The sequence below is a fragment of the Enterobacter sp. WCHEn045836 genome, from assembly GCF_003965585.1.
Classification (GTDB): Bacteria; Pseudomonadota; Gammaproteobacteria; order Enterobacterales; family Enterobacteriaceae; genus Enterobacter; species Enterobacter dissolvens.
In genome coordinates this window covers 57672-100375 of sequence record NZ_RXPT01000018.1, presented here as the reverse complement: position 1 = coordinate 100375, position 42704 = coordinate 57672, and the positions used below count along the sequence as shown (strand labels likewise).

General features: G+C 55.7%; 37 protein-coding genes and 1 riboswitch (1 of these 38 only partly in view). Of the genes, 21 read left to right on the top strand and 16 right to left on the bottom strand.

Features of this window, described 5'->3' with window-relative positions; translation table 11 throughout:
* Nucleotides 1–240: 240 nt before the first annotated feature.
* Both murI and btuB read right to left on the bottom strand, forming a co-directional pair.
* A complete protein-coding gene (gene murI, locus EKN38_RS20855) occupies nucleotides 241–1092 on the bottom strand; it encodes a glutamate racemase (protein WP_014833737.1) in 852 nt (283 codons plus the stop codon).
* Complete coding sequence (btuB, locus tag EKN38_RS20850; RefSeq protein ID WP_063426701.1) at nucleotides 1037–2875, bottom strand: TonB-dependent vitamin B12 receptor BtuB; 1839 nt, start codon at nucleotides 2873–2875, stop codon at nucleotides 1037–1039. The genes murI and btuB overlap by 56 nt, the downstream gene beginning before the upstream one ends.
* Nucleotides 2876–2940: 65 nt before the next feature.
* Nucleotides 2941–3117, bottom strand: a riboswitch (cobalamin riboswitch).
* Nucleotides 3118–3221: 104 nt separating this feature from the next.
* Between btuB and trmA the strand changes: the two genes are divergently transcribed.
* A complete protein-coding gene (gene trmA, locus EKN38_RS20845; RefSeq protein WP_014833739.1) occupies nucleotides 3222–4322 on the top strand; it encodes a tRNA (uridine(54)-C5)-methyltransferase TrmA in 1101 nt (366 codons plus the stop codon).
* 49 nt (nucleotides 4323–4371) lie between these two features.
* On the opposite strand, the gene EKN38_RS20840 is transcribed toward trmA, so the two are convergent.
* Nucleotides 4372–4731: a YijD family membrane protein gene (locus tag EKN38_RS20840; RefSeq protein ID WP_008501783.1), complete on the bottom strand. Its 360-nt coding sequence runs from the start codon at nucleotides 4729–4731 to the stop codon at nucleotides 4372–4374.
* A complete protein-coding gene (fabR, locus tag EKN38_RS20835) occupies nucleotides 4731–5378 on the bottom strand; it encodes an HTH-type transcriptional repressor FabR (RefSeq protein WP_080019579.1) in 648 nt (215 codons plus the stop codon). The genes EKN38_RS20840 and fabR overlap by 1 nt, the downstream gene beginning before the upstream one ends.
* 196 nt (nucleotides 5379–5574) lie before the next feature.
* Here fabR and sthA point away from each other — a divergent pair, with 196 nt between their 5' ends.
* Nucleotides 5575–6975 (top strand): Si-specific NAD(P)(+) transhydrogenase, encoded by a 1401-nt coding sequence (sthA, locus tag EKN38_RS20830; protein WP_014833741.1) that lies wholly within the window; start codon nucleotides 5575–5577, stop codon nucleotides 6973–6975.
* On the opposite strand, the gene oxyR is transcribed toward sthA, so the two are convergent.
* From oxyR to argC, 4 genes are all read right to left on the bottom strand, one after another.
* Entirely contained in the window at nucleotides 6958–7875 is a 918-nt protein-coding gene (gene oxyR / locus EKN38_RS20825) for a DNA-binding transcriptional regulator OxyR (protein WP_014833742.1), read from the bottom strand. The two genes, sthA and oxyR, sit on opposite strands and share 18 nt — an antisense overlap.
* Nucleotides 7876–8202: 327 nt before the next feature.
* Nucleotides 8203–9576 carry an argininosuccinate lyase gene (argH, locus tag EKN38_RS20820; protein ID WP_014833743.1) on the bottom strand — a complete coding sequence of 458 codons (1374 nt, stop codon included), beginning with the start codon at nucleotides 9574–9576 and terminating at the stop codon, nucleotides 8203–8205.
* Between the two features lie 77 nt (nucleotides 9577–9653).
* Nucleotides 9654–10430 carry an acetylglutamate kinase gene (argB, locus tag EKN38_RS20815; protein WP_020686923.1) on the bottom strand — a complete coding sequence of 259 codons (777 nt, stop codon included), beginning with the start codon at nucleotides 10428–10430 and terminating at the stop codon, nucleotides 9654–9656.
* Nucleotides 10431–10436: 6 nt separating this feature from the next.
* A complete protein-coding gene (argC, locus tag EKN38_RS20810) occupies nucleotides 10437–11441 on the bottom strand; it encodes an N-acetyl-gamma-glutamyl-phosphate reductase (protein WP_014833744.1) in 1005 nt (334 codons plus the stop codon).
* Nucleotides 11442–11529: 88 nt separating this feature from the next.
* On the opposite strand from argC, the gene argE reads away from it, so the two are divergent.
* From argE to EKN38_RS20785, 5 genes are all read left to right on the top strand, one after another.
* Nucleotides 11530–12681, top strand: coding sequence for an acetylornithine deacetylase (argE, locus tag EKN38_RS20805; protein ID WP_013099301.1), 1152 nt, complete (start codon nucleotides 11530–11532; stop codon nucleotides 12679–12681).
* A gap of 271 nt (nucleotides 12682–12952) precedes the next feature.
* Complete coding sequence (gene ppc / locus EKN38_RS20800; protein ID WP_014833745.1) at nucleotides 12953–15604, top strand: phosphoenolpyruvate carboxylase; 2652 nt, start codon at nucleotides 12953–12955, stop codon at nucleotides 15602–15604.
* 93 nt (nucleotides 15605–15697) lie between these two features.
* Nucleotides 15698–16462, top strand: a complete 765-nt coding sequence (locus tag EKN38_RS20795) for a helix-turn-helix transcriptional regulator (RefSeq protein WP_043951720.1) — start codon at nucleotides 15698–15700, stop codon at nucleotides 16460–16462.
* A gap of 128 nt (nucleotides 16463–16590) precedes the next feature.
* Nucleotides 16591–17253 carry a fructose-6-phosphate aldolase gene (gene fsa / locus EKN38_RS20790; RefSeq protein ID WP_014833747.1) on the top strand — a complete coding sequence of 221 codons (663 nt, stop codon included), beginning with the start codon at nucleotides 16591–16593 and terminating at the stop codon, nucleotides 17251–17253.
* A 12-nt stretch (nucleotides 17254–17265) separates the two neighbouring features.
* Nucleotides 17266–18369: a glycerol dehydrogenase gene (locus tag EKN38_RS20785; RefSeq protein WP_014833748.1), complete on the top strand. Its 1104-nt coding sequence runs from the start codon at nucleotides 17266–17268 to the stop codon at nucleotides 18367–18369.
* Between the two features lie 39 nt (nucleotides 18370–18408).
* Here EKN38_RS20785 and katG read toward each other — a convergent pair whose 3' ends face one another.
* The 4 genes from katG to metB all read right to left on the bottom strand — a co-directional run bounded on the left by katG (nucleotide 18409) and on the right by metB (nucleotide 25447).
* Nucleotides 18409–20589, bottom strand: coding sequence for a catalase/peroxidase HPI (katG, locus tag EKN38_RS20780; RefSeq protein ID WP_014833749.1), 2181 nt, complete (start codon nucleotides 20587–20589; stop codon nucleotides 18409–18411).
* A 147-nt stretch (nucleotides 20590–20736) separates the two neighbouring features.
* Nucleotides 20737–21624 carry a methylenetetrahydrofolate reductase gene (gene metF / locus EKN38_RS20775; protein ID WP_014833750.1) on the bottom strand — a complete coding sequence of 296 codons (888 nt, stop codon included), beginning with the start codon at nucleotides 21622–21624 and terminating at the stop codon, nucleotides 20737–20739.
* Between the two features lie 227 nt (nucleotides 21625–21851).
* Complete coding sequence (locus EKN38_RS20770; RefSeq protein ID WP_014833751.1) at nucleotides 21852–24284, bottom strand: bifunctional aspartate kinase/homoserine dehydrogenase II; 2433 nt, start codon at nucleotides 24282–24284, stop codon at nucleotides 21852–21854.
* Between the two features lie 2 nt (nucleotides 24285–24286).
* Nucleotides 24287–25447 (bottom strand): cystathionine gamma-synthase, encoded by a 1161-nt coding sequence (metB, locus tag EKN38_RS20765; protein WP_013099309.1) that lies wholly within the window; start codon nucleotides 25445–25447, stop codon nucleotides 24287–24289.
* 276 nt (nucleotides 25448–25723) lie between these two features.
* Here metB and metJ point away from each other — a divergent pair, with 276 nt between their 5' ends.
* Nucleotides 25724–26041, top strand: a complete 318-nt coding sequence (gene metJ, locus EKN38_RS20760) for a met regulon transcriptional regulator MetJ (protein WP_003862042.1) — start codon at nucleotides 25724–25726, stop codon at nucleotides 26039–26041.
* Between the two features lie 48 nt (nucleotides 26042–26089).
* On the opposite strand, the gene rpmE is transcribed toward metJ, so the two are convergent.
* Nucleotides 26090–26302 (bottom strand): 50S ribosomal protein L31, encoded by a 213-nt coding sequence (gene rpmE / locus EKN38_RS20755; protein WP_003862040.1) that lies wholly within the window; start codon nucleotides 26300–26302, stop codon nucleotides 26090–26092.
* Between the two features lie 200 nt (nucleotides 26303–26502).
* On the opposite strand from rpmE, the gene priA reads away from it, so the two are divergent.
* The 7 genes from priA to rraA all read left to right on the top strand — a co-directional run bounded on the left by priA (nucleotide 26503) and on the right by rraA (nucleotide 34471).
* On the top strand, nucleotides 26503–28698 hold the full coding sequence (gene priA, locus EKN38_RS20750) for a primosomal protein N' (RefSeq protein ID WP_014833752.1): 2196 nt from the start codon (nucleotides 26503–26505) through the stop codon (nucleotides 28696–28698).
* A 119-nt stretch (nucleotides 28699–28817) separates the two neighbouring features.
* Nucleotides 28818–29843 (top strand): DNA-binding transcriptional regulator CytR, encoded by a 1026-nt coding sequence (cytR, locus tag EKN38_RS20745; protein WP_014833753.1) that lies wholly within the window; start codon nucleotides 28818–28820, stop codon nucleotides 29841–29843.
* A 93-nt stretch (nucleotides 29844–29936) separates the two neighbouring features.
* Nucleotides 29937–30938 carry a cell division protein FtsN gene (gene ftsN / locus EKN38_RS20740; protein ID WP_014833754.1) on the top strand — a complete coding sequence of 334 codons (1002 nt, stop codon included), beginning with the start codon at nucleotides 29937–29939 and terminating at the stop codon, nucleotides 30936–30938.
* Between the two features lie 94 nt (nucleotides 30939–31032).
* Nucleotides 31033–31563, top strand: coding sequence for an ATP-dependent protease subunit HslV (gene hslV / locus EKN38_RS20735; RefSeq protein ID WP_008501802.1), 531 nt, complete (start codon nucleotides 31033–31035; stop codon nucleotides 31561–31563).
* 9 nt (nucleotides 31564–31572) lie between these two features.
* The gene (gene hslU, locus EKN38_RS20730) at nucleotides 31573–32904 is read left to right on the top strand and encodes an HslU--HslV peptidase ATPase subunit (RefSeq protein WP_014833755.1); all 1332 of its coding nucleotides are present in this window, start codon (nucleotides 31573–31575) and stop codon (nucleotides 32902–32904) included.
* 68 nt (nucleotides 32905–32972) lie between these two features.
* Nucleotides 32973–33893 carry a 1,4-dihydroxy-2-naphthoate polyprenyltransferase gene (gene menA, locus EKN38_RS20725; protein WP_014833756.1) on the top strand — a complete coding sequence of 307 codons (921 nt, stop codon included), beginning with the start codon at nucleotides 32973–32975 and terminating at the stop codon, nucleotides 33891–33893.
* Nucleotides 33894–33985: 92 nt separating this feature from the next.
* Nucleotides 33986–34471, top strand: coding sequence for a ribonuclease E activity regulator RraA (gene rraA / locus EKN38_RS20720; RefSeq protein WP_014833757.1), 486 nt, complete (start codon nucleotides 33986–33988; stop codon nucleotides 34469–34471).
* Nucleotides 34472–35055: 584 nt separating this feature from the next.
* Here rraA and zapB read toward each other — a convergent pair.
* Entirely contained in the window at nucleotides 35056–35295 is a 240-nt protein-coding gene (gene zapB / locus EKN38_RS20715; RefSeq protein WP_013099316.1) for a septal ring assembly protein ZapB, read from the bottom strand.
* 398 nt (nucleotides 35296–35693) lie between these two features.
* On the opposite strand from zapB, the gene EKN38_RS20710 reads away from it, so the two are divergent.
* From EKN38_RS20710 to fpr, 4 genes are all read left to right on the top strand, one after another.
* Nucleotides 35694–36539: an MIP/aquaporin family protein gene (locus tag EKN38_RS20710; protein WP_014833759.1), complete on the top strand. Its 846-nt coding sequence runs from the start codon at nucleotides 35694–35696 to the stop codon at nucleotides 36537–36539.
* A gap of 21 nt (nucleotides 36540–36560) precedes the next feature.
* Nucleotides 36561–38069 carry a glycerol kinase GlpK gene (gene glpK / locus EKN38_RS20705; protein WP_013099318.1) on the top strand — a complete coding sequence of 503 codons (1509 nt, stop codon included), beginning with the start codon at nucleotides 36561–36563 and terminating at the stop codon, nucleotides 38067–38069.
* A gap of 123 nt (nucleotides 38070–38192) precedes the next feature.
* Nucleotides 38193–39203 (top strand): class II fructose-bisphosphatase, encoded by a 1011-nt coding sequence (gene glpX, locus EKN38_RS20700; protein WP_014833760.1) that lies wholly within the window; start codon nucleotides 38193–38195, stop codon nucleotides 39201–39203.
* Nucleotides 39204–39299: 96 nt separating this feature from the next.
* Entirely contained in the window at nucleotides 39300–40046 is a 747-nt protein-coding gene (gene fpr / locus EKN38_RS20695) for a ferredoxin--NADP(+) reductase (RefSeq protein WP_014833761.1), read from the top strand.
* On the opposite strand, the gene EKN38_RS20690 is transcribed toward fpr, so the two are convergent.
* Complete coding sequence (locus tag EKN38_RS20690; protein WP_014833762.1) at nucleotides 40047–40466, bottom strand: DUF805 domain-containing protein; 420 nt, start codon at nucleotides 40464–40466, stop codon at nucleotides 40047–40049.
* A gap of 112 nt (nucleotides 40467–40578) precedes the next feature.
* Between EKN38_RS20690 and EKN38_RS20685 the strand changes: the two genes are divergently transcribed.
* Entirely contained in the window at nucleotides 40579–41175 is a 597-nt protein-coding gene (locus EKN38_RS20685; RefSeq protein WP_014833763.1) for a DUF1454 family protein, read from the top strand.
* A gap of 111 nt (nucleotides 41176–41286) precedes the next feature.
* Nucleotides 41287–42054, top strand: coding sequence for a triose-phosphate isomerase (tpiA, locus tag EKN38_RS20680; RefSeq protein WP_014833764.1), 768 nt, complete (start codon nucleotides 41287–41289; stop codon nucleotides 42052–42054).
* Nucleotides 42055–42101: 47 nt separating this feature from the next.
* Here tpiA and EKN38_RS20675 read toward each other — a convergent pair whose 3' ends face one another.
* Nucleotides 42102–42704: the 3' portion of an SLC13 family permease gene (locus EKN38_RS20675; protein ID WP_014833765.1), read on the bottom strand. The gene runs 702 nt beyond the window's last position; only the last 603 of its 1305 coding nucleotides appear in the window; its start codon lies off the right edge, out of view; its stop codon occupies nucleotides 42102–42104.

Below are 42704 nucleotides of genomic sequence, written 5' to 3'. Positions count from 1 at the left end.
GCAGTGCAACGCGGCTTTCGCTCACCGTTGCGAGGTCCCGTATAATACGTTTTCCTCATTCAGAGTCAAGTGATTATTTTCACTTTTCTCTGTCGGCATTCATCTCTGAACCCCGCTAACCCGGCGGCTTGCAAGCCGTTGTTCCGTGTCAGTGGAGGCGCATTATAGGGAGTTCTCAGACGTTGACAACCCCTCTTTAAAAAAAAACGTTCAACCGTCTCTTTTTTGCTCAAAACCGTGCTACAGCGCGAGTTTTTCGAGCGTTTCAAACCCATAACGGCGCAGAACGGGTAAAAGTTGCTCAGTCTCAGTTGTTAATGCCATACAAAAAGCGATATTCGCATCGGCAGATTTGGCATCCGGCGCTTCATGTTCCAGCAGCCAGGCAGTACGACGGGCAATAGCCGCACCGGAATCCACCAGACGCGTCCCCTCCGGCAGTACTTCTAACAATTCTTCCTGTAAGAGCGGAAAGTGAGTGCAGCCCAGTACGACGGTATCCGGAGGTTCCGGCATACGCAGCCACGGGCGAAGAATACGACGCAGCTCCTCAAGTGGCACCGTCTTGCCATGCAGCTTCGCTTCAGCCATCTCCACCAGCTCTGCTGAACCGAGCATCGCGATCTGGCATTCATTGGCAAAACGGTCGATAAGTTCACGCGTATAAGGGCGCTTCACCGTGCCGCGTGTTGCCAGCAGACCCACAATGCCATTCGCCGTCAGACGCGCAGCTGGCTTTATAGCAGGAACGACACCCACAACCGGGAACTGAAATTTTGCGCGCAAGGCTGGCAGCGATACCGTGCTTGCGGTATTACAGGCGATGACCGCCAGCGCCAGGGGATAACGCTGCTGTACCGCGGTGACGATTTCAACGACACGCTCAACAATAAAATCCTCACTCTTCTCCCCATAAGGGAAAGCGACGTTATCGAAGGCGTAGATATAATGGAGATCCGGCAGGAGATGCCGAATCTCATCATAGACCGAAAGCCCACCGACGCCGGAATCAAATACCAGCACGGTGGGACGCGGATTAGAAGGTGTAGCTGCCAGACAAGGTGTATTCCCGTCCTGCAGTTTGGTAGCCATAAACTGTCTCGTAATCTTTATCGAACAGGTTGGCTATTTTACCACGAACTGTAAGGTGAGAGGTGACAGGATATGAAACTGCGACATCCCACAGGCTTACCCCGCCCATTTTGACCTTCTGACTCGGCCAGGTACCGAAGTCGGTATCGTAGCGCGTACCCAGGTAGTGATAAGTCAGGCTCCAGTCAAAATCATAGATCTGGGTATCAAGCTGGTACTTCACCTGCTGCTTAGCACGGCGGTCCAGCAGCTGGTTGGTTGCCGCATTGCGGGCATCAACATAGTCATAACCGACAGTATGCATGACCGGGCCAGTATCAAACGAGGCAGTAGCTTCGACACCTTTAATACGTGCCTTGCCGACGTTGTAGAACTCCATTAGGTTATTGTTGAAGTCGATCAGGTTCTCAACATCGTTACGATAAGCCGACACACGCCAGTTCACACCTGCGGTAAGCCCCTCGAACGCACCTTCCCACTGCTTACTCTCTTCAGGCTCAAGACGGTCATTGCCGTAAGAGCCATAGAGTTGCCCCTGATTCGGTGCTTTATAGGCTGTGCCATAAGAGGCAATGAAACGATAACCGTCAATAAACTCCCAGCCTGCACTGCTCTGCCAGGTGCCGTGGCGACCAAACTGTGAGTTGTCGTCGCTGCGAACCGCCCCTTCCAGAGTGACCTCACCAAACTGCTGCAACCCGGTCAGGTAGACGCCCGTGTTGCGAATGTCGTAGGCATTCGACACGTAGTTGGTGTTAGGTTCAGTACTCTGCTTCTGCCAGTCGATACCCGCGCCGATATTACCGTGGCCCACGTCCACAGAGTTTGTCCACTGAACGTTGTACTGTTTGATTTCATCCAGCGTCGCCGTGGAGTCATAACGCCCAAGATGCGGATCGTAGTTAAAGTCCTTACTGTGGCTGTAACTGGAAAGCAATTGCGAATGGAAGATATCGTCGTTAAAGCGCACTCCGGCATCCCAGGTCTGGCTATATAACTGACGGGTATCAACAAGCACATTTGGATTGTAATAATTGTCATAGGCAGTACGGTTGCTGTAGCCATACCCGCGAACGAAGCCGCTCCATTGATCGGAGAACGCATGCTCAAGCGCACCGTAGATCGTTTTATTCATGTAGCCGTCACGATCGGTTTGCGGAACGCCGCCGTTGTTGCCGTCCGCCACCACGTCAAAGCCTTTGGTATACGTGTAATCACCAGCCAGCGTCACACGCGTGGAGTCACCCAGCGTCTGCTGCGTACTGCCGCCATAATTTTGGTAACCATGCGAGCCTACGCCTGCATTCAGAGTCGTACCGTCCTTGGCGCGGGTGGTAATGATGTTCACAACGCCACCAATCGCATCGGAGCCATACACCGCCGAACGCGGGCCACGAATGTATTCGATACGCTGCACCAGCGCGATAGGGAACTGGCTGAGGTCGGACGACCCCGTAACACCAGCCTGGTTAAGGCGGATCCCGTCGACGAGGATAAGAACATGGCTGGAGTTAGTGCCACGAATAAAGAGTGAAGAAGACTGCCCCATTCCGCCGTTTTGCGCGGTATCCACACCCGGCAGGCGGCGCATAACGTCGATAACGGTCGTGGATTGCCAGCGTTCAATATCATCACGCGTCACCACAGACGTGGGCGCCAGAACGGTATTAAGAGGTTGTTCAAAACGATTTGCTGTCACCACCAACGAGTCAGCGCTATCCTGCGCCCAGCCCGAAAATGCCGTGACGGACAACGCCGTCAACAGCGATACTTTTTTAATCATTGTTAAAGCATCCACAATATAAGAAGGATGCCGCAGGCCTCATCTATAGCACGCGATGATGAAACCAAATGCGACGTGATCCCGGCAGGTCTTCGGGCTAGGTGGCGTTATACGGATGAAGACTTCCCATTTTCACAGTGTCTACAACTCTCATCCCGCCAGTCTTTACCGCTGCGCGTCAGCTCCAGATTTCCACTGGATTCCCTTTTCACTCTCAGGAGACCGGAAACAGAATGCTACAATTAGACACGTATAGATGTCCAGATAGCTATTAGCCATTAAATCTGGACATCCACCGCACAATCCCTACAATCCCCGCGTAATTCTTTATCACTCAGGACGCATCATGACCCCCGAACACCTCCCGACAGAACAGTACGACGCACAGCTGGCAGAGAAAGTTGTCCGCCTGCAAAGTATGATGACGCCGTTCAACGCGCCCGTTCCTGAGGTGTTCCGTTCGCCCGTCAGCCACTACCGTATGCGCGCTGAGTTCCGCATCTGGCACGATGGCGACGACCTGTACCACATCATTTTCGATCAGCAGACCAAATCGCGTATTCGGGTAGACAGCTTCCCGGCGGCGAGTGAGTTGATTAACCAGCTCATGACGTTAATGATTGAAGGAGTCCGCAACAATCCTGTGCTGCGCCACAAGCTGTTCCAGATTGATTACCTGACCACCCAAAGCAATCAGGCCATTGTCTCTCTGCTGTACCACAAGGCGCTTAATGACGAGTGGCGCGAGCAGGCAGAAGCGCTGCGCGATGCGCTGCGGGCGCAAAACATCAACGTTCACCTGATTGGCCGCGCGACAAAAACCAAAATCATGCTGGATCAGGATTACATCGATGAGCGCCTGTCGGTGGCAGGAAAAGAGATGGTTTACCGTCAGGTAGAGAACAGCTTCACCCAACCTAACGCGGCGATGAACGTGCAAATGCTGGAGTGGGCGCTGAAAGCGACCGAAGGGTCAAAGGGCGATCTGCTTGAGCTGTACTGTGGGAATGGCAACTTCTCGCTGGCACTGGCGCGCAATTTCGAGCGCGTACTGGCGACGGAAATTGCCAAACCGTCCGTTGCGGCCGCGCAGTACAACATTGCCGCCAACCATATCGACAACGTGCAGATTATTCGTATGGCAGCAGAAGAGTTTACGCAGGCCATGAACGGTGTGCGCGAGTTTAACCGTCTTGAGGGGATCGATCTGAAGAGCTATCAGTGCGAGACGATTTTTGTCGATCCGCCGCGCAGCGGCCTGGACAGCGAAACCGAGAAGATGGTGCAGGCATACCCGCGTATTTTGTACATTTCCTGTAACCCGGAAACGCTGTGCAAGAACCTGGAAACATTAAGCCAGACGCACAAGGTTGAACGTCTGGCGCTGTTCGATCAGTTCCCGTATACCCACCATATGGAGTGTGGCGTCTTACTTACCGCACGGTAATGTTGTGCCGGATGGCGTTTCGCTTATCCAGCCTACACAACCCCACATCTTATTCTGGCAACTGGCTCTTGCGGCTGCGCATGCGAGAGCCGATCCAGAACACCAGCGCAACAGACAGTACTGCAGGGAAGAAGTTAGAGCCAATATCCGGGTACTCGGCGCGTACCACGGTGCTGTACAGCAACACGCCCAGAATAAAGCAGGCAGCGGCCAGACCCGGTAACCCAACCGGCATGGTGCGGTTCAGGTAACGCTGATGCAGGCAGTAAACTGTCAGCACCAGTGCGATGAGCGGGAAAATAGAGAAGGGTACGATTGAGCTAAAAATAGCGGCAAACGTGCCATTAATGGATAAGCCAGCGATCAATGCCAGCAACAGCGTCCCTTTATCCTGACCTGACTGTTTCATTACTCACCTTCACTCTCGGTTTGATGTGCCAGTTTCTCTTGTTCACGGCGATACCAGTAATATGCGCCTTTGGAGATCATCCGTAGCTGCAATACCAGTCGTTCTTCGAGCTGCTTACGTTGTTCAATGCTGACATCCAGCGCTTCGGCACCTGCGCTGAACACAATCGTCACCATTGCCTCAGCCTGCGCTTCTGTGAATGCACGCGGCATGTGGTTTTCGAGTTCAAGATAGTCGGCAAGTTCCGCAATGAAATGCTGAATTTCACGCGCGACAGCGGCACGAAATGCCGCTGACGTCCCTGAACGCTCGCGCAGCAACAGGCGAAAGGCGTTGGGGTTGTTGCCGATAAATTCCATGAAGGTCGACACGGAGGTGCGGATCACGCTGCCGCCTTTTGCGATACGCTGCCGCGCCTGGCGCATAAGCTGGCGCAGCATCAGCCCGCTCTCGTCGACCATGGTCAGACCCAGTTCATCCACATCACGGAAATGGCGGTAGAAGGACGTTGGCGCAATCCCGGCCTCGCGTGCGACTTCACGCAGGCTCAAACTGGCAAAACTCCGCTCAGCACTCAGTTGACTGAATGCGGCTTCCACCAGCGAACGCCGGGTTTTCTCTTTTTGTTGTGCTCTTACGCCCATCACGATAGTTGAATCCTTCCAAAGGCCTGATGGCACTATACCAGAGAATAAAATTAATCTGTTTGTCTGGCTTTGTGAATGATTGTTTACGCGCGCTTTGTGCTCCACTGCCGGAAAAAAGCACAACGATAATTGGGTTACTCTGGCAATGATGTTATGATTCTGTTGCTTTTATGTATAAGAACAGGTAAGCCTTGCCATGCCACATTCCTACGATTACGACGCAATAGTTATTGGTTCCGGCCCCGGCGGCGAAGGCGCTGCTATGGGACTGGTGAAACAGGGAGCCAGAGTAGCGGTTATAGAGCGCTACCATAATGTTGGCGGCGGTTGCACCCACTGGGGCACCATCCCTTCCAAAGCCCTCCGCCACGCCGTTAGCCGCATTATTGAATTTAACCAGAACCCTCTTTACAGCGACCACTCCCGACTTCTTCGTTCCTCTTTTGCCGATATCCTGAATCACGCAGATACCGTTATTAACCAACAGACACGAATGCGTCAGGGGTTTTACGAGCGTAACCACTGCGAAATTCTTCAGGGCAATGCGCATTTTGTGGATGAACACACGCTGGCACTGGAGTGTCACGATGGTTCGGTTGAAACCCTGACCGCTGAAAAATTTGTTATCGCCTGTGGTTCCCGCCCGTATCATCCGGCAGATGTGGATTTCTCACACCCGCGCATCTACGACAGCGATTCCATCCTCAGCCTGCACCATGAACCTCGCCATGTGATTATCTATGGCGCGGGGGTGATCGGGTGTGAATATGCGTCTATTTTCCGCGGAATGGATGTCAAAGTTGATCTGATTAACACCCGCGACCGCCTGCTGGCTTTCCTTGATCAGGAGATGTCAGACTCGCTCTCCTACCACTTCTGGAACAGCGGTGTGGTGATTCGCCACAACGAAGAGTACGAGAAAATAGAAGGCTGCGACGACGGTGTGATCATGCATCTGAAGTCTGGCAAAAAGCTGAAAGCCGACTGCCTGCTGTATGCTAACGGCCGTACCGGTAATACCGATTCACTGGCGCTGGAAAACATCGGTCTGGAAACGGACAGTCGTGGTCAGTTGAAGGTCAACAGCATGTACCAGACTGCCCTGCCGCATGTGTACGCGGTCGGTGACGTGATTGGTTACCCGAGCCTGGCATCCGCGGCTTATGACCAGGGGCGCATTGCGGCGCAGGCGCTGGTAAAAGGCGAAGCGACGGCGCATCTGATCGAAGATATTCCGACAGGGATTTACACCATTCCGGAAATCAGCTCCGTGGGGAAAACCGAGCAGCAGCTGACCTCCATGAAGGTGCCTTACGAAGTGGGTCGCGCCCAGTTTAAACATCTGGCGCGGGCGCAAATTGTGGGCATGAGCGTGGGAACGCTGAAGATCCTGTTCCATCGCGAGACGAAAGAGATCCTCGGTATTCACTGCTTTGGTGAACGCGCGGCGGAAATCATTCATATCGGCCAGGCGATAATGGAGCAAAAAGGGGGTGGTAACACCATTGAGTACTTCGTTAACACCACCTTTAACTACCCGACCATGGCGGAAGCCTATCGGGTCGCCGCGCTGAACGGTTTAAACCGCCTGTTTTAACGCGTTGTCAAAATGGCCATCCATCGCACCACGGATGGCCTCTGCCAGCTGCTCATAGCGGCTGCGCAGCGGTGATCCCGGGCGATAAACCAGCCCAATGGTACGACGCGGCTCTGGCTTAATGCACGGCAGGTAAACCACACCGTCACGTTTACGCTCGCGCGGCACGGCCAGCGCAGGCAGCAACGTAATACCACTTCCCGCCGCCACCATATTGCGCAGCGTTTCCAGGCTGGTTGCGCGGAAATGGGTATCTTCATCCGCACCCGCTTCAAAACAGAAGCCCATCGCCTGATCGCGCAGGCAGTGACCATCTTCCAGCATCAGCAGCTTTTCACCGGCAAGATCGGCCATTGGCACGCGATCGCGGTTCGCCCACGGGTGATCTTCGTAGATCGCCAGCATCATCGGCTCGTCAAACAGCGGCACTTCGATAAAGGCTTCGCTCTCTTTTACCAGCGCCAGAATGGCGCAGTCGAGCTTGCCGCTATCTAACTGTGCCAGCAGCTGATGGGTTTGCGCTTCATGCAGATACATTTCGAGTTTCGGGAACGTCTGGTGCAGCATCGGAATGATGTGCGGCAGAAGGTACGGACCAACGGTTGGGATCAGGCCAATATGCAGCGGGCCGGACATGGTCTCCCCTTGCTGACTTGCCATTTCCTTGAGCACTTTGACCTCGCGCAGCACGGTGCGCGCCTGATCCACCAGCAGCAAACCCGCCTGAGTGAACAGCACTTTACGACTGGTGCGCTCCAGCAGCATCACGCCCAGCTCATCTTCCAGCTTGCGGATCTGACCGCTCAGCGTAGGCTGGCTGACGTGGCAGGAATCTGCCGCACGGCGAAAGTGGCGATGCTCGGCTAACGCTACCAGGTATTCAAGATCACGAATATTCATTATTCATCCTCCGTCGCCACGATAGTTCATGGCGATAGATAGCATAGCAACGAACGATTATCCCTATCAAGCATTCTGTTGAATAATACACCACATAGACGAGGCGGCACGGGTTTGACCCTTGACGTCCCCGCACCGTCAGCGAGTTTCTCTCAAAACTCGAACAACTAAAGCCAACGTGAACTTTTGCGGACCCCGTGGTCCGCATTTTTTTTGCGTAAAAAAGCCCGGGGGTAAAAGCAAAATGGCAACCGAAGTTGCCATTTTTAGTGTTTGCTCCCTCTCCCTGTGGGAGAGGGCCGGGGTGAGGGCACCAGCCCGCACAAATCAAACCAACCGGTTTTTCGCGTCCGCAATCGCCTGCGCCACCTGCTTCGGCGAGACTCCACCTTTCGCCGCACGCTTATCCAGACATGACTGCAACGAAAGAATCGGATACACATCCTCCCCGATCACCGCACTGAATTTCTGCAGGTCGGCAAGCGCCAGATCTTCCAGCGGTTTCCCCTGACGAATCGCTTCCACGACCGCTTCGCCCACAATATGGTGTGCTTCACGGAACGGTACCCCTTTCGCCACCAGGTAATCCGCCAGTTCGGTCGCGTTTGCATAACCCTGCTGCGCCGCTTCCTGGCAACGCGGACGTTTCACCTGAATGCCGTCCAGCACCAGCGCGCCCATATGCAGGCAGTCCAGCCAGGTGTCGAGCGCGTCGAACAGCCCTTCTTTGTCTTCCTGCATATCTTTGTTGTACGCCAGCGGAAGCCCTTTCAGGGTCATCATCATGCCGGTCAGCGCGCCCTGCACGCGGCCACACTTACCGCGGATCAGCTCCAGCGCATCCGGGTTTTTCTTCTGCGGCATCAGGGAAGAGCCGGATGTCACACGGTCAGACAGCTCAACAAATCCGGCTTCGCCAGAGTTAAAGAAGATCAGGTCTTCGGCAAAGCGTGACAGGTGGACCATGCCGATAGAGGCATTCGACAGCAGTTCCAGCACGTGGTCACGGTCAGAGACGCTGTCCAGGCTGTTACGGGTGGCAGAGGCAAAGCCCAGCCAGCCTGCCAGCTGCTCACGGTCGATTTCATATGCCGTACCCGCCAGTGCACCGCTGCCCAGCGGGCTGACGTCCAGACGCTTCAGGGTATCCTGCAGACGGCTTTCATCACGCGCCAGCATCTCGACATAGGCCAGACACCAGTGGGCAAAGGTTACCGGCTGCGCGCGCTGCAGGTGGGTATAACCCGGCATCACCGCGTCCTGGTTGTTCTGCGCCGTTTCCACTAGTGCGCTCTGCAGCTGACGGTTAGCCGCCAGCAGTTCGCCAACGGTATCTTTACACCACAGTTTCAGATCGGTGGCGACCTGATCGTTACGGCTACGGCCGGTATGCAGCTTTTTACCCAGCTGGCCGACTTTGTCGATGAGCTTCCCTTCCACCCAGCTGTGAATATCTTCGGCATCGCTCTGCAGGATTTGCTGCGGATCCAGACGCACTTCTTCCAGCAGATTATTGAGCGCCTCTTCCAGTTGCAGCTGTTCCTCTGCGGTCAGCACGCCTACCGTCACCAGCGCTTTGGACCAGGCCACAGAGCCGACGATATCCTGTTCGGCCAGGCGGTAGTCGAAGCGCAAAGAGTCGTTGAACTGTTTGAACCGTTGATCCGCTGCCTGTGTAAAACGCCCACCCCAAAGTGCCATAACATGCTTCCTTAATATCTTTGAATTTCATTGCCCGGTGGCGCTGCGCTTACCGGGCCTACAAAACATTAAATCGATTACGCAAGAATACGCGTGCCAATCGGCGTGCCGTTAAACAGCGCCGGAAGTTGTTCCGCGTGACGCCAGGAGGCGATATCCACCGGGCGACCGAGCGTACGGGCGGCATCCAGTGCCGCATTTACTTTGACGATCATCCCGTCGGTAATAATGCCCTGGGCGATCAGCTGTTCGGCTTTTGCCGCGGTCATTTCCGCAATGCGCTGACCTTTGCCGTCCAGAATACCGCTCACGTCGGAGAGCAGGATCAGGTCCGCACCCAGCGTTGCCGCCAGTGCCGTTGCCGCCTGGTCCGCATTCACGTTCATCAGCTCACCTTCTTCGGTCACCCCGATAGAGCTCACCACCGGCAGGAAACCGCCTTCCAGCAACGTGTTAATCAGCTTAGGCGAACCTGGCTGCGCCAGTCCAACGTGGCCGAGCTCTTCATCGAGCTGGGTCACTTTAACGCTGTCGCCATCGCCCAGATAGAGGCCAACGGAGGCAATGTGGTGTTTCTTCGCCCAGGACAACAGGGTTTTATTCGCCGTACCTGCCAGCGCACCGGTGATGATGTCAATCTGGTCGGCAGGCGTCACGCGCAGGCCATTTTTCTTTTTCACCGGCAGGTTGAGCCCTTTCATCAGCTCATCCACCACGCAGCCGCCGCCGTGGACAATCACCAGCGGACGTTGATGTGATTCGCGATAGTTAACCAGCGCGGTAAAAAGACGCTCCAGCGCTTCTTCGCTGTCCAGCAGTACACCACCGAGTTTGATAATTAATGGGTTCATCATCACACCTTAAATAAGAGCCTGCGTTTCCGGGAAACCGAAACGAATATTTGCACATTGCATTGCCTGAGCGGCAGCGCCTTTGAGTAAGTTATCTTCTGCGGCCACCACGATCAGATGCTCGCCCTGCACGGCAAAGCCGATATCGCAGAACGGCAGGCCAACCACGTTTTTCAGGGCGGGCACGCCTTTGTCATACAGACGCACCAGCGGTTTATCCGCATACGCCCGAGTAAAGACCTCGCTCACCTGCGCTTTGGTCACACCCGGTTTCAGGCGGCAGGTAATGGTTTCGAGGATCCCACGCGGGAAACTGCCCAGATGCGGCGTAAAGATGACATCCGCACCCAGATGGGTGGTGATTTCCGGATGATGGCGGTGATTAAACACGCCATACGGCTGCAGGCTAACTTCGCAGAAGCTGTTAGAGATAGCGGCCTTGCGTCCGGCACCGCTGACGCCACTGGTGGCGTTGATCACCGGCCACTGATTCAGATCCAGCAGGTCTGCGTCGATCAGCGGCTTCAGAGAAAGCTGTGCGGCCGTCGGGTAGCAGCCCGGGACGGCAATCAGATCCGCTTCTTTCAGCTTGTCTGCGCTCCACTCCGCCAGCCCATACACGGCTTTTGCAAGCAGGTCCAGGTGCTGATGGGTGAAGCCATAATATTTTTCGTAGAACGCGCCGTCGTTAACACGGAACGCGCCGGAGAGGTCGAACACTACGCAACCGGCCGCCAGGAATTGCGGCGCCAGGTCATGACTGACCTCGTGCGCGGTGGCCAAAAACACCACGTCGACGCCGTCAGTGAACTCGCTGATGTCAGACATCGGCTGCAGCGGCAGATCGACAATGCCCCTAAGCTGCGGATGCAAATCGGAAATTAACTTTCCTGCATCATTGCTTTGCGCTGACACGGTCAAAGCGGTTATGGTCATATGTGGATGGCGATTCACGTAGCTTACAAGCTCTGCGCCCGCATAACCGCTAGCGCCTACAATCAGCGTATTCAACATCGGGTTCCTTTATGCTCAACGTTAATGTATTTTTATTCACATTTATTGCATGAATATTGATACTATCACGACCTAAGGTGTGTCAACAATGAAAATGAACTTACCGCCATTTATCGAGATTTACCGCGCCCTGATTGCCACACCCTCCATCAGCGCGACCGAAGAAGCGCTGGATCAGAGCAATGAGTCTTTAATCAATCTTCTGGCGGGTTGGTTTAGCGATCTTGGCTTTAACGTTGAGGTTCAGCCTGTTCCCGGAACACGCCATAAATTTAACCTGCTCGCCAGTACCGGACACGGCGCAGGCGGCCTTCTGCTGGCCGGTCATACCGACACAGTGCCCTTTGATGATGGCCGCTGGACCCGCGACCCATTTACCCTGACCGAGCATGACAACAAACTCTACGGGCTGGGCACGGCCGATATGAAAGGCTTTTTCGCCTTTATCCTTGACGCGCTGCGTGACGTGGACGTGACCAAACTGAAAAAGCCGCTCTACATTCTGGCGACCGCCGACGAAGAGACCAGCATGGCGGGGGCACGTTACTTCTCAGAAAACACCTCTATTCGCCCGGATTGCGCCATCATCGGTGAGCCAACGTCATTACAACCGATCCGTGCGCATAAGGGCCATATCTCCACGGCGGTGCGCGTGATGGGCCAGTCCGGCCACTCCAGCGATCCGGCGCGTGGCGTCAACGCCATTGAGCTGATGCACGATGCCATCGGCCGCATCATGACTCTGCGCGACGAACTGAAAGAGCGGTACCACTACGACGCCTTCACCGTGCCGTATCCGACACTGAACCTCGGCAGTCTGCACGGTGGTGATGCTTCCAACCGTATCTGCGCCTGCTGTGAGCTGCACATGGACATCCGTCCGCTGCCGGGCATGACGTTAAGCGATCTCGACGGTTTGCTGACCGAAGCGCTGGCCCCGGTAAGTGAACGCTGGCCAGGTCGCCTGACGGTGTCTGAGCTGCATCCGCCGATCCCGGGTTATGAATGTCCACCGGATCATCAGCTGGTTGAGGTGGTGGAAAAACTGCTCGGCGAGAAAACCGATGTGGTGAACTACTGCACCGAAGCGCCGTTTATTCAGACGCTGTGCCCGACGCTGGTACTTGGCCCTGGCTCCATCAACCAGGCGCACCAGCCGGATGAATATCTGGAAACCCGTTTTATCAAGCCAACCCGCGAACTGATTACCCAGGTCGTGCATCACTTCTGCTGGCATTAAAACCGCACCGATTAGTCCCCTCTCCCGGTGGGAGAGGGTTAGGGTGAGGGCAACAAATCCCGCGATCTCCGTCACATTCCCATAAGCATCTCTTATCTGACGCAATGCGAATTAAATTTCGTAAATTGCCTGCATTTATTCGTTTGCTGAACCGTTTTCGCAGCAATTGACGACGGGGGTTTTACGTGGCTTTATAAAGGGAGATGACAAAATAATGTCCAGAAGATTTTCGCATGGGCATAAACAAAAATGATGGGGTGACTGGGTTTTTATGAACGAACAATATTCCGCGTTGCGTAGTAATGTCAGTATGCTCGGCAAAGTGCTTGGAGATACCATCAAAGATGCGTTGGGGGAAAACATCCTCGACCGCGTTGAAACCATCCGCAAGCTGTCTAAATCTTCCCGTGCCGGTAACGAAGCGAGTCGTCAGGAGCTGCTCACCACCTTGCAGAACCTCTCTAACGATGAGCTGCTGCCTGTTGCACGCGCATTCAGCCAGTTCCTGAACCTGGCAAACACGGCTGAGCAATACCACAGCATTTCGCCAAACGGCGAAGCTGCCAGCAACCCGGAAGTCATTGCCCGTACGCTTCGTAAACTCAAAGACCAGCCAAACCTCAACGAAGCCACCATCAAAAAAGCGGTGGAATCCCTTTCGCTGGAGCTGGTGCTGACCGCCCACCCAACCGAAATCACCCGTCGCACCCTGATCCACAAAATGGTCGAAGTGAACAACTGCCTGAAGCAGTTGGATAACAAAGACATTGCCGACTACGAACGTAACCAGCTGATGCGCCGTCTGCGCCAGCTGATTGCTCAGTCCTGGCACACCGATGAAATTCGTAAGCATCGCCCAAGCCCGGTAGACGAGGCCAAATGGGGCTTTGCAGTGGTGGAAAACAGCCTGTGGGAAGGCGTTCCGAACTACCTGCGTGAGCTGAACGAACAGCTGGAAGCGAACCTGGGCTACCGCCTGCCGGTGGATTTTGTCCCGGTACGCTTTACCTCCTGGATGGGCGGCGACCGTGACGGTAACCCGAACGTGACGGCGGAAATCACCCGCCACGTGCTGCTGCTGAGTCGCTGGAAAGCCACCGATCTGTTCCTGAAAGACATTCATGTGCTGATCTCCGAGCTGTCGATGGTGGAAGCGACGCCAGAACTGCGCGCGCTGGCCGGTGAAGAAGGTGCCAGCGAGCCGTATCGTTTCCTGATGAAAAAACTGCGTAGCCAGCTGATGGCGACCCAGGCCTGGCTGGAAGCACGCCTGAAAGGCCAGCGCCTGCCGAAGCCAGAAGGTCTCCTGAGCCAGAACGAACAGCTCTGGGAGCCGCTATACGCCTGCTATAAATCACTGCAGGCCTGTGGCATGGGCATCATCGCCAATGGCGAACTGCTCGACACCCTGCGCCGCGTGAAGTGTTTTGGCGTGCCGCTGGTGCGTATCGACGTGCGTCAGGAGAGCACCCGCCATACCGAAGCGCTGGGCGAACTGACCCGCTATCTCGGCATCGGCGACTATGAAAGCTGGTCTGAAGCCGACAAACAGGCCTTCCTGATCCGCGAGCTGAACTCTAAGCGTCCTCTGCTGCCACGCAACTGGGAGCCAAGCAACGAAACCCGCGAAGTGCTCAACACCTGTAAAGCGATCGTTGATGCGCCGAAAGGATCGGTGGCCGCCTATGTGATCTCCATGGCGAAAACCCCGTCCGACGTGCTGGGCGTTCACCTTCTGCTGAAAGAAGCCGGTATCGACTACGCTCTGCCTGTAGCGCCACTATTTGAGACCCTCGACGACCTGAACAACGCCAACGACGTGATGACCCAGTTACTCAATATCGACTGGTATCGCGGCTTTATTCAGGGCAAACAGATGGTGATGATCGGCTATTCCGACTCAGCAAAAGATGCAGGCGTGATGGCCGCCTCCTGGGCGCAGTATCAGGCGCAGGACGCCCTGATCAAAACCTGCGAGAAAGCCGGTATTGAGCTGACCCTTTTCCACGGTCGCGGTGGCTCCATTGGTCGCGGCGGTGCGCCAGCGCACGCGGCACTACTGTCACAGCCGCCGGGAAGCCTGAAGGGCGGGCTGCGCGTCACCGAACAGGGTGAGATGATCCGCTTCAAATACGGTCTGCCGGAAGTGACCATCAGCAGCCTGTCGCTTTATACCAGTGCGATTCTGGAAGCGAACCTGCTGCCACCGCCAGAGCCGAAAGCGTCCTGGTGCCATATCATGGACGAGCTGTCGGATATCTCCTGCGATCTGTACCGCGGCTACGTGCGTGAAAACAAAGATTTCGTGCCTTACTTCCGCTCTGCAACGCCAGAGCAGGAGCTGGGTAAACTGCCGCTGGGTTCACGTCCGGCTAAGCGTCGCCCAACCGGCGGTGTGGAGTCTCTGCGTGCGATCCCGTGGATCTTCGCCTGGACGCAAAACCGTCTGATGCTGCCAGCCTGGCTGGGTGCCGGTGCGGCGCTCCAGAAGGTGGTGGAAGACGGTAAACAGAGTGAGCTGGAAACCATGTGCCGCGACTGGCCGTTCTTCTCTACCCGTCTGGGTATGCTGGAGATGGTCTTCTCGAAAGCTGACCTGTGGCTGGCGGAATATTACGATCAGCGTCTGGTGAAGCCTGAGCTGTGGGCACTGGGTAAAGAGCTGCGCGAGCTGCTACAAGGCGACATCAAGGTGGTGCTGGATATCGCTAACGATTCCCACCTGATGGAAGACCTGCCGTGGATTGCCGAGTCTATCCAGCTGCGTAACATCTATACCGACCCGCTGAACGTTCTGCAGGCAGAGCTGCTGCACCGTTCGCGTCTGGCGGAAGAAGAAGGGAAAGAGCCGGATCCACGCGTTGAACAAGCGCTGATGGTGACGATTGCGGGCGTTGCAGCGGGTATGCGTAACACCGGTTAATGCTCACTGCCCGGCGGCGCTTCGCTTGCCGGGCCTACGACAGGTAGGCCGGGTAAGCGTCAGCGCCACCCGGCAAATTTCGGTAGTCTCCTGATGCATTCCGATATCACCCGAATTTTGACAGATCTGGTTAACCGCACGTTATCGCTGGGTCAGATTCATTTCTCAGCCCCGGCTGGACAGCCCTCCCGAACAGCGCCCTGCCTTGTCATTACCCTGAATAACCCCTGTAAGGCAATATTTTCCTCCTCCGGACACATTGTTCATCACCCGGCTAACTTCCTGCAAATACACTTCGGTAAGCAGCAAATGGTCATCGAGTTACAGTGTGAGCATATGCTTTTGCAACAGGTACAGGTTGCCCGACGTGGGCCGCGAACCGGTGCTTTTCTCCTCCAGACGCTGGCCGAGCTACAGATGCAACCGGATGAACAAGAGACCGCCAGGCTGGTAGTACTGAGCCTGCTCAGCCACTGCCGGGATCTTTTGGGGAGCGACATCCATACCGCCAACCGCAGCCGCGCGCTCTTCGAAGCGGTTCGTAGCTATATCGACGAACATCACGCCTCTTTGTTAACGCGCGAATCGGTGGCGCAGGCGTTCTACATCTCCCCAAACTATCTTTCCCATCTCTTTCATAAAGTTGGCAGTGTCGGATTCAACGAATACCTGACCCAAACCCGTCTTGAACATGCCCGACAATTGCTTAAAGGCTACGATCTCAAAATCAAGGATATCGCCGCACGATGCGGTTTTATGGACAGCAACTACTTCTGCCGCCTGTTTCGCAAACACACCGAACGTTCTCCTTCCGAATATCGCCGCCAGTATCACAGCCAGTTAACCGCCAAAAACTAGCACTGTGATCGGCATCGCACATCGCTAAGCACATTACATTTGTCCAGTATTTGGCAAAATTGACCTGTATATCCAGCCTGCCGCCCCGCCTTATCCTTAAATCAATCTTTTTGACTTAAGGAAAAATAATGGAACTGTATCTGGATACCGCCAACGTGGCGGAAGTTGAACGCCTTGCGCGCATTTTCCCCATCGCAGGCGTCACCACCAATCCGAGCATCATTGCCGCCAGCTGTGAGTCTGTCTGGGAGGTACTGCCGCGCCTACAAAACGCCATTGGGCCAGAAGGCACGCTATTTGCCCAAACAATGAGCCGCGACGCAGAAGGCATGGTGGCGGAAGCCAAACGCCTGAGCAACGCCATCCCGGATATCGTGGTGAAAATCCCGGTCACCGCCCAGGGGCTCATCGCTATTAAGGCGCTAAAAACAGCGGGCATTACTACGCTGGGGACCGCCGTATACAGCGCCGCGCAAGGCCTGCTGGCTGCACTGGCCGGGGCAAACTATGTCGCGCCATATGTAAACCGCGTAGATGCCCAGGGCGGGGACGGCATTCGCATGGTTCAGGAGCTGCAATCCCTGCTGGAACAGCATGCACCGGAGAGCAAGGTGCTGGCCGCCAGCTTCAAAACGCCGCGTCAGGCACTGGACTGCCTGCTCGCCGGATGTGAAGCAATCACGCTTCCCTTAGATGTAGCGCAACAAATGCTCGGCACGCCGGCGGTAGAGTCAGCGATAGAGAAGTTCGAGCAGGACTGGAAAAACGCGTTTGGTAACCTCAACCTCTAAGGGAGATATGTTATGGACCGTATCATTCAATCGCCGGGGAAATATATCCAGGGCGCTGATGTTCTCACCCGTCTCGGCGACTATCTGAAACCTCTGGCTACACGCTGGCTGGTTGTTGGCGATAAATTTGTGCTGGGTTTTGCCGAAGAGACCCTGCGCCAGAGTTTTAAAAATGCAGAGCTACATGCCGAAATCGCGCCGTTTGGCGGCGAATGTTCGCAGAATGAGATCGATCGTCTGAAAAAACTGGCCGACAGTGCGGACTGCATGGCGGTGCTGGGCATTGGCGGCGGTAAAACGCTGGATACCGCCAAAGCGCTGGCACATGTTATGGACGTGCCGGTCGCTATCGCCCCGACTATCGCCTCCACCGATGCCCCGTGCAGCGCCCTTTCTGTGATTTACACCGACAGCGGCGAATTTGAACGCTATCTGATGCTGCCGCATAACCCCAATATAGTGATTGTCGACACCAAAGTGGTGGCAGGTGCGCCGCCGCGTCTGCTGGCCGCCGGGATTGGCGATGCCCTTGCCACCTGGTTTGAAGCGCGTGCCTGTTCCCGCAGTGGCGCGACCACCATGGCGGGCGGCAAGTGTACGCAGGCCGCGTTAGCGCTCGCCGAGCTGTGCTACAACACGCTGATTGAAGAGGGAGAAAAAGCAATGCTGGCCGCCGAACAGCACGTAGTGACCCCGGCGCTGGAGCGCATTATCGAAGCCAATACCTATCTGAGCGGCGTAGGGTTTGAAAGCGGCGGGCTGGCGGCAGCGCATGCTATTCACAACGGAATGACGGCGGTGCCGGATGCGCATCACTTCTATCACGGTGAAAAAGTGGCGTTTGGTACGCTGACGCAACTGGTGCTGGAAAACGCACCGGTTGAGGAGATCGAAACCGTCGCGGCGCTTTGCCACAGCGTTGGATTGCCGATCACGCTGGCGCAGCTGAACATCAAAGAAGACATTCCGGCCAAAATGCGCCTGATTGCCGAAGCGTCTTGCGCTGAGGGAGAGACCATTCACAACATGCCGGGTGGCGTGTCGCCGGATCAGGTTTATGCGGCGCTGCTGGTCGCCGACCAGTATGGGCAGCGTTTCCTGCAGGAGTGGGAGTAACAAAAACGCCGGGTGCGCTACGCGTACCCGGCTCAATGGTTATTTCACGTCAAAACGGTCCAGATCCATCACCTTCGCCCACGCCGCTACGAAGTCGCGGACAAACTTCTCGTGAGCATCACTGCTGGCGTACACCTCTGCCAGCGCGCGGAGAACGGCGTTAGAGCCGAAGACCAGGTCAGCGCGGGTGGCAGTGTATTTCACTTCACCGCTGGTGCGATCGCTTCCGGCAAACAGCTCGTTCGATTCATCGGTCGCCTTCCACTGAGTGTTCATATCCAGCAGATTGACGAAGAAATCGTTGCTCAGCACGCCTTCGCGATTGGTGAACACACCGTTCTTACCGCCATCGAAATTTGCACCCAGTACGCGCAGGCCGCCAATCAGCACCGTCAGTTCTGGCGCGGTCAGCGTCAGCTGCTGGGCTTTATCAATCAGCAGCGATTCGGTGGTGGAGACATCCACCTGCGCACGGTAGTTGCGGAAACCGTCGGCAATCGGTTCGAGCAGATTAAACATCTCGATATCCGTCTGATCCTGACGCGCATCCACACGACCCGGCGTGAACGGTACGGTGACGTAAACGCCTGCCGCTTTCGCCGCCAGCTCAACGCCTACCACACCCGCCAGCACGATGATATCGGCCAGTGAGGCTTTATTGGTGGTGCGCTGAATAGCTTCCAGAGCAGGCAATGCACGTACGGCTGCGGCATTAACATCCCAGTTGCGCTGAGGCGCAAGTGCCAGACGCGCACCGTTGGCACCGCCACGCTTGTCGCCGCCGCGGAAGGTTGAGGCCGACGCCCATGCCACGGAAATCAGTTCGCTCACGGAGAGCCCGGATGCTGCAATTTCCGCTTTCAGGCTCTCAATGTCCTCTTTGGTCGGATTGAATACTGCCTCCGGCAGCGGATCCTGCCAGATCAGATCTTCTTTCGGCACTTCCGGGCCAAGATAACGCGATTTCGGCCCCATATCGCGGTGAGTCAGTTTGAACCACGCGCGCGCAAAGGCTTCGTTGAAGGCCTGCGGATCGTTCAGGAAGCGACGGGAAATTTTTTCGAATTCCGGGTCAAAACGCAGCGTCAGGTCGGTAACCAGCATGGTGGGTTTGCGTTTTTTCGACGGGTCGAACGGGTCTGGCATGATCTCAGGCGCGTCCACGGCTTCAAACTGAATCGCACCGGCCGGGCTGCGGGTTTGCACCCATTCATATTTGAACAGGTTCTCGAAGAAGTAGTTGCTCCACTGGGTTGGGGTTTGTGACCAGATGACTTCCAGACCGGAAGTAATGGCATCTGCACCTACACCGGTACCATGCGTGCTGGCCCAGCCCAGGCCCTGCGCTTCAATCGGAGACGCTTCCGGGTCTGTGCCAACGTGCGTTGCTTCACCCGCGCCGTGGGTCTTACCGAGCGTATGACCACCGGCGATCAGCGCCACGGTCTCTTCGTCGTTCATCCCCATGTTGCCGAAGGTTGCGCGGATGGCTGCCGCTGCTGACAGCGGTTCACCGCTGGCGTTTGGCCCTTCCGGGTTAACGTAGATCAGCCCCATTTCAGTGGCCGCCAGAGGACGCTTCGCGAGCGCTTCCGGGTCACGATGGGTCAGCCAGGCTTTTTCATCACCCCAGTTGACGTCGAGATCCGGTTCCCAGACATCTTCACGCCCGGCACCAAAACCAAAGGTGCGGAAGCCGGAGTTTTCCAGCGCCACGTTGCCCGCAAGAATGAACAGGTCGGCCCAGGAGATTTTTTGACCATATTTTTGCTTGATCGGCCACAGCAGACGGCGAGCTTTATCCAGACTGACGTTATCTGGCCAGGAGTTCAGCGGCGCAAAGCGCTGTTGACCGCGTCCGGCACCGCCGCGTCCGTCAACGGAGCGATAGGTACCCGCACCGTGCCAGGCCATGCGAATAAACAGGCCCGCATAGCTGCCCCAGTCAGCAGGCCACCACGGTTGAGAGTCGGTTAAGAGTGCTTTGAGATCGCCCTTAAGGGCAGAGTAATCCAGCTTGCTAAATTCTTTGCGGTAGTCGAAGTCTTCACCCAGAGGGTTCGAACGATTGGAGTGTTGGTTAAGAAGATCGATGCGGAGTTGTTTTGGCCACCAGTCACGGCTGCCTGTACCTGCCCCCGCGCTGTGATCGACGCCGCCCTGATGGAACGGGCATTTGCCGACTGATGCCGCTTTATTGCTCTCGTCTGACGTGCTCATCGCTATGCTCCCTTTTACAGTGTTACCGTTACGATATACACCACTAGCAATAAGATATAGTTGAATTAATCCACAGATTCGATAGCTAATACCTTTTAACTTTTAGCCAGACTAAAAAGCCCCCTTTATATGAGGGCGTTATGCGCGCTACGCCGGACGAACGCCGAGCGTATGACAAATGGCGTAGCTCATCTCCGCGCGGTTCAGCGTGTAGAAGTGGAAATCTTTTACCCCTTCACGGCTTAAAATTTTCACCATATCCATTGCGATGTTGGCACCCACCAGCTTGCGCGTTTCCGGATCATCATCCAGCCCTTCGTACATTTTGGACATCCACAGTGGAATGCGTACGTTGGTCATATCGGCAAATTTCTTCGCCTGTTTGAAGTTAGAGACCGGCAGAATACCCGGGATGATTTCCACGTCGATACCCGCAGAAACGCAGCGGTCACGGAAGCGCAGGTAGCTTTCCACATCAAAGAAGAACTGAGTAATGGCCCGGTTCGCACCGGCATCCACTTTACGCTTCAGGTTAAGGAGGTCGGCCTGAGCGCTTTTCGCTTCCGGATGCACTTCCGGGTACGCCGCCACGGAGATATCAAAATCGGCAACCTCTTTCAGCAGCGCGACCAGATCCGCCGCATACATTTCCGGCTTACCGCTACCCGGCGGCAGGTCGCCGCGCAGGGCGACGATATGACGAATCCCGTTGTTCCAGTAATCCTGAGCGATAGCACGCAATTCATCACGGGTGGCGTCGATACAGGTCAGGTGAGGAGCCGCTTCCAGACCGGTACGATCCTTGATGCCCTTGATAATGCTGTGCGTACGGTCACGCTCGCCGGAGTTCGCACCGTAGGTCACGGAGACAAACTTCGGTTTAAGGCTGCTCAGGCGATCGATAGAGCTCCAGAGGGTTTGCTCCATTTCACTGGTGCGCGGCGGGAAAAATTCAAAAGAGACGTTAATCTGGCCGTTTACTTCGGCCAGGCTCTGATTCAGGGCTTCCCGCTGGTTGGCGTGAAAAAAGCTCATACCTTACCTCTATCTTTCGCGTGTCGTTGTTTGTTGTGTTATGAACTTCTATACGTTTAGACGTCCAGATGTAAAAATGACGGAAAAGCGGAGGGACGTCAACAGAAATAATCAACATTAACGGTGAGGAATGCTCAGGGAAGATGAAGGAAATTCATGATGGGGGGTGAGTGCGGTCTGATGCCCTCACCCTAACCCTCTCCCACAGGGAGAGGGAAATACAGGGGTTACAGTAGCTTAGCGAGACGGTTAATGTCCGACTGGATCGCCCCGGCGGTGACATCGCGCCCTGCACCCGGGCCACGGATCACCAGTGGGTTATCGCGGTACCAGCGGCTTTCGATTGCAAAGACGTTATCACACGGCAGCAGCGCCGCCAGCGGATGTTCAGGACGCACCGCCTCAACCCCCACACGCGCTTTACCGTTGGCCTCGAAACGCGCCACATAGCGCAGCACCAGCCCCATCTCGTTTGCCGCTTCCAGACGTTGCAGCATCTGCTCGTTCAGCTCATCACCGTTTTCAAAGAAGTGGTCAATAGATCCTTCCTCACAGCCCGCCGGCACCAGCGACTCGACGCGAACAGAACCAGGTTCAATGTCATAACCGGCTTCACGCGCAAGGATCACCAGCTTACGCATCACGTCTTTACCGGAGAGGTCGACGCGGGGATCGGGTTCGGTTAACCCCTGCTGCCACGCCTGATCCACCAGGTCAGTGAACGGCACGGTGCCATCAAACTGCAGGAAAAGCCAGGAGAGCGTACCGGAGAAAATACCGCTCAACGCCAGGATGCTGTCGCCGCTTTCAATCAGATCGCGCACGGTATGGTTAACCGGCAGACCCGCACCTACGGTGGCATTATAGAGCCAGTGACGACCGGTTTTTTCAAACGCGTCGTGGATCTGACGGTATTTGTCGGTGCTGCTTGCCCCCGCCAGTTTGTTCGCACTGATGACGTGGAAACCGTGGCTGGCGAAATCAAGATACTGATCGGCAAGCTGTTCGCTGGCAGTAACGTCCAGCACCACCAGATCGTCATACGGGTGCGCGCGCATCCACAGGAACAGCGACTCTTCGTCCTGTTCAACCGCTTCATCATTAAAGAAAGCAAGCGCGCGGCTGGCATCCAGCCCTTCGTAGTTCAACAGACTGCGGCGGCTGTCCACCACCCCGGCGAGGATAAACTCAAAGCCGGTACGTGCTGAGAGCGTGACCTGCTCGCGCGCGAACAGCTCCAGCCAGCGAGAACCGATGTTGCCTTTACCGAACAGCACCAGGCCGATGCGTTTTTCCGCACGGAACAGAGAGGTATGCAGACCCTGAATCAGGCTCTCAGTTGGCCCTTTACGCAGGACGGCAACGAGGCTGATGCCCTCTTCCGACTGCCAGGTAAATTCAACCGGCTGCCCTTTCAGCTGTTGCCAGAAACGGTGGCAGTGCAGTGGGTTACGGGTGACGCCCGCGCCCACCATCGCCACCAGCGCCAGCCCCTGACGCAGACGAAGCTCGCCCGGCAGGCCCGCTTCATCCAGAATTTTCAGCGCGCTGTCCGCCACTTCGGCGGTGTAGCAGAACTGCAGCAGTTGACGGTCGTTATGTACGCCAACCGCCAGCGGACGCACCTGAGCACGTTTGAGGATCGTGTCGATATCTTTATGCGCCAGTTTGAAGTCCTGGCCCGCCGGGACCTGGAACTCAATCAGGCAGATGTCGTCGTGGCTGGTGACAATACGCGCCCCCGTACCGGATGCCAGCACGCGTTCGATGCGCGTGGAGCCCTGATCCGGGGTGTAACTGCAGCGCAGCTGCAGATCGATATCGCTACCGGAAACCGGCTGCAGCGTACGTGCGTGAAGAACTGGCGCGGCTAAACGTGCCAGCTCGCTGGCTTCATCCAGGCGCAGCAGCGGCAGCAGGCAGGCGTCTTTCACCTTGCGTGGATCAGCGCTGTAAACACCGGCGACGTCACTCCAGATGGTGACGCGGGACACGCCCGCCAGGGCACCGATTTGCGTCGCCGAGTAGTCAGAGCCGTTACGCCCCAACAGCACGGTTTCCCCGGCATTGCTGCGGCTGATAAAGCCGGTCACCACAATGCGTTTACCCGGATGCTGTACCAGCAACTGTTGCAGCAGCGGGTAGGATAGACCTTCATCCACCTGTGGCTGTGCGGCGCGTTCGGCACGCAGGAAATCACGCGCGTCGAGCCAGGCAGCCTCAACGCCCAGATGTTGCAGCACGGCGGCCATCAGGCGCGCAGACCACACTTCACCGTGACCCACCACCTCGGCGTACACCGCATCGGTAATACCGCTGTCCAGCAGGGCGGCCAGACGCTCAAGGTCATGCGTAAAAGCGCTAATCAGCCCATCCGCCACGTCTGCAGGCAGCAAACCGGCAATCAGCTCGCTCTGGTAACGGCGTAAGGACTGTTGCACCTGATGCGCAGAGAGGCGATCGGTCTGGCTCAATTTCAGCCAGCTAATCAGCTGGTTGGTGGTGCTGCCCGCCGCGGAGACAACCATCATGTCACCCGGCTGTGAATACTCTGTCATGATCCCTGCAACGCGCAGGTAACACTTCACATCAGCAAGACTACTACCACCAAACTTGTGCAGTTGACGACCCTTCGCCCCTGCCTGCGCTATCACACTCATGATTACCCCTTGGCTGCGACCCGGAAGCCATTTTCCAGATCGGCAATTAAATCTTCAGAATCTTCAATACCGGTTGAGATCCGCAGCAGCGTCTCAGAAATACCGGCGGCGGCACGTGCCTCTGGTGCCATACCTGCGTGCGTCATGGTCGCGGCATGGGAGATTAAACTTTCAACCCCACCCAACGATTCCGCCAGCGTAAACAATGACAGCCCGCTCAGGAAGCGACGCAGCGTTTGCTCGTCACCGTCCAGTTCAAAACTTAACATCGCGCCAAACCCTTTCTGCTGACGCGCGGCAATCTCGTGCCCCTGGTTTTCAGGCAGCGACGGGTGATAAAGCTTCTTCACCAGCGGCTGCGTTTTCAGGAAATCGACAATCGCCTGGGCATTGCGCTGTGCCACCTCCATACGCGGCGACAGCGTGCGAATCCCGCGTAACAGCAGATAGCTGTCGAAGGCCCCGGCGGTGACGCCAATGTTATTGGCCCACCATGCCAGTTCGGTGACAACGTCGGGATCTTTTGCAATCACCACACCCGCGACCACATCAGAATGACCGTTCAGATATTTAGTGCATGAATGCAATACCAGATCTGCACCCAGCGCCAGTGGGTTCTGAAGGGCCGGACTGAGGAACGTATTATCCACTACACTTATCGCTCCCGCATCCCTTGTGAGCTGACAAATTTTCGCAATATCGACAACGCGCAACAATGGATTGCTTGGACTTTCCACCAGCACCAGCTTCGGCTTCTCTGCCAGCGCCTGTTTCAGCGCCTGTTCGTCATTTTGATCGACAAACAACACCCGGTAACAACCGCGTTTTGCCAGACTGTCAAACAGACGATAGCTGCCGCCGTAACAGTCGTGCGGCGCAACCAGCAGATCGCCCGGTTTCAGGAACACGGTGGTCACCAGATGAATGGCAGACATACCGGTATTGGTCAATACTGCCCCTGCGCCACCTTCCAGTTCCGCCAGCGCGCGCTGGGTCACGTCGCGCGTAGGGTTGCCACGACGCGAGTAGTCATGCGCACGGGGTTCATTAAATCCGGTGAAATTGTAGGTACTGGAAAGATGAATCGGCGGGACAACACAGCCGTACTGCTCGTCATCATTCAATCCGCTACGCACTGCGATGGTGGCCTGTTTACGCGTCATGGTGAAGGCTTCCTGGCTAATTAGGTGAAAAGTCAGGCACCAGAGTAAACATTGAAAGTATGGACGTCAATACATCTGGACATCTAAACTTCTTTGCGTATAGATTGAGCAATGCGCAAATAGCCGTTAAAATTATATGCTTTAGTGCACGCTGCAGCGGCAATATCCGTGCCACGGTATCGTCTCTACGGTAAACTACGCAGGTTTACGGTTCAAAACCGTCGGCTACAGGTTTTGCACCTTTAGATTAATGACTGAGAGGATTAAAGGTATCTCATGGCTGAATGGAGCGGCGAATATATCAGCCCATACGCTGAGCACGGTAAGAAGAGTGAGCAAGTAAAGAAAATTACGGTTTCCATTCCTCTGAAGGTGTTGAAGATCCTCACCGATGAACGTACGCGTCGTCAGGTGAACAACCTGCGCCACGCAACCAACAGCGAACTGCTGTGCGAAGCGTTTCTGCATGCGTTTACCGGCCAACCGTTGCCGAACGATGACGACCTGCGCAAAGAGCGTAGCGACGAAATCCCGGAAGAGGCGAAGGTGATCATGCGTGAACTGGGTATCGACCCGGAGACGTGGGAATACTGATTAGCGGATACAAAAAAGGCACCTTGCGGTGCCTTTTTTTCGGGAAACTTATTTAGCGCCCGGGATGCTGAAACGCTTGTTGAAGCGGTCAACACGGCCACCGGTTGCAACGTCACGCTGCTTACCAGTGTAGAACGGGTGGCATTTGCCGCACACGTCCAGGTTCAGATCGTGACCCACGGTGGAGCGGATCTGGATAGAGTTACCGCAAGAGCAGTTTGCAGTAATCATTTCGTATTTCGGGTGAATATCTTTTTTCATGGGAGAACCTCAGTTAAGGCCGCGTCGCTCTTCCAGCCCTAACGCCAGACACCACGCGATGTTGAATGTAAGTTCTTTGGCGTAAAGTACACCAAAGGCGGCGAATCATACAGAATTTGACCAACGTATGCAAACTGATCCGCACGCCGCTTTCACTAATGTGTATACTAACGCGCCACTTTTCAAGTCAGGAAGATTCGATGCCCGTCGCTCACGTTGCCCTGCCCGTTCCGCTTCCCCGCACGTTTGACTATCTGCTGCCCGACAGCATGAGCGTTAAAGCGGGCTGTCGCGTGACCGTGCCCTTTGGCAAACAGCAGCGCGTAGGGATCGTCGTCTCCGTCAGCGACAAGAGCGAATTGCCGCTTAACGAACTGAAATCGGTCGTTGAGGTGCTCGATAGCGAGCCCGTTTACTCCACCAGCACCTGGCGACTGCTGCTGTGGGCGGCGGATTATTATCATCATCCGATTGGCGATGTTCTGTTCCACGCCTTGCCGATGATGCTGCGCCAGGGCAAAAGCGCCAGCCACGCACCAATGTGGTACTGGTTTGCGACCGAACAGGGCCAGGCGGTGGACATTAACAGCCTGAAGCGCTCCCAGAAGCAACAGCAGGCGCTGGCCGCCCTGCGTCAGGGGAAAATCTGGCGCCATCAGGTCGATGAGCTGGAAGTCAGCGAAACCGCACTCCAGGCACTACGAAAAAAAGGGCTGAGCGAGCTGGCAAGCGAGGCACCGGCCCTGTATGACTGGCGGGAGCAATTTTCCGTCTCTGGCGATCGCCTGCGCCTGAACACTGAACAGGCCACCGCCGTGGGGGCGATTCACAGCGCCTCCGATCATTTCTCCGCCTGGCTGCTGGCCGGGGTCACCGGATCCGGCAAGACAGAAGTCTATCTCAGTGTGCTGGAAAATGTGCTTGCGCAGGGCAAACAGGCGCTGGTGATGGTGCCGGAAATTGGCCTGACGCCGCAAACCATCGCCCGCTTTCGTGAGCGGTTTAATGCGCCGGTTGAGGTGCTGCACTCTGGCCTGAATGACAGCGAACGCCTCAGCGCCTGGCTGAAAGCGAAAAACGGCGAAGCGGCGATCGTGATTGGCACCCGTTCATCACTGTTTACGCCGTTCAACAATCTTGGCGTCATTGTCATCGATGAAGAACACGACAGCTCTTATAAGCAGCAGGAAGGCTGGCGGTATCACGCCCGCGATCTGGCCGTCTATCGCGCGCACAGCGAGCAAATCCCCATTATTCTGGGCTCTGCTACCCCGGCGCTCGAAACGCTGCATAACGTTCGTCAGCGTAAATACCATATGCTGCGCCTGACGCGCCGCGCGGGGAATGCGCGTCCGGCCATTCAACACGTGCTGGATCTGAAAGGTCAGCAGGTGCAGGCGGGGTTAGCGCCCGCGCTTATTACCCGCATGCGCCAGCATTTGCAAGCGGGGAACCAGGTCATTCTGTTCCTCAACCGACGTGGCTTTGCCCCCGCACTGCTGTGTCACGACTGCGGCTGGATTGCCGAGTGCCCGCGCTGCGACCACTACTACACCTTCCATCAGGCCCAGCGCCATTTGCGCTGCCACCACTGCGACAGCCAACGCCCGGTGCCGCGTCAGTGCCCGTCGTGCGGGTCAACGCATATTGTGCCGGTTGGTCTGGGCACTGAACAGCTGGAACAGGCCCTGGAACCGTTCTTCCCGGACGTGCCCATTTCCCGAATCGACAGGGACACCACCAGCCGTAAAGGGGCGCTGGAACAGCAGCTGGCAGAAGTGCATCGCGGTGGCGCGCGCATCCTGATTGGCACCCAGATGCTGGCCAAAGGACACCACTTCCCGGACGTGACGCTGGTTGCCCTGCTGGATGTCGATGGCGCGCTGTTCTCTGCCGACTTCCGCTCAGCCGAGCGTTTTGCCCAGCTTTATACCCAGGTGGCCGGACGCGCGGGACGTGCCGGGAAACAGGGCGAAGTGGTACTGCAAACACACCATCCTGAGCATCCGTTGCTGCAAACCCTGCTGCACAAAGGCTATGACGCGTTTGCCGAGCAGGCACTGGCTGAACGCCAGACCATGCAGCTTCCCCCGTGGACCAGCCACGTGATCATCCGCGCGGAAGATCATAACAACCAGCAGGCGCCGCTTTTCCTGCAGCAGTTGAGAAACCTTCTGCAGGCCAGCCCGCTGGTCGATAATCAATTGTGGATTTTAGGGCCGGTTCCGGCGCTGGCCCCCAAGCGCGGCGGACGTTTTCGCTGGCAGATTTTGCTGCAACACCCTTCGCGCATCCGTTTACAGCACATCGTCAGCGGCACGCTGGCCTTGATTAACACCCTGCCAGAAGCGCGCAAAGTGAAGTGGGTGCTTGACGTTGATCCCATCGAAGGCTGAAGACGGATCGAAAAATTTAACGTCCCTCACACTTTTTATGAAAATTCTGTAACCGATTCCATTAACTATCTGTAAAAATGGTGGCGTCAGAAGTTCGGTGTTCAGGCGAGGAGAAGACGTTGAAGTCCAGGAAAGAGGTTGCCACGGCGACCATGAAAGACGTTGCCCAGAAAGCACAAGTCTCTACGGCAACCGTGTCCCGCGCATTAATGAACCCGGATAAAGTCTCCCAGGCGACCCGCAACCGGGTAGAGCAGGCTGCGCTGGAAGTGGGGTATTTTCCGCAGGCAATGGGGCGTAACGTGAAACGTAATGAGTCGCGTACCATCCTGGTGATTGTGCCGGACATCTGCGATCCCTTCTTCAGTGAAATTATTCGCGGCATCGAAGTGACGGCTGCGGAGCAAGGTTATCTGGTGCTGATTGGCGACTGCGCGCACCAGAATCAGCAGGAAAAAACCTTTATTGACCTCATTATCACCAAGCAGATCGACGGCATGCTGCTGCTTGGCTCGCGCCTGCCGTTTGATGCCAGCATTGAAGAGCAGCGCAATTTACCGCCGATGGTGATGGCCAACGAGTTTGCGCCAGAGCTTGAGCTGCCAACGGTACATATCGATAACCTGACCGCCGCGTTCAACGCCGTTAACTATCTGCAGGAGCTGGGGCATAAACGGATTGGCTGCATTGCCGGGCCAGAAGAGATGCCGCTGTGTCACTATCGCCTGCAGGGCTATGTTCAGGCACTTCGCCGTACCGGCGCGACGGTTGACCCACACTATATTGCACGCGGTAATTTTACCTTTGAAGCCGGTGGACAGGCGCTGGAAAAACTGCTGGCGTTGCCTGAGCCGCCTACCGCAGTGTTCTGCCACAGCGACGTGATGGCGCTGGGTGCATTATCGTATGCGAAACGCCGCGGCCTGCGCGTACCGAAAGATTTGTCGATTATCGGTTTCGATAATATTTCGCTTTCAGAATTTTGCGATCCCCCACTCTCAACCGTTTCGCAACCACGCTACGACATTGGCCGTGAAGCGATGCTTCTCCTGCTCGATCAGTTGCATGGTCAAACAGTTAGCAGCGGTTCGAGGTTGCTGGACTGCGAGCTGATTGTTCGTGGTTCTACCCAGGCATTGACTTAAAGTAAATGTCTTTAGGACACCCTTATCTGGTCAAAGCCCCGCCGCTTAAGTAACATGGCGGACTGACGAACGAATAAATACAGCGAAACGATAGTGGCACAACGAGATTATGTACGTCGCGGCCAGCCGGCACCTTCGCGACGCAAAAAGAGTAGCGCAAAGAAAAAGCAACGTAACCTGCCTGCTGTCTCGCCAGCAATGGTCGCTATTGCTGCGGCGGTACTGGTGGCCTTTATTGGCGGCCTGTACTTCATCACGCACCATAAAAAAGAAGAGTCTGAGGCCCTTCAGGGCAACAAAGTGGTCGGAAATGGTCTGCCACCGAAGCCTGAAGAGCGCTGGCGCTATATTAAAGAGCTGGAAAGCCGTCAGCCTGGCGTGCGGGCGCCGACCGAGCCATCCGCCGGTGGCGAGGTGAAAAATGCCGATCAGCTCACGGACGAGCAGCGTCAGTTGCTGGCACAGATGCAGGCCGATATGCGCCAGCAGCCTACGCAGTTGAATGAAGTGCCGTGGAATGAACAAACGCCGGCGCAGCGTCAGCAAACGCTGCAACTGCAGCGCCAGCGTCAGGCACAGATTCAGCAGCAACAACAGCAGCAGTGGACGCAAAGCCAGCCGGTCCAGCAGCCTAAAGCGCAGCCGCGCGTGACGGAACAGCCGTACCAGCAACCGCAGACGCGAACGGTGCAGTCTCAGCCTGTTCAGCAACAGCCGAAGACCCAGACGCAGAAGCAAACGGCTCAACCGTATCAGGATCTGCTGCAGACGCCTGCGCATACCACCGCGCAGCAGCCGAAAACACAGCAGGCCGCGCCGGTCACCAAAGAGACTGAGGCACCGAAGCAGACGGCTGAGAAGAAAGACGAACGTCGCTGGATGGTGCAGTGCGGTTCATTCAAAGGCGCCGAGCAGGCCGAAACGGTGCGTGCTCAGCTGGCATTTGAAGGATTTGACTCGCGCATTACTACCAACAACGGCTGGAATCGCGTGGTGATTGGCCCGGTCAAAGGCAAAGAAAATGCCGATGGCACCATTTCTCGTTTGAAAGTAGCCGGTCACACAAACTGCATCCGACTTGCTTCCGGGGGTTGAAACCCCCAAATTCCCCCCCATCTATCTTTCTATTCAGCCCTGAGCACAGGCTCAGGGCTTCTGTTTCCCGATTCTGTAACCAGGGGGTCTGCTCGTGACAACAATAGTAAGTGTACGCCGTAACGGCCACGTGGTAATCGCCGGTGATGGCCAGGCCACGCTGGGTAATACCGTAATGAAAGGCAACGTGAAAAAAGTCCGTCGTTTATACAACGACAAAGTGATCGCCGGTTTTGCAGGCGGCACGGCTGATGCTTTCACGCTGTTTGAACTGTTTGAACGTAAACTGGAAATGCACCAGGGTCATCTGGTGAAAGCCGCCGTTGAGCTGGCGAAAGACTGGCGAACCGACCGCATGCTGCGCAAACTCGAAGCGCTGCTGGCCGTGGCCGATGAAACCGCATCGCTGATCATCACCGGTAACGGTGATGTCATTCAGCCGGAAAACGACCTGATTGCCATCGGCTCTGGCGGCCCTTATGCCCAGGCTGCGGCTCGCGCACTGTTGGAGAATACCGACATGAATGCGCGTGATATCGCTGTGAAGGCGTTGGATATTGCAGGTGATATCTGCATCTATACCAACCACAACCACACCATCGAAGAATTGACCTCTAAAGCGTAAGGATCTCCCATGTCTGAAATGACCCCACGCGAAATTGTCAGCGAACTGAACAAACATATTATCGGCCAGGACAATGCCAAGCGCTCCGTGGCTATCGCCCTGCGTAACCGCTGGCGCCGCATGCAGCTCGATGAAGAGCTGCGCCATGAAGTGACGCCAAAAAACATTCTGATGATCGGCCCAACCGGTGTCGGTAAAACCGAAATCGCCCGTCGTCTGGCGAAACTGGCTAACGCGCCGTTCATCAAAGTTGAAGCCACTAAGTTCACCGAAGTGGGCTATGTAGGTAAAGAAGTGGATTCTATCATCCGCGATCTGACCGACTCGGCAATCAAGATGGTTCGCGTCCAGGCGATCGAGAAAAACCGCTATCGCGCGGAAGAGATGGCTGAAGAGCGCATCCTCGACGTGCTGATCCCGCCTGCGAAAAACAACTGGGGCCAGGCTGAACAGCAGGCTGAACCGTCTGCGGCGCGCCAGGCATTCCGCAAAAAACTGCGCGAAGGCCAGCTGGATGATAAAGAGATTGAGATCGATCTCGCCGCCGCACCAATGGGTGTGGAAATCATGGCTCCTCCTGGCATGGAAGAGATGACCAGCCAGCTGCAGTCCATGTTCCAGAACCTGGGCGGTCAGAAACAGAAAGCGCGTAAGCTGAAAATCAAAGATGCGATGAAGCTGCTGATTGAAGAAGAAGCGGCAAAGCTGGTGAACCCGGAAGAGCTGAAGCAGGATGCTATCGACGCGGTTGAGCAGCACGGTATCGTGTTTATCGACGAAATCGATAAGATCTGTAAGCGCGGTAACGCGTCTGGCCCGGATGTCTCCCGTGAAGGTGTGCAGCGCGACCTGCTGCCGCTGGTTGAAGGCTGCACCGTCTCCACCAAGCACGGGATGGTCAAAACCGACCACATCCTGTTTATCGCGTCCGGTGCGTTCCAGATTGCCAGCCCGTCTGACCTGATCCCGGAACTGCAGGGCCGTCTGCCTATCCGCGTTGAGCTGCAGGCGCTGACCACTGAAGATTTCGAACGTATCCTGACCGAGCCAAACGCGTCTGTGACCGTACAGTACAAAGCGCTGATGGCGACCGAAGGCGTGAACATTGAGTTCACCGAAGACGGTATCAAACGCATCGCCCAGGCGGCCTGGCAGGTCAACGAAACCACCGAGAACATCGGTGCGCGTCGTCTGCACACGGTGCTGGAACGCCTGATGGAAGATATCTCTTATGATGCGAGTGACCTGAACGGTCAAAGCATTACCATTGACGCAGAATATGTGGGTAAACACCTGGATGCGTTAGTGGCAGATGAAGATCTGAGCCGTTTTATCCTATAATCGCGGTTACTGCATTCTCATCACATTTAATGGGGGCTAATGCCCCCATTTTTATTGGCTAAATAACTATGACTGATATCAGCCGTACTCAGGCGTGGCTCGAAAGTCTGCGCCCTAAAACCCTTCCTCTGGCCTTTGCCGCGATTATCGTCGGTACCGTCCTTGCCTGGTGGCAGGGGTATTTCGATCCGCTGGTTGCCGTGCTGGCGCTGGTCACCGCCGGTCTGTTGCAGATCCTCTCTAATCTTGCCAACGACTACGGCGATGCGGTTAAAGGTAGCGATAAACCTGACCGTATCGGCCCCCTGCGCGGAATGCAGAAAGGGGTGATTACCCAGGCTCAGATGAAGCGCGCGCTGATTATCACTGTGGCACTGATTTGTTTGTCCGGCCTGGCGCTGGTGACGGTCGCCTCGAAAACCACCAGTGATTTCATTGGTTTTCTGGTGCTGGGCCTGCTCGCCATTATCGCCGCCATTACCTACACCGTCGGCACGCGCCCTTACGGTTATATCGGCCTGGGTGATATCTCCGTACTGGTGTTTTTCGGCTGGTTGAGCGTGATGGGCAGCTGGTACCTGCAGGCGCATACGCTCATCCCTGCTCTTTTCCTGCCCGCGACCGCCTGCGGCCTGCTGGCAACGGCGGTACTTAACATCAACAACCTGCGCGATATCGACAGCGACCGTGAAAACGGCAAAAACACGCTGGCCGTGCGTCTGGGGCCGGTTAACGCGCGTCGCTATCATGCCTGCCTGCTGATGGGCGCCCTGCTCTGCCTCGGGCTGTTCAACCTGATCTCGCTGCATAGTCTCTGGGGCTGGCTGTTTGTGCTCGCCGCGCCGCTACTGATTAAACAGGCCCGCTTTGTGATGCGTGAACTCAGCCCGGCAGCCATGCCACCGATGCTTGAGCGTACGGTAAAAGGCGCATTGCTCACTAACCTGTTGTTCGTGATAGGGATTGTCCTGAGCCGGACGCTGAGTTAACTGACAAATATCAATTAACAATTGATGATTTTGCCAACAACGCATTTCGCACGATATACTGAACACATTCGCAGCAACAGAGCGTTAAACCTATGAAATACGATACCTCCGAGCTTTGTGACATCTACCAGGAAGATGTCAACGTCGTTGAACCGCTGTTCTCCAACTTTGGTGGGCGGTCGTCGTTTGGCGGACAAATCATCACGGTGAAATGTTTCGAGGATAACGGGTTGCTGTACGATCTGCTCGAACAGAACGGTCGTGGTCGCGTGCTGTTGGTCGATGGTGGCGGTTCAGTACGTCGTGCGCTGATAGATGCTGAACTGGCCCGTCTTGCCGTGCAAAACGAATGGGAAGGCATCGTGGTCTACGGTTCAGTCCGCCAGGTGGACGATCTCGAAGACCTCGATATCGGCATTCAGGCGATTGCCGCCATTCCGGTAGGCGCCGCGGGTGAAGGCATTGGCGAAAGCGATATCCGCGTCAATTTCGGCGGCGTGACCTTCTTCTCCGGCGACCATCTCTATGCCGATAACACCGGCATTATCCTCTCCGAAGATCCGCTGGATATTGAGTAGTAAACACTAAGCGAGCGCCATAAAAAAACCGCCAACAGCAATGTGGCGGTTTTTTTGTCCCTCGGGATTCGCGGTCCGTTGGGAAGGCTTGCAGGCTAACACCAAGGATCTTCATCATACTCTCGTCCAAACCCTGGGCAACCCCTCAGAACCTTAATAAAATCCTAATTGTGTATGAATACCTTAACACCACGGTTGCTGCTTATTATGATGCAGCGTCCCTTTCCGCCATCTCGCAAATGGGCATCGGTCCAGGGAAAGGTGTATTCACAACCGTAAAACAGGCTAATACCAAGGCTTGTGTCCACCGACTTATCACCGGTGGTGAACGGTGGAGCGGTTAGCAGCAGGGACCGCATAATGAAACGCTATTTATGTATTGCGTTCATTGTCGCCAGCGTACTCGTTGTGAAGAGTGATGAACCGAAAGTGTTTGTTGCTTTTACTACGACAGCGCAGGACAAGTAGCGTTAAGGCCGCCTCGGGCGGCCTTTTTTATGGTTATTGCCAAATTGCGATAATCATAAAAAAGCCGGGTGGCGGCTTCGCCTTACCCGGCCTGCTCAGTTCAATCCCAGGGGGAATTAAACCTCTTCCATACGTCCCAGCAGCGCCTGCAGACGTTCCTGCCAGCCGTTCTGCTGTTCACGCAGCTGGTTGTTTTCGCGCTCCAGTTCTTCACGGCCGTGCTGAGCGGTCTGCACTTCCTGCGCCAGGCTGTTATTCTTCTCTTTCAGCTCTTCAATTTCCATCTGCAGCAGCGTGATGGTGTCAATCGCCTGCTGTACTTTCGATTCCAGTTTCTCAAACACTTCTAAAGACATGATCCTACCTCTCCTGAATTGCAAGGCGACGCTTTAACGTAAACGCGCACAACATCTATGCCGATTGTATGAAGCCCCGTCGCCCCTGTCCAGCGACACACCGCGCAGATCGCGGTTTGCAACACTTTTCGGCCTCGTCCTGGTGCGTTCGCGTCAATTACCCCTAAGTTGTTAACTCATTAGTTAATGAAATGATTCAGCTCACACTCCCGCGCTGATGCAAAAATGCGCTTTATGGCGCGCAAACGCTCATTTTATTGACACAGACCACACATTTTGATTTCGATATTTCTCGTTTTTGCTCGTTAACGATAAATTAACACTATGTCTACAGGACATCATGGCTGTCACGGGCGGTCATGCTAACAATAAACATCAATCTCTTCAGGATTCCGATTATGAGTCAGACATCAACCTTAAAAGGCCAGTGCATTGCCGAGTTCCTTGGTACCGGGTTGTTGATATTCTTCGGAGTGGGCTGTGTTGCTGCACTGAAAGTGGCGGGTGCCAGTTTTGGTCAGTGGGAAATCAGTATCATCTGGGGTCTGGGTGTGGCAATGGCCATCTACCTGACTGCAGGGGTTTCTGGCGCACATCTTAACCCGGCGGTGACCATCGCATTGTGGCTGTTCGCGTGCTTCGACGGACGCAAAGTTGTTCCTTTCATTATTTCTCAATTTGCCGGCGCGTTTTGCGCAGCGGCGTTAGTTTACGGGCTTTATTACAATCTTTTCATCGACTTCGAACAGACGCATCATATGGTGCGCGGCAGTGTCGAAAGTCTGGATCTGGCAGGTATCTTCTCAACGTATCCAAACCCGCATATCAATTTTGTGCAGGCGTTCGCAGTTGAAATGGTGATTACCGCTATTCTGATGGGCGTTATCCTGGCGCTGACCGACGACGGAAACGGCATTCCGCGCGGCCCGCTGGCACCACTGCTGATTGGCCTGCTGATTGCGGTGATCGGCGCATCCATGGGCCCGCTGACTGGATTCGCGATGAACCCGGCGCGTGATATCGGACCGAAAGCGTTCGCCTTTATCGCTGGCTGGGGCAACGTGGCCTTCACCGGCGGCAAAGATATCCCTTACTTCCTGGTACCGCTGTTTGCACCGGTTGTCGGGGCTGCGCTGGGTGCGTTTAGCTATCGCAAATTAATTGGTCGCCACTTACCGTGCGACACCTGTGTGGACGAGGAGAAAGAATCGACTTCTGCCGCACAACAAAAAGCTTCGCTGTAATCTGACTACGGGACTTACACCATGACCGAAAAAAAATATATTGTTGCGCTCGACCAGGGCACCACCAGCTCCCGCGCTGTCGTAATGGATCATGACGCGAACATTGTCAGCGTATCACAGCGCGAATTTGAGCAAATCTATCCTCGTCCAGGCTGGGTAGAACACGACCCTATGGAGATCTGGGCATCGCAAAGCTCCACGCTGGTCGAAGTGCTGGCGAAAGCCGATATCAGTTCCGACGAGATTGCTGCGATTGGTATTACCAACCAGCGTGAAACGACCATCGTCTGGGAACGTGAAACCGGCAAGCCTATCTATAACGCCATCGTCTGGCAGTGCCGTCGTACGTCAGAGATCTGTGAACAGCTTAAGCGCGACGGTATGGAAGAGTACGTCCGCAGCGCCACGGGCCTCGTCGTTGACCCGTATTTCTCCGGCACCAAAGTGAAGTGGATCCTTGACCACGTGGAAGGTTCACGTGAGCGTGCAAAACGCGGCGAGCTGCTGTTCGGTACCGTCGACACCTGGCTTATCTGGAAGATGACCCAGGGGCGCGTTCACGTCACTGACTATACCAATGCCTCACGTACCATGCTGTTCAACATCAACACCCTGGAGTGGGATGACAAGATGCTGGACGCGCTGGATATCCCACGCGCCATGCTGCCAGAAGTGCGTAAATCTTCTGAAGTGTACGGTCAGACCAACATCGGTGGTAAAGGCGGCACGCGTATTCCTATCGCCGGTATCGCTGGTGACCAGCAGGCGGCCCTGTTTGGCCAGCTGTGCGTGAAAGAAGGGATGGCGAAAAACACCTACGGTACCGGCTGCTTTATGCTGATGAACACTGGCGAGAAAGCGGTGAAATCAGAAAACGGTCTGCTGACCACCATCGCCTGTGGCCCACGCGGTGAAGTGAACTATGCGCTGGAAGGTGCGGTATTCATGGCGGGGGCATCCATCCAGTGGCTGCGTGACGAGATGAAGCTTATCAGCGATGCATTCGACTCCGAATACTTCGCTACCAAAGTGAAGGATACCAACGGTGTGTACGTCGTACCTGCGTTTACCGGTCTGGGTGCACCGTACTGGGATCCATATGCACGTGGCGCGATTTTTGGCCTGACGCGTGGTGTGAATTCTAACCACATTATTCGCGCCACCCTGGAATCTATCGCCTACCAGACGCGTGATGTGCTGGAAGCGATGCAGGCTGACTCCGGTATTCGTTTGCACGCTCTGCGCGTGGACGGCGGTGCGGTCGCGAACAACTTCCTGATGCAGTTCCAGTCTGACATTCTGGGCACCCGCGTGGAACGCCCGGAAGTACGTGAAGTGACCGCGCTGGGTGCAGCGTATCTCGCCGGTCTGGCCGTCGGCTTCTGGCAGAACCTGGACGAGCTGCAGGAAAAAGCGGTTATCGAACGCGAATTCCGCCCGGGCATCGAAACCACCGAGCGTAACTACCGCTACAGCGGCTGGAAGAAAGCGGTTAAACGTGCCCTGGCGTGGGAAGAGCACGAAGAGTAATCATACATTCCCTCTCCCCCGGGGAGAGGGTCAGGGTGAGGGGCTCCGGCTGCACCGGTCCCCTCGCCTCGCCCCACTCTGTGATAAACTTCGTGCAATTCCTTTTGATTGCTCGAGTACCTCATGAAACGTGAACTTGCTATCGAGTTTTCCCGCGTTACCGAAGCCGCTGCCCTGGCAGGCTATAAATGGCTTGGCCGTGGCGACAAAAATACCGCCGACGGTGCGGCTGTCCATGCCATGCGCATTGTCCTCAATCAGGTCAATATTGACGGCACCATTGTGATCGGCGAAGGCGAGATCGACGAAGCGCCAATGCTCTACATCGGTGAAAAAGTGGGTACCGGCAAAGGCGATGCCGTGGATATCGCCGTCGACCCGATCGAAGGTACGCGCATGACGGCGATGGGACAGGCCAACGCGCTGGCCGTACTGGCCGTGGGCGACAAAGGCTGCTTCCTCAACGCACCGGATATGTACATGGAAAAGCTGATTGTCGGTCCTGGCGCGAAAGGCGCTATCGACCTCGGCCTGCCGTTGGAAGAGAACCTGCGTAATATCGCCAGCGCGTTAAAAAAACCGCTGAGCGAACTCACCGTCACCATTCTGGCAAAACCTCGCCACGACGCCACCATCGCACAGATGCAAAAGCTGGGCGTGCGTGTGTTTGCCATCCCGGATGGCGACGTGGCGGCCTCCATTCTGACCTGCATGCCAGACAGTGAAGTGGATGTCCTGTACGGTATTGGCGGCGCGCCGGAAGGCGTGGTCTCTGCTGCGGTGATCCGCGCGCTGGATGGCGACATGCAGGCCCGCCTGCTACCCCGCCATGAGGTCAAAGGCGACAGCGAAGAGAATCGTCGCATGGGCGAAGAAGAGCTGGCGCGCTGTGAGGCAATGGGTATTGAAGCCAATAAAGTCCTCGCACTTCACGAAATGGCCCGCAGCGACAACGTTGTTTTCTCCGCGACCGGCATCACCAAAGGCGATCTGCTTGATGGCATCACCCGCAAAGGCAACATGGCGACCACGGAAACGCTGCTGATCCGCGGCAAATCGCGCACCATTCGTCGCATTCAGTCAATTCACTATCTCGACCGTAAAGACCCGGACGTACAGACGCACATTCTGTAAAACCGTTTGATCGATAGAGCTTTCCGGCCCGAATGGGCTGGATATCTTCACCACAAATACGGAAGATAGACATAAGAAACAGCACAGGAGAAGATCATGGCGGACTGGGTAACAGGTAAAGTCACTAAGATACAATTCTGGACCGATGCGCTATTTAGTCTCACCGTGCATGCTCCCATCCATCCGTTTACGGCCGGTCAGTTTGCCAAGCTGGGGCTGGATATCGACGGCGAGCGCGTGCAGCGCGCCTACTCTTACGTCAACGCGCCCGACAACCCGGATCTCGAGTTCTATCTGGTCACCGTCCCGGACGGCAAACTCAGCCCACGCCTGGCGGCGCTTAAACCGGGTGATGATATACAGATTGTGAGTGACGCGGCAGGTTTCTTCGTCCTGGACGAAATCCCGGACTGCGAAACCCTGTGGATGCTGGCAACCGGCACGGCCATCGGCCCCTATCTCTCCATTTTGCAGTACGGCAAAGACCTGGAGCGGTTTAAAAACATCGTGCTGGTCCATGCGGCGCGTTACGCCGCAGACTTAAGCTATCTGCCGCAGATGCAGGAGCTGGAACAGCAGTACGCCGGAAAGCTGAAAATCCAGACCGTGGTGAGCCGCGAAACGGCGGCGGGTTCGCTTACTGGTCGGGTACCGGCGTTAATTGAGAGTGGTGCTCTGGAAGAGGCTGTTGGCTTACCGATGCGTGCCGAGACCAGCCACGTGATGCTGTGCGGTAACCCGCAGATGGTACGGGACACGCAGCAGCTTCTGAAAGATACCCGGCAGATGACGAAACACCTTCGCCGCCGGCCGGGTCATATGACCGCCGAGCACTACTGGTGATCAGCGGTATTTCACCTCAAGGGTGTCTTTTCCGTATTTGTTTTCGCTCTGGGTGCCAATAAACGCGCCCAGATCGATAACCATCATTACAAAGATAATCGTCGGTAGCAGTTTGCCCACTACCCAGGGGAGGATGGACGGAAGCATCGACCAGTTCCCTGCCACCAGCATCCACGCCAGAATAATCAGAAAAGCCCATGCCCCCGAACGACCGCGATCGTGCAGGCGTTTCACCACCACAGCCGCCGTTGGCCACAGTAAACAAACCAGCGCAAACGCCGCGGTTTGCGTGCTCAGCCATGCGTTATAGGCCACAAAAAACAGAAGCAGCATGGCGACAATCCACGCGGCCATCCAGATCCAGAAGTCACGGCGTCCAATACGCCCTTTGAATGAAAACAACCACTGCTGTATGGTCATGTAAGATTCCTTATTATCATATAGTGCGCATTTTACCCTGGAGTTGTGACCTTTTGACAAGCCGACCATATATCGATTTAATCATGAGCACTTACGGCCAGGGGCAATGTTGATGAAAAATTCGGCACACTCTCTTTTCCTGTGTTTAGCGATGTTAAGCACCGGTTTTCCCCTGCATGCCGCCGAAACCACTGCCCCGACTACTGCGCCCTATCTTCTGGCGGGTGCCCCGTCGTTCGATCAGTCCATCAGTCAGTTTCGCGAAACCTTTAACCAGACCAACCCAACGCTGCCACTGGATGAGTTTCGTGCCATTGATAGCGCCCGTGATACCCCAACCCTGACGCGTGCCGCCAGCAAGATTAACGAGAACTTGTACGCATCAACGGCGCTGGAGCGCGGCACGCTAAAAATCAAGAGCATGCAGATCACCTGGCTCCCTGTTCAGGGGCCGGAGCAGAAAGCCGCTAAAGCGAAGGCACTGGAGTACATGAGTGCGGTTTTGCAGGCATTCACCCCTGCACTGACAAAAAAACAGAGCCAGCAAAAGCTCCAAAAACTGCTGGCCGCGGGTAAAAACAAGCGCTACTACGCCGATACCGAAGGGGCAGTGCGCTATGTGGTGGTAGATAACGGCGAAAAAGGCCTGACCTTCGCTGTTGAACCGATTAAGCTGGCACTATCAGACACACTCGGAGGGGCGAATTAATGACAAAAAGCAAAGCCTTTCGAGGGAAAATCTCTATACTGATTCACAGACCATGCTGCCCGTCAGGGTGGCCATATTCCTTAATTCGCTTATTGAGCGTGGAGAATTGAAATGCGACATCCTTTAGTGATGGGTAACTGGAAACTGAACGGCAGCCGCCACATGGTAAACGAACTGGTTGCTAACCTGCGTACAGAGCTGGCTGGCGTGACAGGCTGCGCGGTTGCTATCGCTCCGCCGGATATGTACCTGGATCTGGCTAAACGTGCCGCTGATGGCAGCCACATCATTCTGGGCGCACAGAACGTTGACGTTAACCTGTCTGGCGCATTCACCGGTGAAACCTCTGCTGAAATGCTGAAAGACATCGGCGCGAAATACATCATCATCGGCCACTCTGAGCGTCGTACCTACCACAAAGAATCCGACGAATTCATCGCGAAGAAATTTGCGGTGCTGAAAGAGCAGGGTCTGATCCCGGTTCTGTGCATCGGTGAAACCGAAGCAGAAAACGAAGCGGGAAAAACTGAAGAAGTGTGCGCACGTCAGATTGACGCGGTGCTGAAAACGCAGGGCGCGGCAGCATTCGAAGGCGCGGTTATCGCTTACGAGCCAGTATGGGCGATCGGTACCGGCAAATCTGCCACCCCAGCGCAGGCTCAGGCGGTTCACAAATTCATCCGTGATCACATTGCGAAAGCCGACGCGAAAGTGGCAGAGCAGGTTATCATCCAGTACGGCGGTTCCGTAAACGCCTCCAACGCAGCTGAACTGTTCACCCAGCCAGACATCGATGGCGCGCTGGTTGGCGGTGCATCCCTGAAAGCTGACGCTTTCGCGGTGATCGTTAAAGCGGCAGAAGCGGCTAAACAGGCGTAATGCTGTTGTGGCGGGTAGCGTTTGCGCTTACCCGCCCTGCCATATCGCTACAACCGGCCCAGCACACTAAACCATAAATAATCCAGCGGCAGCAGCACCAGATACGTGGCAATCGCCAGCGCCAGACAAAGCACCATCCCCGCCTTTGCAGGCACCTTTCCTAATCCCATCGCCACCACAATCGGCGACGCCTGATACGGCAGCAGCGGCGTGGAATAGCCCAGCACCTGAATCATGATGACAGACAATAGCGGGAAGCCCGTCGCCTCCGAGAAACTCTGCGCCAGTGTGGTGTACAGCGCCGGAACCCCGTTAGCCGTCATAATAAAGTTCAGTGCCGTGGTGATCCCGGTCAGCGCCAGGAAACTGGTGAACGGTTTGTCGGCATCCAGCGGCATAATCTGCAGCAACGTCTCCCCCACCGCCGTGCCGATGCCGGTTTGCGTCACCACAATCGCCAGTCCAAGGATGCCCGCCACGTAAATACAGGTGCGCATATTCACCCCCGTCGAGAACTCTTCTCCGGTGATAAAACCAACGCGTGGCAGCATCACAATGACCGATGCCGCCAGCCCCGTCCATGCAGGCCCCACACCGTGCCAGCTCTCCGTCACCCACATTCCCAGCACCAACGCCAGCAGCCAGGCGAG

Excerpts from the sequence above, each read along its gene's own strand:
- glpX (WP_014833760.1), top strand. The coding sequence starts at position 38,193 with ATGAAACGTGAACTTGCTATCGAGTTTTCCCGCGTTACCGAAGCCGCT.
- rraA (WP_014833757.1), top strand. The coding sequence starts at position 33,986 with ATGAAATACGATACCTCCGAGCTTTGTGACATCTACCAGGAAGATGTC.
- EKN38_RS20685 (WP_014833763.1), top strand. The coding sequence starts at position 40,579 with ATGAAAAATTCGGCACACTCTCTTTTCCTGTGTTTAGCGATGTTAAGC.
- oxyR (WP_014833742.1), bottom strand. The coding sequence starts at position 7,875 with ATGAATATTCGTGATCTTGAATACCTGGTAGCGTTAGCCGAGCATCGC.
- priA (WP_014833752.1), top strand. The coding sequence starts at position 26,503 with ATGCCCGTCGCTCACGTTGCCCTGCCCGTTCCGCTTCCCCGCACGTTT.
- ppc (WP_014833745.1), top strand. The coding sequence starts at position 12,953 with ATGAACGAACAATATTCCGCGTTGCGTAGTAATGTCAGTATGCTCGGC.
- metB (WP_013099309.1), bottom strand. The coding sequence starts at position 25,447 with ATGACGCGTAAACAGGCCACCATCGCAGTGCGTAGCGGATTGAATGAT.
- argB (WP_020686923.1), bottom strand. The coding sequence starts at position 10,430 with ATGATGAACCCATTAATTATCAAACTCGGTGGTGTACTGCTGGACAGC.
- EKN38_RS20795 (WP_043951720.1), top strand. The coding sequence starts at position 15,698 with ATGCATTCCGATATCACCCGAATTTTGACAGATCTGGTTAACCGCACG.
- hslU (WP_014833755.1), top strand. The coding sequence starts at position 31,573 with ATGTCTGAAATGACCCCACGCGAAATTGTCAGCGAACTGAACAAACAT.
- katG (WP_014833749.1), bottom strand. The coding sequence starts at position 20,589 with ATGAGCACGTCAGACGAGAGCAATAAAGCGGCATCAGTCGGCAAATGC.
- EKN38_RS20785 (WP_014833748.1), top strand. The coding sequence starts at position 17,266 with ATGGACCGTATCATTCAATCGCCGGGGAAATATATCCAGGGCGCTGAT.
- metJ (WP_003862042.1), top strand. The coding sequence starts at position 25,724 with ATGGCTGAATGGAGCGGCGAATATATCAGCCCATACGCTGAGCACGGT.
- tpiA (WP_014833764.1), top strand. The coding sequence starts at position 41,287 with ATGCGACATCCTTTAGTGATGGGTAACTGGAAACTGAACGGCAGCCGC.
- btuB (WP_063426701.1), bottom strand. The coding sequence starts at position 2,875 with ATGATTAAAAAAGTATCGCTGTTGACGGCGTTGTCCGTCACGGCATTT.
- menA (WP_014833756.1), top strand. The coding sequence starts at position 32,973 with ATGACTGATATCAGCCGTACTCAGGCGTGGCTCGAAAGTCTGCGCCCT.
- EKN38_RS20840 (WP_008501783.1), bottom strand. The coding sequence starts at position 4,731 with ATGAAACAGTCAGGTCAGGATAAAGGGACGCTGTTGCTGGCATTGATC.
- EKN38_RS20690 (WP_014833762.1), bottom strand. The coding sequence starts at position 40,466 with ATGACCATACAGCAGTGGTTGTTTTCATTCAAAGGGCGTATTGGACGC.
- fpr (WP_014833761.1), top strand. The coding sequence starts at position 39,300 with ATGGCGGACTGGGTAACAGGTAAAGTCACTAAGATACAATTCTGGACC.
- argC (WP_014833744.1), bottom strand. The coding sequence starts at position 11,441 with ATGTTGAATACGCTGATTGTAGGCGCTAGCGGTTATGCGGGCGCAGAG.
- trmA (WP_014833739.1), top strand. The coding sequence starts at position 3,222 with ATGACCCCCGAACACCTCCCGACAGAACAGTACGACGCACAGCTGGCA.
- metF (WP_014833750.1), bottom strand. The coding sequence starts at position 21,624 with ATGAGCTTTTTTCACGCCAACCAGCGGGAAGCCCTGAATCAGAGCCTG.
- murI (WP_014833737.1), bottom strand. The coding sequence starts at position 1,092 with ATGGCTACCAAACTGCAGGACGGGAATACACCTTGTCTGGCAGCTACA.
- rpmE (WP_003862040.1), bottom strand. The coding sequence starts at position 26,302 with ATGAAAAAAGATATTCACCCGAAATACGAAATGATTACTGCAAACTGC.
- zapB (WP_013099316.1), bottom strand. The coding sequence starts at position 35,295 with ATGTCTTTAGAAGTGTTTGAGAAACTGGAATCGAAAGTACAGCAGGCG.
- EKN38_RS20710 (WP_014833759.1), top strand. The coding sequence starts at position 35,694 with ATGAGTCAGACATCAACCTTAAAAGGCCAGTGCATTGCCGAGTTCCTT.
- argE (WP_013099301.1), top strand. The coding sequence starts at position 11,530 with ATGAAAATGAACTTACCGCCATTTATCGAGATTTACCGCGCCCTGATT.
- glpK (WP_013099318.1), top strand. The coding sequence starts at position 36,561 with ATGACCGAAAAAAAATATATTGTTGCGCTCGACCAGGGCACCACCAGC.
- sthA (WP_014833741.1), top strand. The coding sequence starts at position 5,575 with ATGCCACATTCCTACGATTACGACGCAATAGTTATTGGTTCCGGCCCC.
- EKN38_RS20770 (WP_014833751.1), bottom strand. The coding sequence starts at position 24,284 with ATGAGTGTGATAGCGCAGGCAGGGGCGAAGGGTCGTCAACTGCACAAG.
- fsa (WP_014833747.1), top strand. The coding sequence starts at position 16,591 with ATGGAACTGTATCTGGATACCGCCAACGTGGCGGAAGTTGAACGCCTT.
- argH (WP_014833743.1), bottom strand. The coding sequence starts at position 9,576 with ATGGCACTTTGGGGTGGGCGTTTTACACAGGCAGCGGATCAACGGTTC.